The 56777-nt window shown below is 67.4% G+C and carries 53 protein-coding genes, 1 tRNA gene and 1 pseudogene (2 of these 55 cut by a window edge); 32 read left to right on the top strand and 23 right to left on the bottom strand.

Annotated features, from left to right (window positions below; all coding sequences use genetic code 11):
• From macS to CEX87_RS08500, 5 genes are all read left to right on the top strand, one after another.
• A protein-coding gene (gene macS, locus CEX87_RS08480) for a MacS family sensor histidine kinase (protein ID WP_197505905.1) crosses the window boundary here: on the top strand, positions 1 to 470 show its final stretch. The gene continues 658 nt to the left of window position 1, outside the view; 470 of the gene's 1128 nt are visible here — the last part of the coding sequence; its start codon lies off the left edge, out of view; its stop codon occupies positions 468 to 470.
• Entirely contained in the window at positions 443 to 1096 is a 654-nt protein-coding gene (locus tag CEX87_RS08485; RefSeq protein WP_068192414.1) for a response regulator, read from the top strand. Before macS ends, CEX87_RS08485 begins: the two co-directional genes overlap by 28 nt.
• 44 nt (positions 1097 to 1140) lie before the next feature.
• Positions 1141 to 2892 carry a DUF2339 domain-containing protein gene (locus CEX87_RS08490; RefSeq protein ID WP_068192412.1) on the top strand — a complete coding sequence of 584 codons (1752 nt, stop codon included), beginning with the start codon at positions 1141 to 1143 and terminating at the stop codon, positions 2890 to 2892.
• Positions 2893 to 2946: 54 nt separating this feature from the next.
• Positions 2947 to 3438: a Dps family protein gene (locus CEX87_RS08495; protein WP_064395590.1), complete on the top strand. Its 492-nt coding sequence runs from the start codon at positions 2947 to 2949 to the stop codon at positions 3436 to 3438.
• Between the two features lie 115 nt (positions 3439 to 3553).
• On the top strand, positions 3554 to 4003 hold the full coding sequence (locus CEX87_RS08500; protein WP_064395591.1) for an SRPBCC family protein: 450 nt from the start codon (positions 3554 to 3556) through the stop codon (positions 4001 to 4003).
• On the opposite strand, the gene CEX87_RS08505 is transcribed toward CEX87_RS08500, so the two are convergent.
• Together CEX87_RS08505 and CEX87_RS08510 are read right to left on the bottom strand one after the other, a co-directional pair.
• Positions 3978 to 5279, bottom strand: a complete 1302-nt coding sequence (locus CEX87_RS08505; RefSeq protein WP_094286778.1) for an adenylate/guanylate cyclase domain-containing protein — start codon at positions 5277 to 5279, stop codon at positions 3978 to 3980. The genes CEX87_RS08500 and CEX87_RS08505 overlap by 26 nt on opposite strands.
• Positions 5280 to 5329: 50 nt before the next feature.
• Positions 5330 to 5403 (bottom strand) — tRNA-Leu (locus CEX87_RS08510).
• A gap of 92 nt (positions 5404 to 5495) precedes the next feature.
• Here CEX87_RS08510 and CEX87_RS08515 point away from each other — a divergent pair.
• From CEX87_RS08515 to CEX87_RS08540, 6 genes are all read left to right on the top strand, one after another.
• Positions 5496 to 6128 (top strand): ANTAR domain-containing response regulator, encoded by a 633-nt coding sequence (locus tag CEX87_RS08515; RefSeq protein ID WP_064395713.1) that lies wholly within the window; start codon positions 5496 to 5498, stop codon positions 6126 to 6128.
• Between the two features lie 188 nt (positions 6129 to 6316).
• Entirely contained in the window at positions 6317 to 7531 is a 1215-nt protein-coding gene (locus CEX87_RS08520; RefSeq protein WP_094286693.1) for a branched-chain amino acid ABC transporter substrate-binding protein, read from the top strand.
• A gap of 82 nt (positions 7532 to 7613) precedes the next feature.
• Positions 7614 to 8660 carry a branched-chain amino acid ABC transporter permease gene (locus CEX87_RS08525; protein ID WP_068192406.1) on the top strand — a complete coding sequence of 349 codons (1047 nt, stop codon included), beginning with the start codon at positions 7614 to 7616 and terminating at the stop codon, positions 8658 to 8660.
• Complete coding sequence (locus CEX87_RS08530; protein ID WP_064395706.1) at positions 8657 to 9826, top strand: branched-chain amino acid ABC transporter permease; 1170 nt, start codon at positions 8657 to 8659, stop codon at positions 9824 to 9826. Before CEX87_RS08525 ends, CEX87_RS08530 begins: the two co-directional genes overlap by 4 nt.
• Positions 9823 to 10650 (top strand): ABC transporter ATP-binding protein, encoded by an 828-nt coding sequence (locus CEX87_RS08535; RefSeq protein WP_068192403.1) that lies wholly within the window; start codon positions 9823 to 9825, stop codon positions 10648 to 10650. Before CEX87_RS08530 ends, CEX87_RS08535 begins: the two co-directional genes overlap by 4 nt.
• Entirely contained in the window at positions 10634 to 11398 is a 765-nt protein-coding gene (locus CEX87_RS08540; RefSeq protein WP_068192402.1) for an ABC transporter ATP-binding protein, read from the top strand. Before CEX87_RS08535 ends, CEX87_RS08540 begins: the two co-directional genes overlap by 17 nt.
• Here CEX87_RS08540 and CEX87_RS08545 read toward each other — a convergent pair whose 3' ends face one another.
• From CEX87_RS08545 to CEX87_RS08560, 4 genes are read right to left on the bottom strand one after another with little or no spacing between them, the layout of a single operon-like run.
• The gene (locus CEX87_RS08545; RefSeq protein WP_068192469.1) at positions 11399 to 11620 is read right to left on the bottom strand and encodes a DUF167 domain-containing protein; all 222 of its coding nucleotides are present in this window, start codon (positions 11618 to 11620) and stop codon (positions 11399 to 11401) included.
• On the bottom strand, positions 11617 to 12294 hold the full coding sequence (locus CEX87_RS08550) for a YwaF family protein (RefSeq protein WP_416171892.1): 678 nt from the start codon (positions 12292 to 12294) through the stop codon (positions 11617 to 11619). The genes CEX87_RS08545 and CEX87_RS08550 overlap by 4 nt, the downstream gene beginning before the upstream one ends.
• Complete coding sequence (locus CEX87_RS08555) at positions 12284 to 13483, bottom strand: lipid-transfer protein (RefSeq protein WP_064395730.1); 1200 nt, start codon at positions 13481 to 13483, stop codon at positions 12284 to 12286. The genes CEX87_RS08550 and CEX87_RS08555 overlap by 11 nt, the downstream gene beginning before the upstream one ends.
• Positions 13480 to 13917 (bottom strand): Zn-ribbon domain-containing OB-fold protein, encoded by a 438-nt coding sequence (locus CEX87_RS08560; RefSeq protein ID WP_064395703.1) that lies wholly within the window; start codon positions 13915 to 13917, stop codon positions 13480 to 13482. Before CEX87_RS08560 ends, CEX87_RS08555 begins: the two co-directional genes overlap by 4 nt.
• Before the next feature lie 263 nt (positions 13918 to 14180).
• Between CEX87_RS08560 and polA the strand changes: the two genes are divergently transcribed.
• Positions 14181 to 16841, top strand: a complete 2661-nt coding sequence (gene polA / locus CEX87_RS08565) for a DNA polymerase I (RefSeq protein ID WP_197505909.1) — start codon at positions 14181 to 14183, stop codon at positions 16839 to 16841.
• A gap of 40 nt (positions 16842 to 16881) precedes the next feature.
• A complete protein-coding gene (locus CEX87_RS08570) occupies positions 16882 to 18141 on the top strand; it encodes a threonine/serine exporter family protein (protein ID WP_094286697.1) in 1260 nt (419 codons plus the stop codon).
• Here CEX87_RS08570 and CEX87_RS08575 read toward each other — a convergent pair.
• On the bottom strand, positions 18123 to 19286 hold the full coding sequence (locus tag CEX87_RS08575) for a PrsW family intramembrane metalloprotease (protein ID WP_064419757.1): 1164 nt from the start codon (positions 19284 to 19286) through the stop codon (positions 18123 to 18125). The two genes, CEX87_RS08570 and CEX87_RS08575, sit on opposite strands and share 19 nt — an antisense overlap.
• 194 nt (positions 19287 to 19480) lie before the next feature.
• Between CEX87_RS08575 and rpsA the strand changes: the two genes are divergently transcribed.
• Together rpsA and coaE are read left to right on the top strand one after the other, a co-directional pair.
• Positions 19481 to 20926 carry a 30S ribosomal protein S1 gene (gene rpsA, locus CEX87_RS08580; protein ID WP_064395699.1) on the top strand — a complete coding sequence of 482 codons (1446 nt, stop codon included), beginning with the start codon at positions 19481 to 19483 and terminating at the stop codon, positions 20924 to 20926.
• A 73-nt stretch (positions 20927 to 20999) separates the two neighbouring features.
• The gene (gene coaE, locus CEX87_RS08585; RefSeq protein WP_064419756.1) at positions 21000 to 22211 is read left to right on the top strand and encodes a dephospho-CoA kinase; all 1212 of its coding nucleotides are present in this window, start codon (positions 21000 to 21002) and stop codon (positions 22209 to 22211) included.
• Between the two features lie 16 nt (positions 22212 to 22227).
• Here coaE and CEX87_RS08590 read toward each other — a convergent pair whose 3' ends face one another.
• From CEX87_RS08590 to CEX87_RS08600, 3 genes are all read right to left on the bottom strand, one after another.
• Entirely contained in the window at positions 22228 to 22752 is a 525-nt protein-coding gene (locus CEX87_RS08590; protein WP_064419755.1) for a hypothetical protein, read from the bottom strand.
• Between the two features lie 86 nt (positions 22753 to 22838).
• A complete protein-coding gene (locus CEX87_RS08595; protein WP_094286699.1) occupies positions 22839 to 23621 on the bottom strand; it encodes an Fpg/Nei family DNA glycosylase in 783 nt (260 codons plus the stop codon).
• Positions 23622 to 23623: 2 nt separating this feature from the next.
• A complete protein-coding gene (locus tag CEX87_RS08600) occupies positions 23624 to 24130 on the bottom strand; it encodes a ribonuclease FAU-1 family protein (RefSeq protein WP_174523675.1) in 507 nt (168 codons plus the stop codon).
• A 63-nt stretch (positions 24131 to 24193) separates the two neighbouring features.
• On the opposite strand from CEX87_RS08600, the gene uvrB reads away from it, so the two are divergent.
• The 4 genes from uvrB to CEX87_RS08620 all read left to right on the top strand — a co-directional run bounded on the left by uvrB (position 24194) and on the right by CEX87_RS08620 (position 29172).
• On the top strand, positions 24194 to 26353 hold the full coding sequence (gene uvrB, locus CEX87_RS08605; RefSeq protein ID WP_064419754.1) for an excinuclease ABC subunit UvrB: 2160 nt from the start codon (positions 24194 to 24196) through the stop codon (positions 26351 to 26353).
• A gap of 63 nt (positions 26354 to 26416) precedes the next feature.
• The gene (locus CEX87_RS08610) at positions 26417 to 27211 is read left to right on the top strand and encodes a ribosome hibernation promotion factor (RefSeq protein WP_094286701.1); all 795 of its coding nucleotides are present in this window, start codon (positions 26417 to 26419) and stop codon (positions 27209 to 27211) included.
• Positions 27212 to 27258: 47 nt separating this feature from the next.
• A complete protein-coding gene (locus CEX87_RS08615) occupies positions 27259 to 28716 on the top strand; it encodes an MFS transporter (RefSeq protein ID WP_094286703.1) in 1458 nt (485 codons plus the stop codon).
• Between the two features lie 180 nt (positions 28717 to 28896).
• The gene (locus CEX87_RS08620; RefSeq protein ID WP_094286705.1) at positions 28897 to 29172 is read left to right on the top strand and encodes a hypothetical protein; all 276 of its coding nucleotides are present in this window, start codon (positions 28897 to 28899) and stop codon (positions 29170 to 29172) included.
• A gap of 33 nt (positions 29173 to 29205) precedes the next feature.
• On the opposite strand, the gene CEX87_RS08625 is transcribed toward CEX87_RS08620, so the two are convergent.
• Positions 29206 to 29865, bottom strand: coding sequence for a UdgX family uracil-DNA binding protein (locus CEX87_RS08625; RefSeq protein WP_094286707.1), 660 nt, complete (start codon positions 29863 to 29865; stop codon positions 29206 to 29208).
• 37 nt (positions 29866 to 29902) lie between these two features.
• Positions 29903 to 31444 carry a glycosyltransferase family 39 protein gene (locus CEX87_RS08630; protein ID WP_233151316.1) on the bottom strand — a complete coding sequence of 514 codons (1542 nt, stop codon included), beginning with the start codon at positions 31442 to 31444 and terminating at the stop codon, positions 29903 to 29905.
• 257 nt (positions 31445 to 31701) lie between these two features.
• Here CEX87_RS08630 and CEX87_RS27490 point away from each other — a divergent pair, with 257 nt between their 5' ends.
• The gene (locus CEX87_RS27490) at positions 31702 to 32142 is read left to right on the top strand and encodes a universal stress protein (protein WP_064395689.1); all 441 of its coding nucleotides are present in this window, start codon (positions 31702 to 31704) and stop codon (positions 32140 to 32142) included.
• On the opposite strand, the pseudogene lnt reads toward CEX87_RS27490, so the two are convergent.
• From lnt to CEX87_RS08655, 4 genes and pseudogenes are all read right to left on the bottom strand, one after another.
• Positions 32096 to 33547, bottom strand: a pseudogene (gene lnt, locus CEX87_RS08640) (apolipoprotein N-acyltransferase); the annotation flags it as partial. The gene CEX87_RS27490 and the pseudogene lnt sit on opposite strands and share 47 nt — an antisense overlap.
• Positions 33544 to 34425, bottom strand: coding sequence for a fructose bisphosphate aldolase (locus tag CEX87_RS08645; protein ID WP_064426702.1), 882 nt, complete (start codon positions 34423 to 34425; stop codon positions 33544 to 33546). The pseudogene lnt and the gene CEX87_RS08645, both read right to left, overlap by 4 nt.
• A gap of 191 nt (positions 34426 to 34616) precedes the next feature.
• A complete protein-coding gene (locus CEX87_RS08650) occupies positions 34617 to 35477 on the bottom strand; it encodes an SDR family NAD(P)-dependent oxidoreductase (protein ID WP_094286709.1) in 861 nt (286 codons plus the stop codon).
• Positions 35471 to 36142 carry an MBL fold metallo-hydrolase gene (locus CEX87_RS08655; RefSeq protein ID WP_094286784.1) on the bottom strand — a complete coding sequence of 224 codons (672 nt, stop codon included), beginning with the start codon at positions 36140 to 36142 and terminating at the stop codon, positions 35471 to 35473. The genes CEX87_RS08650 and CEX87_RS08655 overlap by 7 nt, the downstream gene beginning before the upstream one ends.
• 84 nt (positions 36143 to 36226) lie before the next feature.
• Between CEX87_RS08655 and uvrA the strand changes: the two genes are divergently transcribed.
• The gene (gene uvrA / locus CEX87_RS08660; protein WP_064395687.1) at positions 36227 to 39136 is read left to right on the top strand and encodes an excinuclease ABC subunit UvrA; all 2910 of its coding nucleotides are present in this window, start codon (positions 36227 to 36229) and stop codon (positions 39134 to 39136) included.
• Between the two features lie 69 nt (positions 39137 to 39205).
• Here the strand turns inward: uvrA and CEX87_RS08665 are convergent, their stop codons facing one another.
• Entirely contained in the window at positions 39206 to 40363 is a 1158-nt protein-coding gene (locus CEX87_RS08665; RefSeq protein WP_094286786.1) for a winged helix DNA-binding domain-containing protein, read from the bottom strand.
• 120 nt (positions 40364 to 40483) lie between these two features.
• Between CEX87_RS08665 and CEX87_RS08670 the strand changes: the two genes are divergently transcribed.
• The 3 genes from CEX87_RS08670 (at position 40484) to CEX87_RS08680 (ending at position 43829) form a co-directional block, all read left to right on the top strand.
• On the top strand, positions 40484 to 40957 hold the full coding sequence (locus CEX87_RS08670; RefSeq protein WP_094286711.1) for a lipoprotein LpqH: 474 nt from the start codon (positions 40484 to 40486) through the stop codon (positions 40955 to 40957).
• 62 nt (positions 40958 to 41019) lie between these two features.
• The gene (locus CEX87_RS08675; RefSeq protein WP_094286788.1) at positions 41020 to 42639 is read left to right on the top strand and encodes a hypothetical protein; all 1620 of its coding nucleotides are present in this window, start codon (positions 41020 to 41022) and stop codon (positions 42637 to 42639) included.
• A complete protein-coding gene (locus CEX87_RS08680) occupies positions 42621 to 43829 on the top strand; it encodes a CHAT domain-containing protein (RefSeq protein ID WP_094286713.1) in 1209 nt (402 codons plus the stop codon). The genes CEX87_RS08675 and CEX87_RS08680 overlap by 19 nt, the downstream gene beginning before the upstream one ends.
• Here the strand turns inward: CEX87_RS08680 and CEX87_RS08685 are convergent, their stop codons facing one another.
• The gene (locus CEX87_RS08685; protein WP_064426704.1) at positions 43830 to 44285 is read right to left on the bottom strand and encodes a hypothetical protein; all 456 of its coding nucleotides are present in this window, start codon (positions 44283 to 44285) and stop codon (positions 43830 to 43832) included.
• 84 nt (positions 44286 to 44369) lie between these two features.
• Here CEX87_RS08685 and CEX87_RS08690 point away from each other — a divergent pair, with 84 nt between their 5' ends.
• Together CEX87_RS08690 and CEX87_RS08695 are read left to right on the top strand one after the other, a co-directional pair.
• Positions 44370 to 45674: a hypothetical protein gene (locus CEX87_RS08690; RefSeq protein ID WP_094286716.1), complete on the top strand. Its 1305-nt coding sequence runs from the start codon at positions 44370 to 44372 to the stop codon at positions 45672 to 45674.
• Positions 45671 to 46750, top strand: a complete 1080-nt coding sequence (locus CEX87_RS08695; protein WP_094286718.1) for a hypothetical protein — start codon at positions 45671 to 45673, stop codon at positions 46748 to 46750. The genes CEX87_RS08690 and CEX87_RS08695 overlap by 4 nt, the downstream gene beginning before the upstream one ends.
• Here the strand turns inward: CEX87_RS08695 and CEX87_RS08700 are convergent.
• A complete protein-coding gene (locus CEX87_RS08700; RefSeq protein ID WP_233151317.1) occupies positions 46744 to 47061 on the bottom strand; it encodes a hypothetical protein in 318 nt (105 codons plus the stop codon). The genes CEX87_RS08695 and CEX87_RS08700 overlap by 7 nt on opposite strands.
• 116 nt (positions 47062 to 47177) lie before the next feature.
• Here CEX87_RS08700 and CEX87_RS08705 point away from each other — a divergent pair, with 116 nt between their 5' ends.
• Positions 47178 to 47474, top strand: a complete 297-nt coding sequence (locus tag CEX87_RS08705) for a DUF732 domain-containing protein (RefSeq protein ID WP_064395681.1) — start codon at positions 47178 to 47180, stop codon at positions 47472 to 47474.
• A gap of 511 nt (positions 47475 to 47985) precedes the next feature.
• Here the strand turns inward: CEX87_RS08705 and lysX are convergent.
• Together lysX and CEX87_RS08715 are read right to left on the bottom strand one after the other, a co-directional pair.
• On the bottom strand, positions 47986 to 51300 hold the full coding sequence (gene lysX / locus CEX87_RS08710; RefSeq protein ID WP_094286720.1) for a bifunctional lysylphosphatidylglycerol synthetase/lysine--tRNA ligase LysX: 3315 nt from the start codon (positions 51298 to 51300) through the stop codon (positions 47986 to 47988).
• A gap of 43 nt (positions 51301 to 51343) precedes the next feature.
• Positions 51344 to 51706 carry a DUF1844 domain-containing protein gene (locus tag CEX87_RS08715; RefSeq protein ID WP_064395679.1) on the bottom strand — a complete coding sequence of 121 codons (363 nt, stop codon included), beginning with the start codon at positions 51704 to 51706 and terminating at the stop codon, positions 51344 to 51346.
• A gap of 214 nt (positions 51707 to 51920) precedes the next feature.
• Here CEX87_RS08715 and infC point away from each other — a divergent pair, with 214 nt between their 5' ends.
• Genes infC through CEX87_RS08735 form a run of 4 tightly spaced genes read left to right on the top strand, consistent with a single transcriptional unit; the run spans position 51921 to position 53932 of the window.
• Complete coding sequence (infC, locus tag CEX87_RS08720; protein ID WP_082693995.1) at positions 51921 to 52508, top strand: translation initiation factor IF-3; 588 nt, start codon at positions 51921 to 51923, stop codon at positions 52506 to 52508.
• Between the two features lie 20 nt (positions 52509 to 52528).
• The gene (gene rpmI / locus CEX87_RS08725) at positions 52529 to 52723 is read left to right on the top strand and encodes a 50S ribosomal protein L35 (protein ID WP_064395677.1); all 195 of its coding nucleotides are present in this window, start codon (positions 52529 to 52531) and stop codon (positions 52721 to 52723) included.
• A 37-nt stretch (positions 52724 to 52760) separates the two neighbouring features.
• Complete coding sequence (gene rplT / locus CEX87_RS08730) at positions 52761 to 53150, top strand: 50S ribosomal protein L20 (protein WP_064395676.1); 390 nt, start codon at positions 52761 to 52763, stop codon at positions 53148 to 53150.
• A 23-nt stretch (positions 53151 to 53173) separates the two neighbouring features.
• Positions 53174 to 53932 (top strand): TrmH family RNA methyltransferase, encoded by a 759-nt coding sequence (locus tag CEX87_RS08735; RefSeq protein WP_094286724.1) that lies wholly within the window; start codon positions 53174 to 53176, stop codon positions 53930 to 53932.
• Here the strand turns inward: CEX87_RS08735 and CEX87_RS08740 are convergent.
• Together CEX87_RS08740 and CEX87_RS08745 are read right to left on the bottom strand one after the other, a co-directional pair.
• The gene (locus tag CEX87_RS08740) at positions 53929 to 55173 is read right to left on the bottom strand and encodes an acyl-CoA dehydrogenase family protein (protein ID WP_094286726.1); all 1245 of its coding nucleotides are present in this window, start codon (positions 55171 to 55173) and stop codon (positions 53929 to 53931) included. The two genes, CEX87_RS08735 and CEX87_RS08740, sit on opposite strands and share 4 nt — an antisense overlap.
• A 5-nt stretch (positions 55174 to 55178) precedes the next feature.
• Positions 55179 to 56192 carry an oxygenase MpaB family protein gene (locus tag CEX87_RS08745; protein WP_064419743.1) on the bottom strand — a complete coding sequence of 338 codons (1014 nt, stop codon included), beginning with the start codon at positions 56190 to 56192 and terminating at the stop codon, positions 55179 to 55181.
• Between the two features lie 219 nt (positions 56193 to 56411).
• Here CEX87_RS08745 and CEX87_RS08750 point away from each other — a divergent pair, with 219 nt between their 5' ends.
• Positions 56412 to 56777, top strand: the 5' end (the start) of a protein-coding gene (locus tag CEX87_RS08750; RefSeq protein ID WP_233151318.1) for an adenylate/guanylate cyclase domain-containing protein. It continues 489 nt past the right edge of the window; the window shows 366 of its 855 coding nt (coding positions 1-366); it begins with the start codon at positions 56412 to 56414; its stop codon lies off the right edge, out of view.

The raw sequence follows: 56777 nt of genomic DNA on the forward strand, positions 1-56777 counted from the left end.
AACTCGCTGAACTCGCGGGCGAGCAGGAGCGTGCGCTGAGGCGGTTGGTCAGCTCCGGTGACGCCGAACCTCGCGTAGGAGCGATGAGAGACGTCGGCGCATTGTTGCGGCAGCGAGCGTCCGACCGCGTATCGGTCAGCCTGCCCGCCGAACCCGTACTGCTCGACGCCGTCGTGGCCACCGAGTTGTCCGCCGCGGTCGTCAACGCGCTCGACAATGTGGTCGCGCACGCCGGGCCGGACGCCCATGCCTATGTGCTGCTCGAAGACCTCGGCGACACGATCACGGTGAGCATCCGTGACGACGGCACCGGGATTCCCGAAGGGCGGCTCGAGGAGGCGGTGCGCGAGGGCCGCATCGGTGTCTCGAAATCGATTGTCGGACGGATGGACTGGCTCGGTGGCAGCGCCAAGCTGACCACCGCGCCGGAGAGCGGGACGGAATGGGAACTGACGCTACCCCGACGGTGATGGTCGTTGACGACCATCCCATCTGGCGCGACGCGGTGGCCCGCGACCTCGAAGAGGACGGTTTCACCGTGGTCGCCACGGCCGACGGCGTCGGCGCTGCGCGCCGCCGCGCCGCGGCGGTTCAGCCCGATGTGGTGGTGATGGACATGCGGCTCGCCGACGGCGACGGCGCGCAGGCGACCGCGGAAGTGCTCGCCGTGTCGCCGTCCTCGAAAATCCTTGTGCTGTCGGCATCTGACGAACGGGAGGACGTGCTCGAGGCGGTGAAGGCCGGGGCGACCGGATACCTGGTGAAGAGCGCGTCGAAGCAGGAACTCGGCGATGCGGTGCGCGCCACCGCCGAGGGCAGGGCCGTGTTCACCCCCGGCCTGGCGGGCCTGGTGCTCGGCGAGTACCGGCGGATCGCCCAGAATCGCGGCGGGCCCGAGACGCCGAGCCTGACCGAGCGGGAAACCGAGATCCTTCGCCACGTCGCCAAAGGGCTGACCGCCAAACAGATCGCGGCGCGGTTGTCGCTGAGCCACCGCACCGTCGAGAACCACGTGCAGGCCACGTTCCGCAAGCTGCAGGTCGCTAATCGCGTCGAGCTGGCGCGATATGCGATCGAACACGGGTTGGACGAGTAGTCCTACTCATCCCGTGAGGCCCGTCGCGCTGTGACGATGGCTGCATGACCGAACCGCAGCGTGCCGTCGTCGCCCGCCTGTCCGCTGATGTCGCCGCGATCTCCGCGTACCTGGCGCGGGTGTCGTCGGACCTGACCGAACTCGACCGGCAGCTGACGTCATCACCGCAACACGAGCCGATATACCAGCCGCATGCCTACCCAGCGCCGCCGCAGCATCCGCCGCATCACGGTGCACCCGTTGCGGCTTCACCTCCACCGGCTCCGCCTCCGTCCCGGGACGAAGGCTGGATCGGCAAGCTGCTGGCGGTCGCCGGTGTCGCGGTGACGTTGATCGGGGTGGTGTTCCTCCTCGTGCTGGCCGCGCAGGCGGGCCTGTTGAGGCCCGAGATCCGCGTCGCGGCCGGGGCGGTACTGGCCGGTGGACTTGTGGGCGCAGGCTGGTGGCTGCATCGCAGGCCCGGCGGCCGCACCGGGGCCGTCGCCTTGGCGGCGACCGGAATCGCCGCGGCGTACATGGACGTCATCGCGTTGACCACGATCTACGACTGGGTGGCCGCGCCCGCCGGGCTGGTACTCGCCGCGTTGATCGGCGGTGGCGGGCTCACGCTCGCCCGGCGCTGGAACTCCGAGCAGCTGGGGCTGCTCGTCCTGGTGCCGTTGTTGGTGCTGGCGCCGATCGTGGTCGGTGGTGTGACGTTGCTGCTCGTGGCGTTCATGCTCGCGCTGTCCGCGGCCTCGCTGCCCGTGCAGATCGGCAAGGACTGGCTCTGGCTGCACGCCGCCCGCATCGCGGCCGGCACGCTGCCGCTGCTGGTGGCGCTCATCGGCGTGTATTTCGACGACGGCCGCGATCCGCGGCTGGTCGGCGCGTGCGCCATCGCGGCGCTGCTCGCGATCGCCGGCGCGCTGATCCTGCTGCCGGGGACGGCCAACAAGTCGGCGATGGCCGTGCTGACGGGGGCAGGTCTGCTGCCGGTGCTGTCGGTCGCGCTGGCCGTCGACCGCATCGTCGCGGCGCTGATGGCGGCCGCACTGGCGGCAGCACTGCTTGCCATCGTGCTCATCAGCGACCGATTGCCGGGTGTGGACGGCGCGGTGCGGCGCATCTGGACGGTGCTCTCCGCACTGTCGGCGATGATCGCGGTGGTGGTGGCGTTCGACGGCCCTATCGCGGGGCCGGTCCTGTTGGCGATGGCGCTGGTGGTCGCGACGGCAGGACGGCAGCTCGTCATGGCCAAGGCGATCTCGATCGGCTTCGCGGTCGTAGGTGCCGTCTACTACCTGAACTGGGCGCCGCCGGACACGCTGATGTGGGGGACGGCGACCAGCGGCGGGGTCGCGGCGTCGACGCTGATAGCCAGTGTCCTGCTGATCGCGTGGTCGGTGACGGTCGTGTGGGCGTTCGACCGCAGGAACTCGGCCTGGTGGGCGGTCGCGGCCGCGGTGGCCGGATACGCGGTCACCACGTTCGCCGTCACGACCGGCGTGCTGGTCGGCGGTACCGACAGCGGCTTCTACGCCGGTCACATGGCTGCGACCATCTGCTGGATCGGTCTGGCCGCGGCGTTGTTCGGCTACGCGGCGCGGTTGCCCCGAGCCGACCGCTCGGTTCCGATCGCCGGGGGCCTGGCGCTGGTGGCCGCGGCGGTGGCGAAGCTGTTCCTGTTCGACCTGGGCACGCTCGACGGCATCTTCCGGGTAGTGGTGTTTATCGTCGTCGGCCTGGTGCTGTTGGGCATGGGCGCCGGATATGCCCGCCTCCTGGACAGGCAAGACCAACAAAATGGCCTCTGACCAGGAAATGTGCTAAACTGGAATCAGTCCAGAAAAGGAGGCGTTGTAGCGATCATGACCACAACAACACGTCGTTCGGAAGCAGACATCCAGGCCTTCGAGGCCTCGCCGGAACTCAGCGACAGCCTGCAGCGGGTTCTGGTCGATCTGATCGAGCTGCAGCTTCAGGGTAAGCAGGCGCACTGGAACATCGTCGGCACCAACTTCCGCGACCTTCATCTACAACTCGACGAACTCGTCGACTTCGCCCGTGAGGGCAGCGACACCGTCGCCGAGCGGATGCGTGCGATGGAGGCCTGGCCCGATGGCCGGTCGGATACGGTCACCGCCGGCACCACACTGCCGCAGTTCCCCGCCTACGCGGTGAGCACGCAGGATGCGGTCGACCTGATCACGGGTCGGGTATACGCCGCGGTCGACACCATGCGTCAGGTTCACGACGCGGTGGACGCCGAGGACCCGACCACCGCCGACATCCTCCACCAGCTGATCGAGGGTCTCGAGAAGCTGGCCTGGCTGATCAAGTCCGAGAACCGCAAGGTCTAAGGGACTGCCGACGCCGCGACTGTGCGTTTCACGACGCCGGTCGCGGCGTTTTGCGTATGCAACGGCACAGTCGCGAAGGTGAGTCGTTTTCCGCGATCGGGGTATATCTTCCGCCGTGACTGTGACACGCGATATTCACGCTTCCCGTCAACAGGTCTGGGACGTCATGGCCGACGGGTGGACGTACTCACAATGGGTGGTCGGCAACAGCCGGATGCGTGCAGTCGACCCGAACTGGCCGGCGCCCGGGTCCGAGATCCGCCATTCGATAGGCGTCTGGCCGTTGTTGCTCAATGACGTCACCGTAGTGGAGAAGAGCGTGCCGCCCGAGGAGTTGGTCCTGCACGCCAAGGGGCGGCCTTTCGGGGGCGCGCGAATCACTCTGCGGCTGTACGACATTCCCGACGGATGCCGGGTGGAGATGACGGAAGTCCCGGTGAGCGGTCCGGCGGCGGTTATGCCCAGCAAGCTGTCCGACATCGCCGTCTACCCCCGCAACCGGGAGACCTTGTGGCGGCTGGCCTCGCTGGCCGAGCGGCTCAAACCGACTGAGGTCGACGACTGAGCGGTTCGAGTTCCACCGCGTCGCGCACGGCTGCGTCGTCGCGGCGTCCGACGAGGTACCACGTCGTCATGACGCCCTTGCCTTTGACTTCGACTTCGCCACGAGGCTCCAGCACGAAGGTGCTGCGCAGGCGTTCGTACACGTCCTGGGGCACCTGAATGCGTCCCTCGACGTCGGTGGTCTCCATTCGGGATGCCACGTTGACCGCATCGCCCCATACGTCGTAGAAGAACTTGCGGGCCCCGACGACCCCGGCTACGACCGGTCCCGTGGCCAGACCGATCCGCAACGGCACCTTGCGTCCGCGCGGGTCACGCAGGTCGGCGACGGCGTCGGCCATGTCGAGCGCCAGGCACGCCAGCGCTTCGAGGTGATCCGGCCGGGGATGCGGCACACCGCTGACGACCATGTACGAGTCGCCGCTGGTCTTGACCTTCTCCAACCCGTGACGGTCGACGAGCGCGTCCAGATCCGTGTATAGCCGGTCGAGGAAGCGCACCAGATCGCAGGGATTGGTGTCGCTGGCCCGCTCGGTGTACCCGGCGATGTCGGCGAACAGGATCGATGCGTCGTCGTACCTGTCGGCGATGACCGTGCGGGTCGGGTCCTTGAGCCGCTCGGCGATGGTCGAGGGCAGGATGTTCGCCAGCAGACGTTCGGAGCGTTCGTATTCGGCTTCCATCGCCAACCGCGCCCGGCGCAGCTCCCGGAGCGCGAACCACAGCGTGGCGACGACGAGGATCCACGCGGTGGCCACGGTGAGGATGAACGAGGTGGTGCGGGCCCAATCCGGTTGAATGCCGGTGTCTTCGGGGACGAGGTACGCCAGCGCCACCACCGTCGCCGCGCCCAACGCCGCCAGCACGCAAGCCAGCACGATGTGGTCGATGCCGAGAATGACCACCACGATCGCGGCCGCGGCGACGAAGTAGAACTGCAGCCCCGACCCGGTGCCCAACTGTATGCACTGGATCGCGATGGTCACGTACGCGACGGCGAAGAACACCAGCGGTGCGACGAGTTCGCCGAACCGGCACAGCAGTGGAATCGTGGCGAACGCCACGGCGCTGACGAGGCTGAGGACCGGGATCCACCACACCTCGACACCGACGAGCAGACCCTGAAAACCGAAGAAGGCGCTGATCGCCGCGCTGATCAGTGCGGTGACGTCGAGCACCCGGCGGCGTCGCACGGACCTTTCCGCGTGGTGCCGAACCCGGGCGGGCGTCCGGTTCTCCAGCGCCACGTCGGGCACGCAGACCGGCCGCAGCCTCATCTCCACGACTAGAGCGTAACGCCGAACGGGCTCGACCTGCTGATTCTCGGTGCCCTCGGTGAGACTCGAACTCACACTGTCACGATTTTGAGTCGTGTGCCTCTGCCAATTGGGCTACGAGGGCTCTAGTAGTCGGACGGCTCTGCTGCGCGGCTTACCACCTTAGATGATGCCCCGAACTCGCTGAACGGCACCGCTACCGCCACAATGGCTTCCATGGCAACCGCTGCTGGGGCACCACCTGAGGCCGGGAAGGCCCGCCGTGTTCTCGTCGCCGAGGACGAAGCGCTGATCCGGATGGACTTGGCCGAGATGCTCCGCGAAGAGGGCTACGAGATCGTCGGCGAGGCCGGCGACGGACAGGAGGCCGTCGATCTCGCCGAGAGCCTCAAGCCCGACCTCGTGATCATGGACGTCAAGATGCCCCGGCGCGACGGCATCGACGCCGCGGCCGAGATCGCCAGCAAGCGCATCGCGCCGATCGTCATCCTGACCGCGTTCAGCCAACGAGAACTGGTCGAACGCGCCAGGGACGCCGGCGCCATGGCCTACCTCGTCAAACCCTTCACCGTCACCGACCTCATTCCCGCCATCGAGGTCGCGGTGAGCCGCTTCGGCGAGATCGCCGCGCTGGAGCAGGAAGTGGCCACATTGGCCGACCGACTGGAGACGCGCAAGCTCGTCGAACGGGCCAAGGGTTTGCTGCAGGCCAATCAGGGGATGACCGAGCCCGAGGCGTTCAAGTGGATTCAACGCGCCGCGATGGACCGGCGCACCACTATGAAACGCGTCGCCGAAGTGGTCCTCGAAACCCTCGACACGCCGAGCGACGCGTCGGAGTCGAGCTAACCCCTGACTTCGCCACCGCGTAAAAAGTGCGTTTCCGATGGCGCGGATTGACCGCGACGGCCGCGACGCGTCGTTCAACACCGCGCACCAGCGCCGAGCGTTGGCTATGGTCTTCCCGGAACGTCGCCGCCCCCGCCCGCCGGGCCCAGGCGCCGGAGCCGACTAACACAACGACCCGGAGGTGAAGCGTGCGCGGTCGCATGGCACGGAAAGCATTTGCTATCAGCAGCGCTGGTCTGGTTGTGCTCGGCATAGCCGGCTGCCAGCAGGCCGAGCCGACCGAGGGCGGTGAGGCACAGACCGATCTGAAGATCGTCGAACAGGTGCAGATCGACGAGAACGGCGCCGAGGTCAAGGCCGACGAGGGCGCCGCGCCTGCCGACCCCGCCGGTGACGGCAACGCGCAGTGCCCGCCGGTGTCGCTGGCGATGGCCGGAGCGCTCAACGGGCCCGATGCGGCATTGGGCATCAACATCAAGAACGGCATCCAGCTGGCCGTGGACAAGCACAACGCCGCGAACCCGGGCTGCCAGGTCCAGCTGAAGACCTTCGACACGGAGGGCGATCCGCAGAAGGCCACCCAGATCGCACCGCAGATCATCAATGACGCCTCCACCATCGGCCTGATCGGTCCCGCCTTCTCCGGTGAGACCATGGCCACCGGCGACGTCTTCAACCAGGCCGGTCTCGTCGCCGCCACGGCCTCGGCCACCAACGTGACGCTGTCCGACAAGGGCTGGCGGACCTTCTTCCGCGGTCTGGGCAACGACGGCGTGCAGGGCCCCTCGGTCGCCAACTACCTGAAGAACACCCTCGGCCACCAGAAGGTCTGCGTCGTCGACGACAGCACGGACTACGGCCTGGGCCTGGCGCAGACCGTTCGTCAGACGCTCGGTCCGGTGGCCGACTCGTCCTGCAACATCTCGGTCAAGAAGGGCGACAAGGACTTCTCGGCAGCGGTGACCGAGATCAAGGGCGCCAGTCCGGACTCGGTGTTCTTCAGCGGTTACTACGCCGAGGCGGCGCCGTTCGTGCAGCAGCTGCGCGACGGCGGGTACGAGGGAACGTTCGCCAGCGCCGACGGCACCAAGGACCCCGAGTTCGTCAAGCAGGCCGGCGACGCGTCCAAGGACGCCGTGCTGTCCTGCCCGTGCGGTCCGGCCACCGGCGGTTTCGCCGACGAGTACACCAAGAAGTTCAACCAAGAACCGGGCACCTACAGCAGCGAGGGCTACGACCTGGGCACCATCCTGCTGAAGGGCATCGACTCGGGCGCCGTCACCCGGCCCGCGCTGCTCGACTTCGTCCGCAATTACGACGGTCGCGGCGTGGCTCGCCAGTACCAGTGGACCCCGAACGGCGAGCTGACCACCAGCTTGATCTGGATCTACAAAGTTCAATAGCCGCTGAGGCGAACGCGTCCGAGACCGAAAGGCTCGGACGCGTTTTCGCTAGAGGCCCGTTCCCGCGAGGAGCCGCCACCGGATGACCGGGATCCCACCCGAGTGCGTCGACCAGTACACCTGCTTGGCAGCCAACATCAGCTTCAACCTCGACGGGTTGCGAGACGGCTTCTGGCAGTTGACGATCGACGGCCTGTCGTGGGGCGCCATCTACGCGCTGGTGGCCGTCGGCTACACGTTGGTCTACGGCGTGCTGAAGCTGATCAACTTCGCGCATTCGGAAGTGTTCATGTTCGGCATGTTCGGCGCGTACTTCTGCCTCGACATGATCCTGGGTTTCACACCGAGCGGTAACACCTACAACAGGGGCATCGCCCTGACGGTGCTGTATCTCGGTATCGCCATGCTGTTCGCGATGGCGGTGTCCGGTGCCACCGCGGTCGGCCTGGAGGCGGTGGCCTACCGACCGCTGCGACGACGCAAGGCCGACCGACTGTCCTTTCTCATCACCGCGATCGGCATGTCGTTCGTGCTGCAGGAATTCGTGCACTTCATCCTGCCCGAGATCATCGACGGGTACGGCGGATCCAATGCGCAACAACCGATCCGGCTCGTCGCGCCCGAAACCCAATTCACGGTGTTCGGTTCCGCGGTCTCCAACATCACGCTGATCATCGTCGGCGCGGCGCTGGTTCTCGCCCTGATGACCGATCTGACCATCAACCGGACCAGGTTCGGGCGCGGGATCCGGGCGGTGGCCCAGGACCCGGACACCGCGACCCTGATGGGCGTCTCGCGCGAACGCATCATCATGACGACGTTTTTGATCGGCGGCCTGCTGGCCGGGGCGGCCGCGCTGCTCTACACGCTGAAGGTGCCGCAGGGCATCATCTACTCCGGTGGCTTCCTGCTCGGCATCAAAGCGTTCTCGGCCGCGGTCGTCGGCGGCATCGGCAACCTGCGCGGCGCCCTGCTGGGCGGCCTGCTGCTCGGCATCATGGAGAACTACGGGCAGGCCGTGTTCGGGACCCAGTGGCGTGACGTCGTCGCCTTCGTGCTGCTGGTTCTCGTTCTGTTCTTCAGGCCGACGGGGATACTCGGCGAAAGCCTCGGGAAGGCGCGAGCATGAGGGCCAGCGAGAAGGTCTTGGCACCCGGCGACGCACTGCGTCGTTGGTGGGACGGGCTTTCCCGCGTACAGAAGTGGGGGTTCGGGCTGATCGCCTTCGGCCTGCTCGCGCTGCTGCCGCTGTTTCCGCCGCCGTTCCTGAACACGCCGAACATCAGCTTCGGCGGCACCATGGCGCAGTTCGCGATGGTCGCGATCATCGCGATCGGCCTCAACGTCGTGGTCGGCCAGGCCGGTCTGCTCGACCTCGGCTACGTCGGGTTCTACGCCGTGGGCGCGTACACCGTTGCGCTGCTGACCAGTCCGAACAGTCCGTGGAACAAGATGGGCGCCACGGGGTGGTTCAACGAGGACTGGGCGTGGCTGGCGTGTGTGCCGCTGGCGATGGCGATCACCGCGCTGACGGGTCTGATCCTGGGGACGCCGACGCTGAGGTTGCGCGGCGACTACCTGGCGATCGTCACGCTGGGGTTCGGCGAGATCATTCGCCTGATGGCCGACAACCTCTCGGAGGTGACCAACGGGCCGCGCGGCCTCAACGAGGTCGCCTACCCGCGAGTCGGTGCGAGCGAACGCGTGCCCGACGGCGTCTTCTCGAGCGGCAACTCCGCGGGCGACGCCAACTACGGGACGTGGTGGTTCTGGTTGGGCATCGTGCTGATGATCGGGATCCTGGTACTGGTGGGCAACCTCGAACGCAGCCGCGTGGGACGCGCCTGGATCGCGGTCCGCGAGGACGAGGACGCCGCGGAAGTGATGGGCGTCAACACGTTCCGGTTCAAGCTGTGGGCCTTCGTCATCGGCGCGGCGATCGGCGGGCTGTCGGGCGCGCTGTACGCCGGTCAGGTGCAGTTCGTGGCCCCACCGACGTTCAACATCATCAACTCGATGCTGTTCCTATGCGCGGTGGTGCTCGGCGGGCAAGGCAACAAGCTCGGCGTGGTGGTCGGTGCGTTCATCATCGTTTACCTGCCGAACCGGTTGCTGGGGGTGGAGTTCCTGGGCATCAACCTCGGTGACCTGAAGTACCTGTTCTTCGGCCTGGCGCTCGTGGTGTTGATGATCTTCCGGCCGCAGGGCCTGTTCCCGGCGCGAGCGCAGTTGCTGGCCTACGGTAAGGCCGCCCGCGACCTGCTTCGCTCGCCGGAGAAGGAGTCGGCGCGATGACTATCGAAGAGCTGGCGGGTGTGCACCGCGAGATCCAGGCCGCAGAGGGGGAGATCCTGTTGCGGACAACCGATCTCACAATGAAGTTCGGCGGGCTGACGGCGCTGGACTCGGTGTCCATCGACATCCGCCGCGGTGAGATTCTCGGCATGATCGGGCCGAACGGGGCGGGCAAGACCACGTGCTTCAACGCGATCACCGGCGTGTACCGACCCACGTCGGGCACCGTCACGTTCGACGGCGCGCCGCTGGGCCGGATCAAACGCCACCAGATCACCCGCCGCGGCATCGCCCGCACCTTCCAGAACATCCGGTTGTGGGGCGAGATGACGGCTCTGGAGAACGTCATGGTCGGCACCGACGCCAGGCACTTCACCTCGGTGCCGGGCGCGCTGGTCCGCTCCCCGCGCCATCGGCGCGAGGAACAATCGGCGATCGAGAGGTCCGCGGCGCTCCTGCATTTCGTCGGGATCGCCAACCGCGGCGAGGAGAAGGCCAAGAACCTGTCGTACGGTGATCAGCGCCGGTTGGAGATCGCCCGGGCGCTGGCCACCGAACCCAAACTGCTGTGTCTGGACGAACCGGCCGCAGGGTTCAACCCGCGCGAGAAGGCCGCCTTGATCGAACTGATCCAGAAGATCCGCGACGACGGCTACACGGTGCTGCTGATCGAACACGATATGAGGCTGGTGATGGGCGTGACCGATCGCATCGTGGTGCTGGAGTTCGGGCGCAAGATCGCCGACGGCCTGCCTTCCGACATCCGCGAGGACCCGAAGGTCATCGCAGCCTATCTGGGGGTGCCCGATGACAGCCTTGAATGAAAGGCCGAGTGACCAGGCCCCCGAACGACCCGTCATCCTCGAGCTGCGTGACATCGTCGTGCAGTACGGGAGAATCCGTGCACTGCACGGTATCTCGCTGAAGGTCCACGAGGGTGAGCTCGTCACGCTGCTCGGCTCCAACGGTGCCGGTAAGACGACCACCATGCGTGCGATCTCAGGGCTGCTGCCCCTGACGTCGGGCTCGATATGGTTCGAGGGTCAGGACATCAGCAAGGTCAAGGCTCACCAACGCGTGATCCAGGGGCTGGTGCAGGCACCAGAGGGACGTGGGGTTTTCCCGGGGATGACGGTCGTGGAAAACCTTGAAATGGGTTGTTACGGCCGCAAATTCCCCTCCCGCTCCGAGCACAGGCAACGACTGGACTGGATCCTCGAGACGTTCCCTCGGTTGGCCGAACGCCGCAGCCAGGTCGGCGGCACGCTGTCGGGTGGCGAGCAGCAGATGCTCGCGATCGGCCGCGCGCTGATGGCCAGGCCGCGGGTGCTGCTGCTCGACGAGCCGTCCATGGGCCTGGCGCCGATGGTGATCTCGCAGATCTTCAGGATCATCGCGGAGATCAACGCGCAGGGCACCACGGTGCTGCTGGTGGAGCAGAACGCGCAGCAGGCGCTGAGCCGTTCGGACCGCGCCTACATCCTCGAGACCGGTGAGGTCACACGCACCGGGGATGCCCGGGAGTTGTTGAACGACGACAGTATTCGCGCCGCCTACCTCGGTGTCGCTTGATCAACTGACCTCGAAGCGCTTGATCCGCGACGCGGCGCCCGATACCAGCTTGAGCCGGCTTGGCCCTACGCCCAGGTGCGCGGCGAGCAGTTTGGTGACGGCCCTGGTGGCCTTGCCCTCGACGGCTCGCTCCCGAACGTAGACCGTCAGCTCGCCGGCGTCGTCGACCTCCACCAGCGGGCCTTTCGCGCTGCCTGGCTTGACCCGGACGACGACGATCATCGCCGGCGCACCCAGGGCCATGTCATCAACGCCCACACGGCAAAGACCAGGGCCGCAGTGCTCACGATGTAGACCGGCCACGGCCCGAGGATGTCCAACGCCGACGCGGTCTCCGGTTTGTAGTTCGTGAAGCCGTAGTTGGTGTCGGCGATCCTGTTGAACACGACGGTCACCACCGCCCACGCGCTGGTGACCGCCACCGCCAGTCGGTAGTCGCGCCAGTGGGGCCGCATGCCGCGGCCCCACGTCAGATAGATCGCCGCCCAGACCACGAGCAGGTGGATCGCATAGAACGCCAGGAAGCGGTAGTGCGGAAAGTCGGGGCCCCGCAACACCGGTGAGATCAACGCCTGCACGCTCAGCACCAGACCCCAGTAGTACGTGAGCGCATACGCCCACTGCCGCTGGGACCACAGCGCGTAGGCCGCGACGACGGTCGCCACGTCGGTGAGCTGAAGCGGCACCGAACCCGCCAGGGTCGGCGGCACCAGGTTGTAGGCCAAAATCGCGCCGTAGATCAGCGCGGTCAGCCCGCCGAGTGCGCGGCCGAGTCGCTGCGCCTGGGGGTCGGTCTGTCGGCGACCCACCCACACCAGCACTACAGTGCCGATGACGAACACGCCGATGGCGCCCCAGTAGGAGGGGCCGTACGGTTCGAACTGCCTAGCGAGCAACAATCACGGACGAGCCGTGCCCGAACAGGCCCTGGTTGGCGGTGACGCCCACGGTGGCGCCCTCGACCTGGCGGCCGGTCGCCTGTCCCTTCAGCTGCCAGGTCAGCTCGCACACCTGCGCGATGGCCTGCGCTGGAATGGCTTCGCCGAAGCAGGCCAGGCCGCCGGACGGATTGACCGGGATCTTCCCGCCGATCGCCGTCGCACCGCTGCGCAGCAGTTGCTCGGCCTCGCCCCTCGGGCACAGGCCCAGATGCTCGTACCAGTCGAGTTCGAGCGCGGTGGACAGGTCGTACACCTCGGCGAGGCTCAGGTCCTCCGGCCCGATACCGGCCTCGGTGTAGGCGGCGTCGAGAATCTGGTCCTTGAACACCCGCTCGGGTGCATCCACGACCGCCGTGGAATCCGTTGCGATGTCCGGTAATTCGGGCAGGTGCTGCGGGTACTGCGGTGTCACCGTGCTGATCGCACGCACCGACGGAATCCCGTCGACGGAGCCCAGATGCTTCTCGGCGAACGACTTGCTCGCCACCACTAACGCGGCCGCGCCATCCGACGTCGCGCAGATATCAAGCAGCCGAAGGGGATCGGAGACCACCGGGCTGGCGAGCACGTCGTCGATCGTGGCTTCCTTGCGGTAGCGCGCGTTCGGGTTGTCCAACCCGTGCTTGGCATTCTTGACCTTCACCGCGGCGAAATCCTCCAGCGTGGCCCCGTAGAGGTCCATGCGCCGGCGCGCCAGCAGTGCGAAGTAGACGGTGTTGGTGGCGCCGATCAGGTGGAAGCGTTGCCAGTCGGGGTCGTTCTTGCGCTCGCCGCCGACCGGGGCGAAGAAGCCCTTCGGGGTGGTGTCAGCGCCGATCACCAGCGCCACATCGCAGAATCCGGCGAGGATATGGGCCCGGGCGCTCTGCAGCGCCTGCGAGCCGCTGGCGCAGGCGGCGTAGCTCGACGACACGGGCACACCGTTCCAGCCCAGCTTCTGCGCGAACGTCGAGCCGGCCACGAATCCGGGGTAGCCGTTACGGATCGTGTCCGCTCCCGCGACGAGCTGAATCTGACGCCAGTCCAGACCCGCCTCGGCCAGCGCGGCCCGCGCGGCCACGACGCCGTACTCGGTGAAGTCGCGGCCCCATTTCCCCCACGGGTGCATACCGGCGCCGAGGATGTACAGCGGTTCAGGACTCATGACGCAGGCCTCCATGCGTAAACGACGCGTTCGACGCCGTCGTCGTCGACGAACAGCGGCATCGTGGTCAGTTCCATCTCCATCCCGACCTTCAGGTCGGCGGCCAGTGTTCCTTCGACGACCTTGCCGAGCACGATCAGGCCCTCGTCGGCGAGCTGCACCGCGGCAACGGCGAAGGGCTCGAAGGGATCCGGCGCCGGATACGGGGGCGGGGGAGCGTAACGGTTCTCGGTATAGCTCCACAGGGTTCCGCGCCGCGACAGCGGCACCTGCGCCAGTTCGTCACCGTCGCACGCCGGGTTGGGGCAGTTGTTGGCGCGGGGCGGGAACACATAGGTGCCGCACTGGTGGCACTTGCCCCCGATCAGGTAGGGCGCTCCGGATCCGTCGGTGGCGAACCAACCGTCGATCGCGGGCTGAGTGGAAGCTGACACCCGCTCAGAGTACCGAGTCGTCTGGCAGAACTGAAACGTGTTCCAGTTCAGTGGGACGTGGGGTCTGACCGTCGTGAGCGTGCGAATTCATCCGACCGCGCCGGCGAGTCGCGGATGAAACCGCACATTCACGGGCCACCTTGCCGGTCGCGGCGGTGGCCTTGATGTCGGCGGCGGTGCCTAGAGTTAGGTCCGTGAGCCCTGCCACCACCGCCACCGCCAAGAAGGCGGCGTCCCAGCCGACGGACCAGAAGCCGACATTGATGTTGCTCGACGGCAATTCCCTGGCATACCGGGCGTTCTACGCACTGCCCGCCGAGAACTTCAAGACCCAGGGCGGGCTCACCACCAACGCGGTGTACGGCTTCACCGCCATGCTGATCAACCTCCTGCGCGACGAGCAGCCCAGCCACATCGCCGCCGCTTTCGACGTGTCACGCCAAACGTTTCGCGTGGACAAGTACCCCGAGTACAAGGCCGGCCGCTCGTCGACGCCCGATGAGTTCCGCGGCCAGATCGACATCACCAAGGAGGTGCTCGGCGCGCTGGGCATCACCGTGCTCGCCGAACCGGGCTTCGAGGCCGACGACATCATCGCCACCCTGGCCACGCAGGCCGAGCAGGGCGGCTACCGGGTCCTGGTGGTCTCCGGCGACCGTGACTCGCTGCAGTTGGTCAGCGATGACGTCACAGTGCTGTACCCGCGCAAGGGCGTCAGCGAGCTGACGCGGTTCACCCCGGAGGCGGTACTGGAGAAGTACGGCTTGACTCCGCAGCAGTACCCGGACTTCGCGGCGCTGCGCGGCGACCCCAGCGACAACCTGCCCGGCATCCCCGGCGTCGGTGAGAAGACGGCGACCAAGTGGATCGCGGAGTTCGGCTCGCTGCAGGCGTTGGTCGACAACGTAGACACCGTCAAGGGAAAGGTCGGTGACGCGTTGCGGGCCAACCTGTCCAGCGTCGTGCTCAATCGGGAACTGACCGATCTGGTCAGGGACGTCCCGCTGCCGCAAACCCCCGACACCCTGCGCATGCAGCCGTGGGACCGCGACCAGATCCACCGGCTGTTCGACGACCTGGAGTTCCGCGTTCTGCGCGATCGGCTGTTCGACACGCTGGCCTCGGCGGATCCCGAGGTCGACCAGGGCTTCGACGTCCGCGGCGGGGCGCTGGAAGCGGGGGAGCTGGCCGCGTGGCTGGCCGAGCACAGTTCGGGCAAGCGGTTCGGGCTGGCCGTCGTCGGCACGCACCTGGCGTTCGACGCGGACGCGACGGCGCTGGGTATCGTCGCCGCCGACGGCGAAGGGCGCTACATCGACACCGCCACGTTGACCGAGGACGACGAGGCCGCCCTCGCCTCGTGGCTCGCCGACCCCGGCCCGCCCAAAGCGCTGCACGAAGCCAAGCTGGCGATGCACGACCTCGAAGGCCGCGGCTGGAAGCTCGCCGGCGTCACGTCGGACACCGCGCTGGCGGCGTACCTCGTGCGGCCAGGGCAGCGCAGTTTCGCGCTCGACGACCTCTCGCTGCGTTATCTCAAGCGTGAACTGCGCGCTGAAAACCCGGAGCAACAACAACTTTCGCTGCTCGACGACAATGACGGCGTCGACGACCAGGCCGTGCAGACCGTGATACTGCGAGCCAGCGCGGTGATGGACCTGGCCGACGCGCTCGACGAGGAACTCGCCCGCATCGACTCGCTCGCTCTGCTCAACAACATGGAGTTGCCGGTGCAGCGGGTGCTGGCCGAGATGGAGACCGCGGGCATCGCGGTGGACCTCGAGCAACTGGGGCAGCTGCAGAGCGAGTTCGCCGACCACATCCGCGACGCGGCCGAGGCGGCGTACGCGGTGATCGGTAAGCAGATCAACCTCGGCTCGCCGAAGCAGCTGCAGGTGGTGCTGTTCGACGAGCTGGAGATGCCCAAGACCAAGCGCACGAAGACCGGGTACACCACCGACGCGGACGCGCTGCAATCCCTGTTCGACAAGACCGGCCACCCGTTCCTGCAACATCTGCTGACCCACCGCGATGCGACGCGGTTGAAGGTCACCGTCGACGGGCTGCTCAATTCGGTGGCGTCCGACGGCCGCATTCACACCACCTTCAACCAGACGATCGCGGCCACCGGGCGGTTGTCGTCGACCGAGCCGAATCTGCAGAACATCCCGATCCGCACCGACGCCGGCCGCCGGATCCGCGACGCGTTCGTGGTGGGCAAGGGTTACGCGGAGTTGATGACCGCGGACTACAGCCAGATCGAGATGCGCATCATGGCGCACCTGTCCAAGGACGAGGGCCTCATCGAAGCTTTCAACACGGGCGAGGACCTCCACTCGTTCGTCGCATCGCGGGCGTTCTCGGTGCCGATCGACGAGGTCAACGCCGAACTGCGGCGCCGCGTCAAGGCGATGTCGTACGGGCTGGCCTACGGGCTGAGCGCCTACGGGCTGGCCGCTCAGCTCAAGATCTCCACCGAAGAAGCCAAGGTCCAGATGGAGCAGTACTTCGACCGCTTCGGCGGGGTGCGCGACTACCTGCGCAACGTGGTGGACCAGGCGCGCAAGGACGGCTACACATCGACGGTGTTCGGCAGGCGGCGCTATCTGCCGGAATTGGACAGCAGCAACCGCAACGTCCGCGAGGCCGCCGAGCGTGCAGCGCTCAACGCGCCGATCCAGGGCAGCGCGGCCGACATCATCAAGGTCGCGATGATCAACGTCGACACGGCGCTCAAGGAAGCGGGGCTGAAGTCGCGGATGCTGCTGCAGGTGCACGACGAGCTGCTGTTCGAGGTCGCCGACGGTGAGCGCGACGCGGTCGAGGCGCTGGTCCGCGAGCAGATGGGCAACGCTTACCCGCTTGACGTGCCGCTCGAGGTCAGCGTCGGTTACGGCCGCAGCTGGGACGCCGCAGCCCACTAGCGAGCCGGTCGTCGGGTACGGTCCGACACGGGCGCGTGTGATGGACAACAAGACCACAGACGACGAGATCCGGTTCCTGGCCCGACTGGGCGCGGCCATGGCCGCGGCGAATTACCCGGTGACCTTGATCCGGCAGATGCTGGGCCGCGCCTCCGCCGCGTACGGCGTCCCCACCGAAGTGATCGTGCTACCCAACACCGTGCAGGTCGTGGGCCCGGCGACCGGCTCGGGAACGATCGTCAAGTCGGCCCATCTGGACCGCGATGTGCGTTTCGACCAAGCTTTCCCGTTGGCGCGCTTGGTTTCCAACGCCATGCGCGGCGCGATCGATCCCGCAGAGGGAGACACCGAACTCGACCGCATCCTGGCCTCGCGGCCCCGGTTCCGGCCGTGGATGACCGTACTCGGCTACGGAGTGTGGAGCGCCGGTCTGGGGCTGGTGCTCGAGCCCACACCGCTGAACCTGCTCGGCGCCACCGTGCTCGGTGTGATGGTCGGGATTTTCGCCATGGTGGGGCAGCGCTTCGGTGTGCTCGCCCAGCTGCTGCCGGTTGTCAGCGCTTTCTCCGTGGCCGCGGTGAGTATCGCCGTCGCCGAGTACCTCGGGCTCGACCACATCGGGCTGCGCGCGCTGATCCCCCCGCTGGCGATGTTCCTGCCCGGTGCCGCGATCACTCTGGCGGTCATCGAGGTCACCGCCCGAGATGCGGTGTCGGGTTCCAGTCGGCTGGTGGCCGGGTTCGCGCAATTGGCCCAGTTGGTGTTCGGAATCCTCATCGCCGCCCAGCTGCTCGGCGAGGACGTATCGCATCTGAGCGCCGAGCCGTTGAACAAACTGGGGCCGTGGGCCCCGTGGCTGGGGGTCGCGGTCTACGCCGTCGGCGTCATGCTGTTTCTCGGGCCGCCGACGTCGTTTCTGCCGTGGCTGCTGCTGGTCGCTTACGCCGCCTTCATCGCCCAGTACCTCGGCGACTTGGTGCTGGGCAGCTACGCGAGCGGCTTCTGTGGCGGCGTGGTGCTGACCGTGGCTGCACTGCTGATGAGCCGGTACCGCAGCGCGCCGCCGGCGCTCACGATGATTCTGCCCGGCTTCTGGCTCCTGGTCCCAGGCTCGATGGGGTTGATCGGAATCGCCGAGTTGTTCGGCGCTGACGGCGACTCCGCGCTGGGGGTGACATTCATCTCGATGATCTCGGTCGCGCTCGGTCTGCAGGCCGGCCTGGTGTTGTGGCAAGCGTTCCGGCGCCCCGGGGGCTGGCGGCGGCGTAGGCGGCGACCTGGTCAGCGCCCGCCGCGATAACCGGCCATCGCCTGCAGTACCGGCGCAGCCGCGCGGGCGGCGTAGAGCGCGTGGGTCTCCTCGACCAGCATCGCCTGCACCCGCGGATCGCCGAACCCGCGGTCGATGCGGTCGCGCACAAACGCCAACTCGACGACCTGGCCGGCGAACCGTTTGACCGCGTTGCGGGCGGGGCGCCCTCCCTGGCGGGCGGCCTGGGCGAGCGCCAGCTTGCGGTGCCGCAGCGAGCCCAGCCAGGTGGCCTCGGCGGGTGTGACGAGGCCGGCCTGCACCATGCCGGGCAGCTTGCTGGCGACAATCGCCTGCTCACGACGGCGACTCTGCACGCCCAGGACGATCGCCAGCGCGAACAGCGGCATCATCCAGTACAGGTAAACCCCGAGATACCACTCGACGCCCAGCAGCGACGAACCGTTCCAGAGTGCGTGGGTGAACACCGCAGCCAGGTAGCCCAGCAGAACGGCGCCGGCCTTGGCGGATGCGTCGCGGCGGTGCAGGGCGAAGTAGACGCCGATCCCGAAGAACGTGGTGAACAGTGAATGCGCGAACGGCGCCATGACCAGTCGTAGCGCGGCTGTCAGCAGCGAGTCGCCGAGCGATTCACCGCTGGCGATGTAGAGGATGTCCTCAAGCCAGGCGAATCCCGCACCGACCAACCCCGCGTAGACCAGGCAGTCCGTCAGGGAATTCAGCTCGCGGCGGCGCCGGCCGGTCATCATGACCAACAGGAACGCGCCCTTGGCCGCTTCCTCGATGACCGGGGCGATGACCACCACCGAGACCGCGCTGACCCCCTCGGCGTCACCCCTCACAATCAACGACTCGAGGTAGAGGCCGAGGATCACCGACAGCACCACCGCGACCGAGGCGCCCCACAGGAACGCGAAGGCCAACAACCGCGGCGGTTCGGGCTCGAAGCGGTCGAGCCACACGTAGGCCAGAACCACGACCACCATGGCCAGGCTCGACAGCACCAGCCCGATCCCCGCCCCGATGGGATTGAGAGCGGTCAGCCCGATGATGATGAGCCCGACCACGGTGGCAAGCAGAATGAGCACCGCCAACGGCGCCCCGACCCTGCGGACCTTGCGTTGAAACGGCGGAGCAGGCAGCCAGGGGTGATGTGGGGCGCCGGGATGTGACACCTGAGCAGACTAGCGGCCGGTGGGGACCGAGTTTGTCCAGCATGTGCCCAGTCGAGTAGCCTCTACGGGTACCTGTCTGTGGTTTTCGTCATCTTCTGCGGCGGGTACAGAGCACGATGTCGGCGCCCGCGCCGAGCCAATAACTCGAATGTCCTAAGTCCCTACGATCAAACCTGTCCGGAGCAACCCACCACATGCCAAGTCCCTCCGTCACCTCGCCGCAAGTAGCCGTCAACGACATCGGCTCGAGCGAGGACTTTCTCGCCGCCATCGACAAGACCATCAAGTACTTCAACGATGGCGACATCGTCGAGGGAACCATCGTCAAGGTCGACCGGGACGAAGTCCTGCTCGACATCGGTTACAAGACCGAAGGCGTCATCCCGTCCCGAGAACTTTCCATCAAGCACGACGTCGACCCCAACGAGGTCGTTTCCGTGGGCGATGAGGTCGAAGCCCTGGTCCTCACCAAGGAGGACAAAGAAGGCCGTCTGATCCTGTCCAAGAAGCGCGCTCAGTACGAGCGGGCCTGGGGCACCATCGAAGAGCTCAAGGAGAAGGACGAGGCCGTCAAGGGCACCGTCATCGAGGTCGTCAAGGGCGGCCTGATCCTCGACATCGGCCTGCGCGGCTTCCTGCCCGCGTCGCTGGTCGAGATGCGTCGCGTCCGCGATCTGCAGCCGTATATCGGCAAGGAGATCGAGGCCAAGATCATCGAGCTCGACAAGAACCGCAATAACGTCGTGCTGAGCCGCCGCGCATGGCTGGAGCAGACCCAGTCCGAGGTCCGCAGCGAGTTCCTCAACCAGCTCACCAAGGGCGCCATCCGCAAGGGTGTCGTGTCTTCCATCGTCAACTTCGGCGCCTTCGTCGACCTCGGCGGCGTCGATGGCCTGGTGCACGTCTCGGAGCTGTCGTGGAAGCACATCGACCACCCGTCCGAGGTTGTCAACGTCGGCGACGAGGTCACCGTCGAGGTGCTCGACGTGGACATGGACCGCGAGCGGGTTTCGTTGTCGCTCAAGGCGACTCAGGAAGACCCGTGGCGGCACTTCGCCCGCACCCACGCGATCGGCCAGATCGTGCCGGGCAAGGTCACCAAGCTGGTCCCGTTCGGTGCGTTCGTCCGCGTCGAGGAGGGCATCGAGGGCCTGGTGCACATCTCCGAGCTGTCCGAGCGCCACGTCGAGGTCCCGGATCAGGTGGTCCAGGTCGGCGACGACGCGATGGTCAAGGTGATCGACATCGACCTGGAGCGTCGCCGTATCTCGCTGAGCCTGAAGCAGGCCAACGAGGACTACACCGAGGAGTTCGACCCCAGCAAGTACGGCATGGCCGACAGCTACGACGAGCAGGGCAACTACATCTTCCCGGAGGGCTTCGACTCCGAGACCAACGAATGGCTCGAGGGTTTCGAGAAGCAGCGTGAGGAGTGGGAGTCCCGCTACGCCGAGGCCGAGCGCCGACACAAGATGCACACCGCGCAGATGGAGAAGTTCGCCGCTGCTGAAGCAGAAGCTGTTGAGGCGTCGGGTTCCAGGTCCAACGGCGCTTCGCGCGGCGAGGAGTCCGCAGGCGGCTCGCTGGCCAGCGACGCCCAGCTCGCGGCGCTGCGTGAGAAGCTCGCAGGCAACGCCTAACTCGTAACGACCGAAGGCCCCGGCTCACCGAGCCGGGGCCTTCGCCGTCGAGCGGCCCTGACAGACTGGTGCGGTGCTGCGCATTGGGCTGTCCGGCGGTATCGGCGCCGGAAAATCGACCGTGTCTTCGACGTTCAGTGATCTGGGCGGAATCGTCGTCGACGGTGACGTGATCGCCCGCGAGGTCGTCGAACCGGGGACCGAAGGGTTGGCCAAGCTCGTCGACGCGTTCGGCAGGGAGATCCTGCACGACGACGGCGCCTTGAACCGTCCCGCGCTGGCAGCGATCGCGTTCAGCGACGAACAGAAGCGTCAAACCCTCAACGGGATCGTGCATCCGCTGGTGGCCCACCGCCGGTCCGAGCTCATCGCGGCCGCGGCCGAGGACGCCGTGATCATCGAGGACATCCCGCTACTCGTCGAATCCGGTATGGCTCCGATGTTTCCGTTGGTGGTCATCGTCCACGCCGACGAGGAGGTGCGGGTGAGACGCCTTCTCGAGCACCGCGGCTTCACCGAAGAGGACGCCCGGGCGCGGATCGCCGCGCAGGCCACCGAGGAGCAGCGTCGTGCCGTTGCCGACGTCTGGCTCGACAACTCGGGCACCGCGGGTGAACTGGTCGAGAAGGCCCGCGCGCTGTGGCACGAGCGGATCCTGCCGTTCGCGCACAACCTGCACGAAAAGCAGCAGGCACACTCCAAGCCGGTCCTGGTGCCCTTCGACCCGAATTGGCCCGAGCAGGCGCGGCGCATCGTGGCTCGGCTCAACACCGCATGCGGGCACCGCGCCGTCCGCGTCGACCACGTCGGCTCCACGGCGGTGCCGGGGATGGACGCCAAGGACGTGATCGACGTCCAGGTGACGGTCGCCTCGCTCGCGGATGCCGATGAACTGGACGACGCGCTGACCGGCGCGGGTTACGTGCGCGGGCAGGCCACTGCGGGCGTCGCCAGGCCGGATGCCCGCAGCACGGTTGCCGAGTTCGATCATTCGAACGATGATGCGTTGTGGCACAAGCGTATTTACTGCTCGGCCGATCCGGGGCGGCCGACCAACGTTCACATCAGCGTCGACGGATGGCCGGGCCAGCAGTTCGCATTGCTGTTCGTGGACTGGATGCGTGCCAATCCCGGCGTCCAGGCCGACTACCTCGCGTTGAAGCGGCGCGTCGCCGAGGAGGGGCACGTACACACGGGCGCCTATGCCGACGCGAAGGAGCCCTGGTTCCTCGACGCCTACCGGCGTGCGTGGGAGTGGGCCGATGCCACCGGGTGGCGGCCGTGAGGCGTTACGTGAGGCGTTAAGCCTCGGGAGGCAACGGTGCGCTGACGTCGGGTGTCGGTGCGGTGGGGGCCCCGTCGATCGGCAGGTTCAGCGGGGCACCGCATTGCAGCACCCCGTACATCGGGTCGTCCTTGGGCCGCAGCAGGCGCGGCGCGATGAACTGGTCGGCCTTGGCCACGATCTGGTCGTCGACGAGGATCTCGCAGTGCAGGTTGGAGCCGTAGGGCCATTCGATGGAGATCTCCATGCCGGCCAGTTGGGGGTCGGCCAGCACCGTATTCACCTCGAACGTCTGACCGGGTAGCAGCGTGGGCTGCGCGCTGTTGACGTTCTGGTCGTCCATCTTGTACGCGACGACCGCGCCGCGGGAGGTGCCGTCCGCACGCGCTCGGTAGATCACGTTGTGCAGAACTTCGGGCGTCGGCTGCGCCTCGGTCTCGGCGCTCGGTTGGGCCGCGGCGCCACCTGGGAACAGAACCGAGCCCACGACCATCGCCGCGACCGTCGCGCCAGCGGTCCGGATGCGGGTTGTGGGGGACATGCGACGAGAGGATACCGGCCGTACCTGGGCAGACAAATTCGTAGCGGTAGCCATCGAAATCAAGATCGGTAAGTGCAGGTGGTTCGTTACCCGGGGGTCGGCTGGCAACGCGGGCACCACACCGATGTCCTTCCCGCGATGCGGCCGCGCGCGAGCCGGGTGCCGCAGCGGGGGCACGTCGGGTCGGGTCCGTCCCGGTTGCCGGTCAGCCACCGCGGCAGGTCGGGCACCCGTCCGTGGCGCACCGCGGTGTCCAGTACACGTCGCATCGCCACATGGAGGCGTTTGACATCGTCGTCGGTCAGGCTCGGCACCGGCAGTGACGGCGACAGGCGTGTGCGCCAGAGAATCTCGTCGACGAGCAGGTTTCCCAGCCCCGCGATCACCGCCTGATCCATCAGCGTCGGTTTCAGCCGTCCGCGCCGACCCCGCAGGACCTCGCGAAACGAGCGCAGGTCGAGGGACAGGGCGTCGGGCCCCTGCTCGCCGGTCACCTCGTCGATCTCCTCGTCGGAGGCCAGTAGCCACAGGCCACGGAGCTTGCGCAGGTCCGCGTACCGGAACTCGCCGCGGTCGAGCTCGATGACCAGCCGGACGTGCTTGGTGTCGTCGTCGCCGGGCGTGTAGAACGGCCTGCCGGTCATACCGCTGTGCACCAGCAACGCGGGGCCGTCGGTCGGCAGGATCAGCCATTTACCGTGCCGGCGAGGCTGTTCGAAGGTGCGGCCGGCCAGATTTCGGGCCAGCGAGCGTGCGGTGGTGTTGCGCAGCACTCCCGCATCGCGCACGTCGACGCGGCGGATGCGACGCCCCGGCAGCTCACGCGCCAGCTCCCTGCGAAAGCCCTCGACGTCGGGTAGTTCGGGCATGACTACTCATCGCGCCAGGTAAGCGGCATGCCCAGACCGCCGAGCCACCGGTTGAGGTCGTAGTCGTGCCTGGCCAGCCCGTCGATCGCGGCCGCCGCGGTCTGGACCGCCTGTTCTCCGGTCTCGGGCGCCAGCAGGTTGTGCCGGACCGCAGTGAGCAGTTCGTCGACGTCGTGGAGCTCGACGCCCCGGCCGGTGCGGACCGCCAGGTCGAGGTAGTGGTCTTCGGCGTGCCAGATCTTGGGGCCCGGTGCGTAGTGGCCCACGTCCAGGTAGTAGTCCTGGTCGAGCTCGTGACCTGCGTTGAAGTGGAACACCGTCGCGCGCAGCCGCAGCGAGGGCAGCAGCCAGGACTCCAGATAGTGGAACTGCGCCCGGCCCGGGGTCGGACGGGCCATGTAGAGGCCCCAGGGCTGGACCGTGTAGACGTCGACCGCCCGCACGATGCCCTTCGGGTCGGTGTTGGTGCGGGCGACGAGGTCGAACGTCTCGTGTTTGGGAGCGTGGATGAGAACAGGATAGGGCGCAGCGGGAATGAACTTGTCGGAGTACGCGCTTACCCTGAGTAGATTATGGCTTTCGCTACTGAACACCCCGTGCTCGCGCACTCGGAGTACCGCCCGGTCGATGCGATCGTGCGCACGGGCAACCGCTTCGAGGTGGTCAGCCCCTACTCACCGGCGGGCGACCAGCCGGCCGCCATCGACGAGCTGGAGCGCCGGATCAAGGCGGGGGAGCACGATGTGGTGCTGCTGGGTGCCACCGGCACCGGTAAGTCGGCGACGACGGCGTGGCTCATCGAGCGGGTCCAACGGCCGACGCTGGTGATGGAACCGAACAAGACGCTCGCCGCGCAGATGGCGAACGAACTGCGGGAGATGTTGCCGCACAACGCCGTCGAGTACTTCGTCTCGTACTACGACTACTACCAGCCCGAGGCGTACATCGCCCAGACCGACACCTACATCGAGAAGGACAGCTCGATCAATGACGACGTCGAGCGGCTGCGCCACTCGGCGACCTCGAGCCTGCTGTCCCGCCGCGACGTGGTCGTGGTCGCCTCGGTGTCCTGCATCTATGGTCTGGGCACACCGCAGTCCTACCTGGACCGCAGCGTCGAGCTCAAGATCGGTGACGAGGTGCCGCGCGACGCGCTGCTGCGGCTGCTCGTCGACGTGCAGTACACCCGCAACGACATGGCGTTCACCCGCGGCTCGTTCCGCGTGCGCGGGGACACCGTCGAGATCATCCCGTCCTACGAGGAGTTGGCGGTCCGCATCGAGTTCTTCGGCGACGAGATCGAGGAGCTGTACTACCTGCACCCGTTGACAGGAGACGTCGTCCGCAAGGTCGACTCGCTGCGGATCTTCCCGGCCACCCACTACGTCGCAGGCCCGGAGCGCATGGCACACGCGATCTCGACCATCGAACAGGAACTCGAGGAGCGGCTGGCCGAGCTCGAGGGCCAGGGCAAGCTGCTGGAGGCGCAGCGGCTGCGGATGCGCACCAACTACGACATCGAGATGATGCGCCAGGTCGGCTTCTGCTCGGGTATCGAGAACTATTCGCGTCACATCGACGCCAGGCCCGCTGGTTCCGCGCCCGCCACGCTGCTCGACTACTTCCCCGAGGACTTCATGCTCGTCATCGACGAGTCGCACGTGACGGTGCCGCAGATCGGCGGCATGTACGAAGGCGACATGTCGCGTAAGCGCAACCTGGTCGACTTCGGCTTCCGATTGCCCTCGGCCGTCGACAACCGGCCGCTCACCTGGGAGGAGTTCGCCGACCGCATCGGGCAGACCGTGTACCTGTCGGCGACGCCGGGACCGTACGAGCTCAGCCAGTCCGGCGGTGAGTTTGTCGAACAGGTCATCCGCCCAACGGGTTTGGTGGATCCCAAGGTGGTCGTGAAGCCGACGAAGGGGCAGATCGACGACTTGATCGGGGAGATCCGCACGCGCACCGAGCGTGACGAGCGGGTGCTCGTGACCACGTTGACCAAGAAGATGGCCGAGGACCTGACCGACTACCTGCTCGAGATGGGGATCAGGGTTCGCTACCTGCACTCCGAGGTGGACACGCTGCGTCGCGTCGAATTGCTGCGTCAACTGCGCCTCGGCGACTACGACGTGCTGGTCGGCATCAACCTGCTCCGCGAGGGTCTCGACCTGCCGGAGGTGTCGCTGGTCGCGATCCTCGACGCGGACAAGGAGGGGTTCCTGCGGTCGACCCGCAGCCTGATCCAGACCATCGGCCGCGCCGCCCGCAACGTGTCGGGCGAGGTGCACATGTACGCCGACAACATCACCGAATCGATGCGGGAAGCCATCGACGAGACCGAGCGCCGGCGTGCCAAGCAGATCGCCTACAACGAGGCCCACGGCATCGATCCGAAACCGTTGCGCAAGAAGATCGCCGACATTCTCGACCAGGTATATAGGGAGGCCAGCGACGATGAAGCCGTCGAGGTCGGTGGTTCGGGACGGAACGCCTCGCGGGGGCGCCGGGCGCAGGGCGAGCCCGGGCGGGCGGTCAGCGCAGGCATCATCGAGGGCCGTGACACCTCGAATATGCCGCGAGCCGAGTTGGCCGATCTGATCAGGGACCTGACTGAACAGATGATGGCCGCAGCGCGGGATCTGCAGTTCGAGTTGGCCGCGCGCATCCGCGACGAGATCCACGATCTGAAGAAGGAACTGCGCGGCATGGATGCCGCGGGTCTGAAGTAGTACGGACACCGTCGGGACCTTCGGCCCTAGTCCCGACCGGTCGCCTCGCGTACAAACGAAAGTATGAGTGACAGAGCGGATATCGAATCGCCAGTCCACGTCGACGTGACGACGCGCGGTGATCTTCCCGGCGCGGCCGACTACGCGCGGAGCAAGATCGACGACGTCAGCCGGTTCGCGCACCGACCGTTGACACATGCTCACGTGAAGCTGACGCGCCACGGCGACCCGGAACTGGAACGTCCGGTCATCGCGCAAGCCAATCTCGACGTCGACGGCCGACTGATCCGCGCGCAGGCTTCGGGCGACACCGCGCGCGATGCGATCGACCGCCTCGGGGAGCGCCTTCGAAGCCAGCTCCGGCGGGCCGCCGAGCACTGGCAGGCGCGCCGCGACGGCCGAACGGTACGAGCTCCGCAGGACACCGACGATTCCGCGCAGCAACCCAACCGCCTTGCCCTTCCGCCCGAGGAGCGCCAGATCGTGCGGCGCAAGTCGTTCACCCTGGCGCCGTGCACGGTGGACGAGGCGGCGATGGAGATGAACCTGCTCGACTACGACTTCCACTTGTTCACCGAGGAGCGCACTCAGATGGCGAGCGTCCTCTATAAGAGCGGTCCGTCCGAATACCGGCTGGCGCAGGTGCAACCGGCTTCGGAAGACGAACTGGCACCGTTTGAACTGCCGCTGGCGATCAGCCCCCACCCGCCGCCATTTCACACCGTCGAGCAGGCCGCCGAGCGGATGGGAATGCTCGGGCTGCCGTTCATGTTCTTCATCGACGCGGCGCAAGGTCGTGCAGCCGTGCTCTACCACCGCTACGACGGCCACTACGGGCTCATCACTCCTGCCGGCTGAGGTCGCCGCTTGACCTGAACGATGGTTGAGCTCGTAGCGTGTCCGGCGTGACCGACACCGCGCCGACGACCCCTGCGGGACGCTGGCGCGACCTGTTGGGGCCGAAGTATCTCGGCGCCAGCGCCGTCCTGGCCGGCGGCGTCGCGCTGTATGCCACCAACGAGTTCCTCACCATCAGCCTGATGCCCAGCGCGGTGGCCGACATCGGCGGTTACCGGCTGTACGCATGGGTGACGACGGTGTACCTGGTCGCTTCGGTGGTCGCGGCGACCACCGTGCACTCGACGTTGATGCGTTTCGGGCCGCGGGTGTCGTATCTGGGGGCGCTCAGCGTATTCGGTGTGGGCAGCCTGGCCTGCGCCGCGGCGCCCACGATGGAAGCCCTGCTTGTGGGGCGCACCGTGCAGGGGCTGGCGGGCGGGCTGCTGGCAGGGTTGGGCTATGCGGTGATCAATACGGCGTTGCCCGAGTGGTTGTGGACCAAGGCGTCGGCGTTGGTATCGGCGATGTGGGGCGTCGGGACGTTGCTGGGTCCCGCCGCCGGGGGTCTGTTCTCCCAGTATGGTTCGTGGCGTTGGGCTTTCGGTGCGCTGGCGATTCTGACCGTGGCCATCGGTGTATTGGTCCCGCTGGCGTTGCCCAGACGCACGGGCGCCGACGTCGATGCGCCGCGGACACCGATTCCCGTGTGGTCGTTGATGTTGTTGGGTGGTGCGGCATTGGCCGTCAGCGCGGCCGGTATCCCGCGCGATGTGTGGCTCACGGTCGCGTTGCTGGGCTTGGGCGCCGTCATGGTGGCGGTGTTCTTGTTCGTCGATCGGCGCCAACCCGCAGCGGTGTTGCCGCCCAGCACTTTCGGGCGCGGACCGCTGAAGTGGATTTATCTGACCCTCGCTGTGTTGATGGCCGCAACGATGGCGGACATGTACATCCCGCTGTTCGGTCAGCGACTGGCCGATCTCACGCCGGTCGCGGCGGGTTTTCTCGGGGCGGGCCTGGCGCTCGGTTGGACGGTCGGTGAGATCGGCAGTGCTTCGATGAGCGACCCGCGCGCGATCAAGCGCACGGTCGCCATCGCGCCGGCGGTGATGGCCACCGGTCTCGCCCTCACGGCGGTGGCCATGCGCGACGACGCATCGGCCGCCGCGGTAGCGGTCTGGGCGGTCGCGCTGATCGCGGCGGGCACCGGGATCGGGATCGCCTGGCCGCATTTGTCGGCATGGGCGATGAGCCGGGTAGATGACCCGTCCGAGGGACCCACTGCGGCTGCGGCGATCAACACCGTTCAGCTGATTTCCGGCGCCTTCGGAGCGGGGCTGGCCGGAGTGCTGGTGAACATGACCGACAGCGGCGACGCCACGCCGGCGCGGTGGCTGCTGGCGGCCTTCGCCGGGCTCGCCGCGGTGGGCCTGGTCGCGTCGACACGGAGCGGCCGGCCGCGCTGTGGGACCCGCTTTAGCCGAGGACGCCAAAGCGCACCTGACGGCCTCCGGCAGGCAAATTGACGTTTCCCAACCGAACTGTGCGACAGCTTTGTTCAGCGCACTCTCCACGGCTCTGCGCCGGGTTTGCTGCTGCGAAGTGAGCCACGCCGGGCGCAGGCGGGATCGTCGACAGGATCGTCGCGCGTATAGGATCGACGCGAGTCGGAACCGATAATTCATTGCAGTAGTGAGGGATTGGTCGTGAGCGTAAAGAAGGTCGGAGTGCAAGCGGGACTGGTCGGTGCACTGGCGTTCTCTGCCTTGGGCGTCGGAGCGGGTGTCGCCAACGCCGAGGAAGCGGCGCCCAGCACACCAAGCGTGACCTGGAAGCTCGACAAGTGGGATGACTGGGACGACTGGGACAAGCGTCGTGGTCCGCGCTGGGACGGCCCGGCCTACTACGGTCCGCATTACGGTGGGCCCTGCGCATGGGTGCCTCCCGCCGTCTCGATGTGGGTGCCGCCGGCCGCCTGCTAGGGGCCCCTGGCTCCGTCGCTCCACGACAACGGTTCAGCGGCGTGCACGCAGGCCGTCGGCGAACCGCAGATCGGACACCAGCGCGTCGAAGGCTTTCTCCCGATCCTCCGGTGGCCCGCGCAGCACCGACGACGGATGCACGGTCACGGCGACGTCGGGCGCGACGTCGAGTTCCTCGATCGCCGGGAGTTCCAGCTCCTCGCCGCGGTGTGCGGTCAGCCGAAACTTGCTGCCCAGCAGCGACTGTGCGGCGGTCGCACCCATCAGCACCAGCACCTCGGGTCTGACGGCATCCAGCTCGGCCAGCAGCCACGGTCGACATGCCACGACTTCCGTGCGGCCCGGAGTCTTGTGGATCCGCCGCTTGCCGCGTTCGGGCAGGGTGAACTTGAAGTGCTTGACCGCATTGGTCACGTACACCCGTTCACGGTCGATACCGGCCTGCACCAGCGCCTTGTCCAGCAGCTTGCCCGCGGGGCCGACGAACGGCCGTCCGGCCTTGTCCTCCTGATCGCCGGGCTGCTCGCCGACCAGCATCATGTCCGCGCTGGAGGAACCGCCGCCGAACACGACCTGCGTTGCGTCGAGGTACAGATCGCATCCCTTGCAACCGTGCGCGGCGTCGGCGAGCGCATCGAGCTCGCGGGTCTCGGGTACGAACTCCGCCGCGGTGTGGGCTGGCCTTGCGGGCATGGGAAACGGTTACCCGCTTATGCAGCCGCCACTCGCGCTACCGGGTCGACTTGACCACCTGCGCGAAGCTGAACTGCCAGCGCTCGACGACCCGGAAGCCCATTGCCTGCGGCACCCGGTACGCAGGTGCTCGGCGCAGACGCGGTCCCGGGTCGAGCGCGCGCCCGCTCTCCCGATCCGGGACGGTGGCGTCGCGTTGTGAGACCGTCCACAACACGGTGCAGGGCCGAAGCCGGTCGGCCACACCCCAAATCCCAAGATGGAAGTCCCACAAGCGGTTTCGGTCCGCTGCGCGGCGACCGCGGCCGGGGTCGACCAGGGCCGCGTACGCCTCGGGGCGCGCTGCCGTCAACGGGCGAATCGGGCCGGGCGCCCAGTTGGTGGTGTTGTCGAGGACCAGGCAATCGCCGGGGGAGGCGTTCGCCGTCAGGACGTCGGCCACCTGGCTGAAGTCCATGCCCTCCTTGGCGTAAGGGCCTCGCTGTTCGAGCAGATAGTTCGGCGTCGCCGCCATCGCCAGCACCGTCAGCACCACCGCGACGGCCTCGCGCGCTCTGGCGACCGCGGTGATGCCGACCGCCAACAGCAGCGCCAGCGCCGGCGAGGTGTAGCTCAGGTAGCGCGGGTAGTACACGGGCTCCCACCACACGGAGTACAGCAACAGCACTGCCGTCGGAAGCACGATCCACGCAGCGCTGATCGCCACCAGCGACCGGACGCCGCGATCCGTCGGCCGGAACCGTCGCATCGCGAGCAGCGCCAGCACCAGCCCCGCCGTGACCGCGAACGCCACGCTGTGGTCGAAGTACTGCTCCTGCACCACTTCTGCGACCGTGTGCCAGCCCGGCGGGGAGATCCACCGCACCTGGGCGACCTGCGTCCTGCTGAACGCCAGAAACGGGACCAGGACCGCGATCGCCACCGCGGCCGTCACGATCCACCGGCGCACGACCGCTCGCGGTGCCGCCACCGTGGTCAGCGTCACGGCGTGCACGAGCACCATCAGCACGACGAAGATGTTCAGCAGCGACGACCCGACCAGCGCCAGCCCGTAGCAGACCCACAGCCATCTGGCGTTGCGGCGGACCGCGAGCAGCAACAACACCGTCAGCCAGACCGCCGCGGCCACGGTCAGCGCATAGGACCTCGCCTCGATACCCGCCCACGTGACGCGGGGCAGGATCGCCAACACGATGCCCGCACATACGGCCGTCGTCCGCGAGGCGAAGCGGCGCGCCAGGACGACGACGGCGCCGCTCGCCAGCCCGACCGCGAGGCTGCTCGACAGCCGGGAGTAGAACTCGGTGACCGGAAACACCGCGAACCACCCGTGCATCAGCAGGTAGTACAGGCCGTGCACCGCGTCGATGTTGTGCAGCAGGCCCCAGAGTTGGGGAATCGACCGCGTCGAGGCCGAGATCGTGGCCGCCTCGTCGAACCACAGCGACGGCCGAGCCGCACCCGCCGCCGACACCGCGACCGCGAACAGTGCCGTCAGCGCGGCGTCGAACCGGCCGGCGCGAAGGGATCCCGACGGGTTGAGGCGCGCGAGGCGTTGCGGTCCCAGCGACAGATCCACGCCCTGTTACCCACCCTTCCCGCGAACGGCAAAACGCTAGCGTGCACCCTCGCGCAGCGCTTGCCGAAGCGGTATGAAAGTCACGACGACCGAGGTGCCGACGCCGCTGACGATCGCTTCGCGCGGCCGGGTGTAGGCGGCGTCACCTGGGCCGGTCCAGCGTGACGTTGGGTGCGAAGTAGGACGAAATCGCAGGCAAATGCCACCTGAGCGGCTACTGTTCCGGGTGGCAACGAACTGAAACTGGGAGGATATGGATGAGCGCCTATCAGACCGTCTTGGTTGGCACGGACGGATCGGACTCGTCGTTGCGCGCGGTCGAGAAAGCGGGTCAGATCGCCGGTGACGCCAAGCTGGTCATCGCCACGGCGTACTTCCCCCAGAACGAAGATCAGCGCGCGGCCGACGTGCTCAAGGACGAGGGCTACAAGATGTCCGGCAACGCGCCGATCTACGCGATCCTGCGCGAGGCGAAGGAACGCGCCCACCAGGCGGGTGCCACGAACGTCGAGGAGAAGGCCATCGTCGGCGCCCCCGTCGACGCGCTGGTCGAACTCGCCGAGGAGGTCAAGGCGGATCTGCTGGTCGTCGGTAACGTCGGCCTCTCCACAATCGCCGGCCGGTTGCTCGGTTCCGTTCCCGCCAACGTCGCACGCCGCTCCAAGAGCGACGTATTGATTGTGCACACCACGCCGTAACCACCACCAGCGCCGCCACGATCGTCCAGCCGCCCCACCGCTGATAGAGGGTCGTCCGCGCGTCCAGCGGGACGTCAACGACAGTGACTCCCCACTCGGCGGCCGGCATCCATGCCAGCTGGCGGCCCCGGGCGTCGAACGCCGAACTGACCCCCGACAACGCGGCGTGAACCGCGGGACGGCCTGTTTCGACCGCGTGTACGGCGGGCATCGCCGCCAGCTGCGGTTGCGCCCAACTGCCTTGGTATGACGACGTCGAACTCTGGTAGACGAGCAACTCCGCTCCCCGTCGGACCGCTGCCCGCGCGAGGTCGGAGAACATCGTCTCGAAGCTGATCAGCGGTCCGATCGCGACGACGTCGGTGCGCAGGACGACGGGCCCTTGCCCGCGGCGGCGATCCTCGCCCGCGGCCTGGGTGTTGGATGTGGCCCAGCCGATCAGGGGCCGCAGCGGCACGTATTCCCCGAAGGGGACCAGGCGCGTCTTCGCGTATGAGCCCTGCACACCGTCCGGTCCGACCAGCACCGACGACTTGTAGATGCCGCCCGATGCTCCCCGGGCGTCGACATTGACCAGCAGGTCCGCGCCGACGCGCCGCGAAAGGGCGGCGAGCCGCGCGGTGACGTCCGGGCGGGCCGCCAGGTCTACGCCCACACTGCTCTCGCCCCATACGACCAGGGCGAGTGGCTGCCCGGGCAGTTCCGAGGTCAGGGCCTCGCTCGCGGCCTGTCGCGCCGTGGATTCGGCGATGTCACCCGGTTGGACGAGCGCGATGCGGACCGTCGGGCCGGACGTAGGGGTCGGCCCCCACCAAAACCAGGCCGGACCCACCGCCAGAAGAACCACCGCGAGCACCGCCGGTGCCGCCGAACGCCGCACCAGGGCCGCGACAACCGCGGTGTTGACCGCCACCAGCAGGAAGCTGACGAGCCACACGCCGCCCACCGCGGCGGGCGCCAGCGTGGCGGGTTGATTCCACTGCGATGCGCCGAGGACGGCCCACGGCCCGCCGAGCCGGTCCCACGATCGGACCGCTTCCGCGAGCACCCACAGGCTGGGCAGTACCGCAACGGCGCTGACGCCTCGTGCGGCGGTGACGTCGCCGGAGAGCAGGCGGTGCGCCGCCCACCCGAAGGGCAGCCACAGCGCGCCGAGTCCGGCGGCGAGCACGAGCAGCGGGGGACCGGTACTCGGCCACAGCCAGTATTGGGTGACGCCGACGAACGCCGCCATCGCCAACCAGGCTCGCGCGGCGGACTGTCCAGCCGTCGGCGCCGCTCGGAGCACGAGCAGCAGCGGGACCAGCCCGATCCAGGCCAGCCACCACAGGGCAGGCGCCGGGAACGCAAGCGCGGGGAACGCGCCGGCGAGGACCGCCGACGCGTAGCCCCGCAGCGAGATCAGGTGCTCGACGCTTTAGCGATGCTCGCGATCGCCTGGTCGAGCGTGGAGTTGAACTCTTCGTCGCTCTGCTGGGCGGTCAGACCCTCGGTCAACGCGCGCGAGAAGCTCGCGATGACACCGATGTTGCGCGACAGCTTCTCGTTCGCCTCGTCGCGGCTGTAGCCGCCGGACAGCGCCACGACCCGCAGCACGTTCGGATGCTCGACCAGATCCTTGTACAGGTTGTCGGTGTCGGGCAGCGTGAGCTTGAGCATGACCTTCTTGTCGCCGAGCTTGCCGACACCGTCGAGCAGCGCGGCCTTGAGCTGCTCCTCGGCCTCGGCCTTCTTCGGGCTCTTGATGTCGACCTCGGGTTCGATGATCGGCACCAGGCCCTTGGCGAGGACCTGCTCGGCGACCTCGAACTGCTGGGCGACGACCGCGTCCAGACCGGCGCCGGGCAGCTTGATGACCGAACGCTCCTTGGTGCCGAAGACCCCGTTCGCCGCGGCGCGGTCGAGCAGGTCGTCGAGGCCGGGCATCGGCTTCATCGTCTGCGCGCCGTCCTGCTCGTCGTTGAGACCCTTGTCGATCTTGAGGAACGGAACGATGTTCTTGACGTTCCACAGGTAGTCGGCGGTCGGACGGCCCTCGATCTCGCGGTCCATCGTCTGCTCGAACAGGATGGTGCCCATGATGCGGTCGCCGTCGAAGGCGGGGCTGGTGATGATCCGGGTGCGCATCTCGTGCACGAGGTCGAACATCTGGTCGTCGCCGGAGTAGGCGTCCTCGGCGATCCCGTAGAGCTTCAGCGCCTTGGGGGTGCTGCCGCCGCTCTGGTCGAGTGCCGCGATGAACCCGGCGCCGCTCTGCGCCTTCTTCAACTGATCGGTGTTCATGTCTGCCCTTTCTTCGTCACCAGGCAATCTATCGAAGTTCGCACGGCCGAGCGTCAGATGGCCGCTCAACGTCCGGTCACTATCCCAAAAAGCGTTGAGAGTCGCGAAGTTGACGGTTTTCGCCGGGATCCACGTCATCTTTCCGACGCTCGGCGCGGGTGGTGGTGCGGATGACGCTGCGGCCCTCAGTGTCACCGCAAGATGCGGTCGAATTGCCTGATCGGATGAATTCCGTGCAGGTCGCGGTACGACGGCGGCTCGCGGTCTGCTGCGTCTTTGATGCCGTACTCCGTCGCCAGCTCCGCACCGATGAAGGTCTGGCCGCTCTTGTCCATCAGGTGTGGGTCGTTGAACAGTGCCCAGATCAGGTGTCCCGTGAACTCCGGCGTCTCGGTGTTGTCGAGCAGGTGAGCGAGCTTGTCGGGCGCGTTGCCGATCAGCTTCTTGAAGCGTTCGGTCAGCAGCACGCCCATCCAGATCGACGCCGTCGCGATGCCGAAGTCCTTGAAGTCGACCGCCATGTCGGCAGCCATCTTGTCGGTGCCCGCTTTGTGAACGCCGTAGGCGGGGCCGAACACGTAGTGGGCCGCACCGGGCGCGGAGGTGAACACCACCAGCCCGCGCCGCCGCGCGAGCATCAGCGGGGCCGCGTACACGGTCGTGACGTAACTGCTGCGCAGGCCGACCTCGAGGGTGTCGATGACGTTGACGGGCTCTTCCCAGAACCGGGTTCGGCCCATCATCTCCTCGCGGATGATCACCGCGTTGTTCACCAGGATGTCCAGCCGGCCCTGTTCCCGTCTGATCCGCTCGAACAAGGCCTTCGTCTGCTCGTCGTCGGCATGGTCGACGCGGACGGCGATTCCGGTGCCGCCTGCGGCCGTGACGAGTTCGGCGGTCTCGTGGATCGTGCCGTCGAGCACGGACTGGCCTGCGCGCTCGGTGCGCCCGGTGACATACACCGTGCAGCCGTGGTTGCCCAGCGCGTGCGCGATCCCGCGTCCGGCACCGCGGCTGGCACCTGTGACGACCGCGATCGGCGCGTCTACCAACCGCGTTCTTTCCACTGGGCCAGATGCGGCCGTTCCGTGCCGAGCGTGGTGTCGTCGCCGTGGCCCGGGTAGACCACTGTCGAGTCGTCGTAGACGTCGAACACGCGGCGGGTCACATCGCCCAGCAACTGGTCGAAAGCCCCGTCCTCCCACGTCTTGCCGACACCGCCCGGGAACAGGCAGTCGCCGGTGAACAGGTGGGTGGCCTCGTCGGCGCCGTCGAGCGCGAGCGCCACCGAACCGGGGGTGTGGCCCTGCAGATGGATGACGTCGAAGGACAGCTCGCCGATGTCGACTGTGTCGCCGTGGGCGAGGATCCGATCGGGTCGGACCGGCAGCGGTTCAGCGTCGAGTTGGTGCGCGGCCGTGGTCGCCCCGGTGACCTTGGCCACTTCCTCCAGCGCCTGCCAGTGGTCGAAGTGCTGGTGGCTCGTCACGATCAGCGCCAGTCTCGGCGCGTGCTTCTCGATCAGTTCGAGCAGGATCGGCGCGTCGTTGGCGGCGTCGATCAGCAGCGTTTCGCCGGTTCGGGAACACGTGACCAGGTAGGCGTTGTTGTCCATCGGGCCGACCGAGACCTTGACGATCGAGGCGCCTGGGAGCGTGCGCCGGGCCGCGGTTCCTGGCTCGACGTGGCCGGTGTAGTTGTCGTCGACGACGGTCATGTTCTTCACCGTATCCGCCTTGTCTGGGGCTTGTCGGTGGGTCCACATAGAGTGGTTTTGAACTATGTCTTCGGGAGGAACCGGGTGGCTGACCGCCTTGTCGTCAAGGGTGCGCGCGAGCACAACCTGCGAAGTGTCGATCTTGATTTACCACGCGACGCGCTGATCGTCTTCACCGGCCTCTCGGGTTCGGGGAAGTCGTCGCTGGCCTTCGACACGATTTTCGCGGAGGGCCAGCGCCGCTACGTCGAGTCGCTGTCGGCCTATGCCCGCCAGTTCCTCGGTCAGATGGACAAACCCGACGTCGACTTCATCGAGGGGTTGTCGCCCGCGGTGTCCATCGACCAGAAGTCGACCAACCGCAACCCGCGGTCGACGGTCGGCACCATCACCGAGGTGTACGACTACCTGCGGCTGCTGTATGCGCGCGCGGGCACCCCGCACTGCCCCATCTGCGGTGAGCGCATCGCCCGGCAGACGCCCCAGCAGATCGTCGATCAGGTGCTGGCCATGGACGAGGGGCTGCGTTTCCAGGTGCTCGCACCGGTGGTGCGCACCCGCAAAGGCGAGTTCGTCGACCTGTTCGACAAGCTGAACACGCAGGGCTACAGCCGCGTGCGCGTCGACGGCGTGGTGTATCCGCTCACCGATCCGCCGAAGCTCAAGAAGCAGGAGAAACACGACATCGAGGTGGTCGTCGACCGCCTGACGGTGAAGGCCAGCGCCAAGCAGCGGCTGACGGACTCGATCGAGACGGCGCTGAATCTGGCCGACGGCATCGTCGTGCTGGAGTTCGTCGACCGCGAGGACGACCATCCGCACCGCGAACAGCGGTTCTCCGAGAAGCTGGCCTGCCCCAACGGACATCCGCTGGCCGTCGACGATCTCGAGCCGCGCTCGTTCTCGTTCAACTCGCCCTACGGCGCCTGCCCCGAATGTCTGGGCCTGGGCATCCGCAAGGAGGTCGATCCGGAACTGGTGGTGCCGGACCCGGACCTGACCCTGGCCGAGGGGGCGATCGCGCCCTGGTCGATGGGGCAGACCGCGGAGTACTTCACCCGGATGCTGGCGGGCCTCGGTGACGCGCTCGGGTTCGATGTCAACACGCCGTGGAAGAAGCTGCCCGCCAAGGCGCGCCGGGCGATCCTCGAGGGCTGCGACGAGCAGGTGCACGTGCGGTACAAGAACCGTTACGGCCGAACCCGCTCGTACTACGCAGATTTCGAGGGCGTGATGGCGTTCCTGCAGCGCAGGATGGAGCAGACTGACTCCGAGCAGATGAAGGAGCGTTACGAGGGCTTCATGCGCGATGTGCCCTGCCCGGAGTGCGAGGGCACGCGGCTCAAGCCCGAAATCCTCGCGGTGACCCTGACCGCGGGGGAGTTCGGGCCGAAGTCCATCGCCGAGGTCGCCGAGCTGTCGATCGCCGAATGCTCGGAGTTTCTCAATGCGTTGACGCTGGGCGCACGCGAGCAGGCCATCGCGGGTCAGGTGCTCAAGGAGATCCAGTCGCGACTGGGCTTCCTGCTCGACGTCGGACTGGACTACCTGTCGCTGTCGCGGGCCGCCGCCACGCTGTCCGGCGGTGAGGCGCAACGTATCCGGCTCGCCACCCAGATCGGGTCGGGCCTCGTCGGGGTGCTCTACGTGCTCGACGAACCGTCGATCGGGCTGCACCAGCGCGACAATCGCCGGCTGATCGACACGCTCGTCCGGCTGCGGGATCTGGGTAACACGCTGATCGTCGTCGAGCACGACCTCGACACCATCGCCCATGCCGACTGGGTCGTCGACATCGGCCCCGCGGCGGGCGAGCACGGCGGCCAGATCGTGCACAGCGGACCTTACGAGGAGTTGTTGAAGAACCCGGAATCGCTTACCGGAGCTTATCTTTCGGGTAAGGAAGAGATCGAGGTGCCGGCGATCCGGCGGCCGGTCGACAAGAAGCGGCTGCTGACGGTCGTCGGGGCCCGCGAGCACAACCTGCGCGAGATCGACGTGTCCTTTCCCCTCGGCGTGCTGACCGCGGTCACCGGTGTTTCGGGCTCGGGTAAGTCCACGTTGGTCAACGACATCCTGGCATCGGTGCTGGCGAACAAGCTCAACGGTGCCCGGCAGGTGCCGGGCCGCCACACCCGGGTGACGGGGCTCGACAAGCTGGACAAACTCGTCCGGGTCGACCAATCCCCGATCGGCCGCACACCGCGCTCCAACCCCGCCACCTACACCGGCGTCTTCGACAAGATCCGCACGCTGTTCGCGGCCACCACCGAGGCCAAGGTGCGCGGGTATCAACCGGGGCGTTTCTCGTTCAACGTCAAGGGCGGTCGCTGCGAGGCGTGTTCCGGCGACGGCACCATCAAGATCGAGATGAACTTCCTTCCCGACGTGTACGTGCCGTGCGAGGTGTGCCACGGCGCCCGGTACAACCGCGAGACGCTCGAGGTGCACTACAAGGGCAAGACCATCGCCGAGGTCCTCGACATGTCGATCGAGGAGGCGTCGGAGTTCTTCGCCCCGATCACCTCGATACACCGGTACCTGAAGACGCTCGTCGATGTCGGTCTGGGCTACGTGCGGCTGGGCCAGCCGGCCCCGACGCTGTCCGGTGGTGAGGCCCAGCGCGTGAAGCTGGCCTCCGAGCTGCAGAAGCGGTCGACCGGACGCACGGTGTACATCCTCGACGAGCCGACCACCGGCCTGCACTTCGAGGACATCCGCAAGTTGCTCAAGGTCATCAACGGGCTTGTCGACAAGGGCAATACGGTCATCGTCATCGAGCACAACCTCGACGTCATCAAGACATCGGACTGGATCGTCGACATGGGCCCGGAAGGCGGCGCAGGAGGCGGCACCCTGGTCGCGTCCGGAACGCCGGAGGACGTCGCCGCCAACACCGACAGCTACACGGGCCACTTCCTCGCCGAGTGTCTGGGCGTTGCACGGCCGAAACCCAAGGCGCGCAACGCCAAACGTACCAAGGTCAGCGCCTGACAGCCCGTCGAAACTGAGCTTGTGTTCGAGATTTCCGCGGCCATCTCGTGCAGATCTTCAGCTTCGGGGCTAAGCCTTCGACAGCGGCGACGGAAACCGCGGGCTGATCCGTACACCGTCGAGCCACTCGGTCAGCTGGTCGGCGCGCTCGCGCAGTCGGGTCTGTGCCGAGCGACCCACGTCCTCGAGCAGCCGCAGCTCGACCCGACCGGCATCGTCCTGACCCCAGGCCCCGACGATCCTGCCGTCGCACCATGCCGTGGGACCGCCGTTGCCGTTCCGGTCGAACACCTGCGCCCGGTGCGGTCCGAGGTACCAGTCGCGGTCGAACCAGCCCATCGTCGTGACGTCCAGTCCGGGCAGAAGTGCACACCACGGTTCGGGTTCGGGTTCGGCGTCGACATCGTCGGGTAGGACGAAGCCCGGTGTGCCGTCGAGGTCGACCTCCACGGCGCCGATGTCGCGCAACGCCTCTCGCGCCCAGGTCAACGTGTTGCCGAACCACCACTTGATGTCGGTCACGGTGGCGGGGCCGAATGCGGAAAGCCAGCGGCGCACGACCTCGGAGCGGGCCGCCTGCGGGTCGGCGACACCGGCGGTGCCGATCCACTCGGCGGTGGCGACCCAACGGGGTCGCGACGTCGTCCACTTCCCGTCGTTGGGGCCGCGCATGATGTCGCCGCGCACCGCCAGCACGGTCAGGACGCGCGGTGCCAACGGGGTCTTGCCGCCCCACCGCTTACCAGGGGCCGGATCCCACGACCCTGCCAACTCCGGCAGCGCCTCGCGCAGATCCTTCGCACTCATCGCCCCATGCTCACTCAGATGCGTGAGGACCGCCGTGCGGGCCGCGTCGAGCCACGCGTCGCCATCGGTGCAGACACCGGCCTTCTGCGCGTCGGCGATGAGCCGGCGACGCTCGGTGTCGGCGACCCGATCGCTTGCCGCGGACTGGATCAGCGGCATGTCGCCGGCGTGGACGGTCCACAGCGTCCTGCGCATCGCGAGATGTTTGACCAGCGAGCGCCGCTCGTAGAGTTCGGCGTCCAGATCGGCGACGCCGAACTCCGCCAGCCGTGCCCACAGCGACAGGTAGGGGGTCGCCGGATCGGTCGCATGCAGCCCGAGCACACCGTCGACGACGCCGCCGACGGAGTCCGCAGGCGCACAGAGGAAGTGCCGACGGGCCAGCCGCGCCCGCCGTTCGTCGGCCGTGAATCTGCGCATCGCCTGCGAACCGTACCGGTGCGCGCCGACAGAAGTTTGGGATCGGTAGCGACCGGTGCGGTTTTGACTTACCGCCATGACGGGCGCCATCGGGGCGACGTCCCAACGAAGGGTAGATCGATGAATCGCGTTGTTGTGGGTCTGATCGGACTGGTCGCCGGCGCCACAGTGCTGGTGGGCTGTTCGGACGACAAGGGAAGTGCCCCCGCGGCCAGCGCGGCGGGCGTGAGCAGCGGCGGCAGCACGGAGGTGAAGGTCGACGGCAAGGATCTCGAGGGCCTGGACCTCAACACCGTCACCTGCGTGAAGCAGGGCGGTCGGATCAACGTCGCCAGCGGCGCGATCGGCGGCCAGCAGGGCCTGGGCATCGTGATGAGCGATGAGGCGAATCCGAGGGTGGAGTCGCTGGGCATGGTGGTCGACGGAAACGCCCTCGCGGTCAGCAACACCATGGGAGCCAAGGTCGGTTCGGCCGAGGTGAAGGTCGACGGGGACACCTACACCATCACCGGCGAAGCGGCGGGAGCCGACATCTCGAACCCGATGGCAGGGTCGATCACCAAGCCGTTCACCGTCAAGGTCAACTGCAGTTGAGCGATCCACCTCCTGAAGCGGCGGGCGTGCCAGGCATGCCCGCCGCTTTCTATGATTGCGCGGTGGCGATCCCCACGGACCTCGAGCGTGCCCGTCACCTCGCGTTCGCCGCCAACGAGGAGGCGGCCAAGGATCTCCTGCTGTCTCTGGTGCCGCAGATCGAGCAGGCCGGCCGCGACGACTGGATGCTCGAGGTGTATGCGCTGCTCGGCGAGATCTATCTCGTCCGCACCGCATACAACGGCACCGAGGAATGCCTGAACCGGATGCGCGAATGCCTGGCCGTCTATTCGGCGATTCTCGCGGGTAACAAGCCCGAGGCCGCGGCACAGGTGACGATGTCGACGGCCGAGATCGAGCTGATGGTGCGCCGGTACTCGCGGCGCGCGCAGTTCCTGCAGACCGGGTTGGCCGCGGCGCACGGCGACCATGAGACCGCCGAGGCCGCATTGATCGCCCTGACCGACGACGAGCCGGTCGCCGAACTCGCCGCCGAACACCGATTTCTGGTCACCTACGCCGAGATCCTGTGTGCGGTCGCGCTGTGCGACGACGACCTGCACGTGAAGTCGATCCCGTTGTGGGAGCGCGTGATCGACGTGATCGACCGTCCGGGTGACGGTGGCGAACACCACGATCACCTCCTCGTCCTGGGAGCCACCGGCTATGGCAGGTTCTGCGTCGAGACCGGCCGGCTCGTTGCGGCCGAGCCCTGGCTGCGGCGGGCGGGGGCGCGCGCGGAGGCGCGTGGGTGGAGGCTCGCAGTGGCGCGCACCCAACTCGAACGTGCGACGGCGGCGTGGTCGGCGGGGGACCGGCCGCAGGCGCAGACATTGGTCCACGAGGCATATCCCGCTATCGCCGAACATCTTCGCGCACACGATGTCTCGCGGTGCTGGTTGTACTTCGGGCTGATCAGCATCTCCGTGAACGCGCTCGACGACGCCGACGAACGACTCGGTCATGCCGAACGGCACTGGCGTGAGATCGAGAAGCCGCTGCACATCCACCGGATCCTGTTGCAGCGCAGCTGGGTCGACATCTTCCGGAAGGACTTCGCCGCAGCACTCGAGCGCGTCGGACAGGCGCGTGAACTGCTGGACGCGTGGCCCCGCCACAGCTGGCTGCAGTACGCCCGCCTCGACGACCAGCTCGGCAACATCTGGCGGGCCGACGCACTGGCCGATCCCGTTCACGCGGCGGAGAAGCTCCAGAAGGCCGCTGAACTCAAACTCCCCGCCGCGATGGCCGTCGACTCGGTGCGGTACGCGATCCCCAATGCCGACGCCCGGATGCGTTGGGCCACCTACGTTTCCGCTCCGATCCTCGCTGGCGCATTCGCTGTCGCATGGGAGTGGGGTAACACCAAACTGCTCAGCGAGCTCATCGAATACCACAGCGCGCGCGGAACCTTCACCGCCGAACCCGCCTCCGCCGACACCATGGATTGGGCGGGCACCGCGACGGCGGCCGTACCCGTGGAGTCCGCCGACGAGTACGCGCTGGTCGCCGCCGGGCCGATGGTCACCGCGAGCGCGTCGCTGACCAGACTCGGACCGTTGCCGCCGCTGGTGATGGACCCGGCCACCGCGCCGATCATCGGTCGTTACCGCGCCCTGGCGGCCGAGCGGTACGGCCGCGACGTGACCGCGGACGAGCCCGCGTGGTGCACGTGGCCCTGAGCAAAACTCTCGTCCTGCGGTTCGCCGACGTCGGGGTGGCGACGTACGCCGGGCTGCGGGTCGTGGGAGACCCGTCGCGAACCGTCACCTGGGTGGTCGAACAGCCGGACCTCGTCGCAGCCGAACAGCGGCTCGCCGAGGCGCTGCCCGACCCCATCGGCACTGAGAACCGCCGCGACGCACTCGACCGCGCGATCGCCCGAGGCGCCTTCGCCGCGCCCACAACCGAATTCGAACTCGCCCGCGCACTGGGCACACAACTGATCGCCCCCGCCGCCTGGCAGCTGCTCGTCGAGCATGCGGCGTCACCGCGCGCGACGCTGTTCGTGTCGCCGAGCGCGCGGCTGGCCAGGATCCCCTGGGGTCTGCTGGCGGCGCCGAAGCAAGACGGCATCCGGCTGATGGAGCTGGCCGACGTCATGATGGCCGTGCCACCCAATATCGTCAATTCGCCGCGGGCGCCGACGAATTGGATCGATGGAAGCAACAACCCCGTACTGTTGGTGCTCGACCCGCGCGTGCCCGGCCAGCGCCCGGACGCGGCGTTGGGCTCCGTGCTCGGTAAACCGTCGCCCGATACCGTCCTGGCTCGTCATTTCGCCGATCTCGCCGATCGCCGCGCGGTGCTGCCGGACGTGGCGGCCGTCACCGAACTGTTCCGGCGTACCGACGCCGACCGCAGTTGGCTCGCCGGTCAACTCGCGCGCCGGCCCGGCCGCCTGGTGTACGTCGGGCATGCCACCGCCGCCGACGGCGACGCCGGCCACGCAGACCGCGCGGCGCTGCACCTCGCCGAAGAGCGGCCGCTCACCGCGGGTGAGCTCATGGCGGCGAGATTGCCCTTTCCTCCACGGGTTGCGCTGCTGGCGTGCGCATCCGGCGGGGACTATCAGTTCGACGAGGCCAGTGGGCTGGTGGCGGCGATGGTCCTGGGTGGCGCCCAGTTGGTCACTGCCACGTTGTGGTCGCTGCCGACGACGGCGGGCTACCGGCAGTTCGCCGCATGCGAGGCCGACCCGATGAGCGAGGCGATCGTCGCCGTCGACCGCGCCCATGAGGCCGACGAGGCCGGCCGGGCGGTGAACCGCTGGCAGCGGGACCGGATGCGCGACTGGCGCGGTGGCGATCTGACCGCCAGCCCGCTGTATTGGGCGGCGCTGGCCAGCTTCGCCGTTGACGGCGCGCGCTGATCAGACCGGCGCCACGCAAATCGCCACGGCGGTCTCGTCACCGGGACGGTAGTAGGTGTCGATAACGCTGCCGGGGGAGACCTTGATCAGTGCGGACGCCGGCACCAACGCGGTCTCCCGGGCGGGAAACTGCCCGCCTCCAGGCTTTCTGACCATCACATCGAGTTCGACTTCCCGGCAGTCCTCGAGCCCCTGCCCGGTGGGCCGCATTGCGGTGACGACCGCCGGTGAGCGGATACCGTTGCGGATCAACTCGAGTCGGTCGCGGGTGAGCAGGCCTTTGCGCACCATCGTCCGGTCGAACTCCGCTCGCGCGGCGAGGATGTCCTCCGCCGTGGCCAGGCGCTCGTCGGCCTCACCGCAATCCACTCGGGAGAGCCTCCAAGCGGGTCGTAACGAAGCGGCCGTCGTGCCGATGTAAACGATGCAGACGAACGCGAACAGCGCAGTGAACATGACCTCAAGGGTCGGGCGGCCGCGCCGCTACCGAACCCAACTTTCCTGCTGTCCACAACCGGAACCTACTTCTATCCTGTCCTGATGAGCACCGGGACGGCCGTCGCCGTCGCCCATCCGCGCCGGGCGGTCATCGACCGCGCCTGGCGCGCCATCGGGCCCGGTGTCGAGGTGCTCAGCAGCGAGGACGGCGGGCCGCTGCGGCGAACGGTGAAACGGATCATCGATCCGCTGGTCCTGCGGCTGCGATCGAACACCCGATTCTCGGCGCCGTTCGTGGCGCCCGATGTGGCCGACGCGATGTACGACGCGATCCTCGGGCACAGTACGCAACTGCGGGACACGGCGACCTGGTTCGACGTCCTCAAACGGGAGCGGCGTCGGTTGCGCATCACCTCGGGCAATGCCCAAGAGCTGTACTTCCCGGTGTGTTTCGAGCTGGCCGTGACGAAAGGACCGCCTGCACAACATGGTTCCGGTGCCGAGGAGGTGCTGCGCGAGATCCACGATGAACGCGACCGCACCGCGATCGAAGTACTGAACCGGTTCGTGTCCGACGAGAAGGTCATCGCAGAACTGGAGAGGCAGCTGAGCCGCAGTTGGCGAGATGTTCGCGCGGGTACCGATATCACCGGTCCGTTCATGGCCGGACTGACCACGGTGCTCGGCCCCGCCGACGGCCACTCTGCCGCCGCCGCGCGACAGCGTGTGTGGCAGGCGTTGATCGCCGACGCCGCGCCGTACAACCTCGGAGCCAAGGCACGCAGCGGACTGGCCGAGCTGCCATGGTCGATCGTCAACCTCGGCCTGAGTTCTGTTGAACCACAACAGCAGCCGAGCATCATCGGTGGGCCGGACCACGACCGGCCCCTGAACCGCAGCGTGATCGACAGGGTGCGCGCAACGCTGCGAAGGGCGATGGACCGCGACGGACTTCCCGATGTGCCGACATTGTGCGCCGAAGAGGTCGACCGGGCGTGCGCTCCCTGGGGGCTGATAGGAGAGGACAAGCAGGCCACGCTGGTCGCGGGAATCGAGGTCGCGGTGCATCTCGCCCCGGTGGCCGATGGCGGCGAGCCCCGCTACGAGTTGGCCCGCCAGATTCAGGCGCGGCTCCGCAAAGAGGCATACGTGCTGCACGCGCGCCGCTATCTGGCCGCCGACGGACCGATCCATCCGCGCCAGCAACAGGTGATCGACGAGTTGGCGATGTTCGCGCGCCCGTACCTGAGCCGGTTGTGGGCCAGGCTGCACGGCCGTGACGTGTGGCAGGAGCCGTGTGGCGACGTCGATGAGGTTCGAGCGGTGCTCGAAGGCGTGGCGAGGTCGGTCAGCCTGGACCACCGCCAGCGGATCAAGACGATGCTCGAGATGCAGGTGGCGGGATGAGGCTGATGGCCGATTCGGGCCTGTGGACGACGGGACCGCTGATGGCCCCGGCTCCGGTGATCGCCGTTCTCGAAGTCAGCGGTGCGGTGCTGTCGTGGACGGTCGACGAGCCGACGGATGCCCAGATCACGTTCACCGATCCGGCGCGGGCGGACTGGTTGTGGCGGGTGATCGGTGAGGCGGGCCACCACGCCGTGATCTCCGCGCTGGGTGACCGCGCCGCAGTCGACAGCATCGAGGTGAGCGGTGTGGCCCTGGTACCCGAAGCGGTCGAACCGCTGCGCCGCCTCGCGCTCGGCCACTGGCTGCGGCGCTGGTGGCCGGCAAGTCAGCGCGATGCGATCGCGACGCTCGACGGGGCGCTCCTGGATGCCGAAGTCGCGCTGCTGACGGCCGCGGCGCAGGACTACTTCGGCGACGACACCTTCGACTCGGAAATCGCCCATCTGCTTGCTCCGCATGCCGCGGCACTGAATACTGCTGCGCACGAAGGTGATCCACGGGTCACCGCGCTCATCGAGCTGTGTCGCGATGTGGCCGCCGATGTCGGAGTCGCACTCGATGCAGACGAGGTGAGCGGTCGGCGCGCCGACTATGCGCTTGCGGCAGGGGCGGACTCGCGAGTCCGAGGTCCCGCGGTCATCGCCGGCGGCACCGCCTCGCTCAATTGGGCGGCCCTACCACCGGGTGTCTTCGACGCCGCCGAGGACACCGTCGAATGGTCGGTGGAAGCGGTCGACGACGGTGTGGATGCGGTCGTCGGGGTGGAGTTGACGGGGCTGGGCTCACCCCACGGCATCGCGGTGCGGTTGGAGTCCGGGCCCGTCGGCGGGGCGGGCGTACTCGGCGCGGACGGGCGTGCGTCGTTTCCCGTTGCCGACACCGACGCGACACCGATCACCGAAGCGGTTGCCTGGAACCATGACTGGCGCGGCACGAGGGTGGTGGTGGGCGCCGATGTCGACGAGTCGGCGCACACCCGCGACCGGGTCCGCGCGTTCGCCCGGTCGCGGATGGATCGACCCGGCCCCGATGCGTTCCTGGCCGAGATCCTTGCCGCCGAATCGGATTACTGAGATTCGTCGGACTGTTTGCGCATCTGCTCGCGGATCTGTTCGAGACGCTCGGCCGCTGCTCGCTGGCGCTCGTCGTATTGCTCGGCGACGCTTCGACCCTCGGGGGTTTCAGCCGCGAGCTCGGAGGCCCCGATCGCCGTGCCGTAGCGCGTCTCGACCTTCTCCCGCACGGCGTCGAACGTCGGCACACCACCCGGTGTGTAGCCGCTGTCGACGGGCTCGACCGGCGTGGTGGACTCGGGTTTCGGATCCACGACCTCCGCCTCGACGGCGGGTTGCTGGTCCTGTTCCGGAGTGGCGTCGACCGACATGCCGTCCACGCTACCCGCTCACAGGTCAAGACTGTTGTGACAATTTTGACGAAAGTCCGGCGCTGCGCGAACGCTGCGCGTAGCGTCTTGCCGTTATCACTGCGAAAGGAACCACCATGCGCGGCACCATCATCTTCTCAGGGGTTGTCGGCGTCGCCATGGCGCTGGGCACGGCGGCGCCGGCCCTAGCCGACGAGACCGACGACATCTTCGTCGCGGTGCTCGAAGAAGAGGGAATCCCGTTCTCGACACCCAAGGACGCAATCACCCTCGCCCACGCGGTATGTGACTACGTGGCCGCCGGGCAGAAGCCCGAACAGGTCGCGGTCGAGATCAGCGAACCGGCCCACTGGAGCCTGGACCAGAGCGGGTTCTTCGTCGGTGCCGCCACCCAGTCGTACTGTCCGTCGTAGTCCTGCAGGTTTGCCGGGAGTCCCTGCTGCCCGCGGTCAGTTGATTCCACGCGGCCCCCACGGTCGGGACATAGCCCACCCAGAGGTTCACGGACAGTGCGACACACAGCAGGCACAGCGGCGTCGACATCAGCGAGACGCCGCGCCGCCACCACCGGACGCCACGCCAACCCGCAACCAGCACGGCGCACGCCGCACCCGTCAGTGCCACCCACACCCACAACGAGAGCGGAGCGGGGTTGGCGGCAAGCCCTTCCGATGCGATGTACGCGTACGTTGCCATTGCCAGCGCTATACCGCACAGCGCGGCCCACGGCACCCACACCAGCCGCCATCGACGTGTGCGCCATCCGACGGCGGCGAGCAGCACTATCGCCGCGGCGATCTGAACCGTGGTCGGAATCCAGCCATGCATCAACGACAGGTGCCCACGCAGCGAATGAGCCAGTGTCACCAGTGTCACGGACAACAGGATGCGGGGTGATGCTTGTGGTGCGCTGTGGAGAAGCTGTCAACGGGGCTTGGCCAACGGGAACGGCAGCGTCTCGCGGATACTGCGTCCGGTGATCAGCATGACGACGCGGTCCACACCCATCCCCAGACCGCCCGTGGGCGGCATCGCATACTCCATCGCCTGCAGGAAGTCCTCGTCGAGCTCCATCGCCTCCGGATCGCCGCCTGCGGCCAGCAGCGACTGCTCCTGTAACCGGCGTCGCTGCTCGACCGGATCGGTGAGTTCGCTGTAGGCGGTGCCGAGTTCGACTCCCCAGGCCACCAGATCCCAGCGCTCGGCGACGCCGGGAATGCTCCGGTGCGGACGGGTCAGCGGCGACACGGACGTCGGGAAGTCCTTGTAGAACGTCGGCGCTTCGGTGCGGTCCTCGACCAGCCGCTCATAGAGTTCCAGCACCACCGCGCCTGCATCCCAGTGCGTCAGGTACGGAATGGCCGCGGCGTCACACAGTTTGCGCAACCGTGGCAGTTCGGTGTCGGGGCCGATCTGTTCACCGAGGGCTTCGGACACCGCATCGTGCACGGTTTTGACCGTCCACTGACCGGAGATGTCGACGGGTTCGAGTCCACCGCCTTCCTGCGGCCGGTAGAACACCTGGGCACCGTTGGCGGCCTCGGCGGCGTTCTGGATGAGCTGCCGGCAGCCGTCGATCCAGACGTTGTAGTCGGCATGCGCCTGATACGCCTCCAGCAGAGTGAATTCGGGGTTGTGGCTGAAGTCGACGCCTTCGTTGCGGAACGCCCTGCCCAGCTCGAAAACCCGCTCGACACCGCCCACGCAGAGCCGCTTGAGGTACAGCTCGGGAGCGATCCGCAGGTAGAGGTCCAGATCGTAGGCGTTGATGTGGGTGAGGAACGGCCGGGCGTTCGCGCCGCCGTGGATCTGTTGGAGGATCGGCGTCTCGACCTCCAGGAATCCCTTGCCCACCAACGTTTCCCGAATCGCATGCAGCACGCCGCTACGCGCGCGGATGAGGTCGCGAGCCTCGGCGTTGATCGCCAGGTCGACGTAGCGGGCGCGCACACGGGCTTCCTGGTCGGTCAACCCCTTCCACTTGTCCGGCAGTGGACGCAGACATTTGCCGATCATCCGCCAGTCACGGACCAGAAGTGAGCGGGTGCCCTTCTTGCTGTAGCCCATCGTGCCCGACACCTCGATGAGGTCGCCGAGATCGATGGCGTGCGTGAAGTCAGCCGTCGTCGCCGATTCGAGCAGCGAATTATCCAGCAGCAGCTGGACTTCGCCGGACCAGTCGCGCAGCTGGGCGAACAGCACGCCGCCGTAGTCGCGGCTGCGCAGCACCCGGCCCGCCACCGTCACCGGAACGTCGTCGTCGGCCTCGATCGCCTCGGCGATGGTGTGTGACGGCGGCGTACCTACGGGATAGGCATCGACTCCGTTGTCCTGCAAAGCCTTCAGCTTGGCCATGCGCACCCGCACCTGTTCTGGCAGCCGCGTTTCTTCGGCGTCGGGCAGATCCGCAGCCAAGCCGCCGACGTCGGGGGCCGTGCCGTCGTGGTGCAGCAGTCCGGTCGCCATCAGATCCTGCGGCACCCCCGTATGGTGTCCGGTGTGCGGCTGTTCGTGACGCCGCGAAAAGGGCAGCACCAGAAACCCTTCAGCGATCACCGACGCCACCCCGACCCGGGGCACCAGCCGGGCGTCGTCGTAACAGGCGTAACGCGGCACCCATTCCGGTTGGTATTTCATGTTCGAGCGGTACAGCGTCTCGAGCTGCCACCACCGGGAGAAGAACACGAGCAGGCTGCGCCACAGCCGAGCGACCGGGCCCGCCCCTAGCTGGGCGCCCTGTTCGAACGCCGAGCGGAACATGGCGAAGTTCAACGAGATCCGTGTGATGCCGATGTCTTCGGCCTGCATGCACAGTTCGCTGACCATCAGTTCGATGGTGCCGTTGGGGGAGTGGGGTGCGCGCCGCATCAAGTCCAGCGAGACGCCGTTGGTGCCCCAGGGCACCAGTGACAGCATGGCGACGACTTCGTCTGTCCCGCCCGCGTTCTGGACCGCCTCCACAAGCAGGCAGTCGCCGTCGGCCGGGTCGCCGAGCCGGCCGAGTGCCATCGAGAAGCCGCGTTCGTCCTCGGTGTCGCGCCAGGCCTCGGCGCGGGCGATGACGTCGGCCATCTCTTCGGCGATCAGGTCGCGGTGCCTCCGAATGCGCACGCTCACGCCCGCACGCCGCGCCCGGGTCACGGCCTGCCGGACCGCGCGCATATCCGGCCCGGACAGCCGGAAACTGTCGGGATACAGAATGGCCTCGTCGCCGAGCTGCAGGGCGTTGAGCCCGGCCTCGCGGAACGCCTCGGCGCCCGCCGAACTCGCGCCCATCACCCCGGGGGCCCAGCCGTAGGTCTGACACAACGTAAGCCACGCCTCGATCGCCGCCTGCCACGCCTTGGGATCGCCGACCGGGTCCCCGCTCGCCAGGCACACGCCAACTTCCACGCGGTAGGTGATGGCGGCCCGCCCGTTGGGCGCGAACACCACCGCCTTGTCGCGGCGCGTCGCGAAGTACCCGAGCGAGTCGTTCTTGCCGAACAACTCCAGCAGCCCGCGCAGCGCGGATTCGTCCTCACCGGTCAGCGCGTTTTCGGCGCGCTGGGACTGGAACAACACGATCGCCGCGACCATCAGGGCCAGTGCGCCGAAAAGGCCGAGCACAGCGTTGATCAGGACGTGCGGATGACCGGTGAAGTTCGAGGAGTCGGCGCCCGCGAACGCGCTGACCCGGTTCAGCGCGTACCAGAACCGGTCGTCACTGGTCAGCGTGCCCGGGAACAGTTCGAGCAGGCCCCATCCGATCAGGGTGCCGATCGCCATTCCCACGACCAGCACGACCGCTGCCTTCAACAGGGCGCCGCGGCGCACCTTCGCCCAGAACTCGCCGCGAGCCAACAGCAGGAACAGGATCGCGGCAATGTGGAAGACCAGGCCGATGACTTCGCCGATCTCCTCGACCACCGACTCGTCGCCGGACACCAGGTCCGCGATGTTGAAGACGATCGCGCCCACCATGTAGGCGACGAGGATCCACCAGGCGATCCGCTTGCGCGCCGCCAGCGCGGCGGCCAGCAGCGCCAGCACGAACGCCCACGCGAAGCTGGTGTCAGGGAAGTTGAAGATGTAGTCATTGACGAACTCGCGGGGAACCCGGATGACCGACCGCACGAACGGCGAGACGCTCGCCAACAACGAGAGCGTGGCGATGATGCCGACCGTCCAGCCCGCCGCCGCGGGCACCCACCAGTACCTCAACCTGCGGCGGGTAACGGGCAGGCTAGCGACGGTCATAGGCCGCGACATTATTCGGTTGGGACCCCAAATGGGTGGCGACTCACGACCAGACGGGTCCGGTGAATTTCTCGCCGGGGCCTTGCCCTGGTTCGTCGGGTGATGCGCTGGCCTCACGGAAGGCCAGCTGCAGCGTCTTCAGGCCGTCACGCACCGGTCCGGCGTGGGGTCCGAGATACTCCGCGGACGCGGTGACCAACCCGGCCAGGGCGGTGATCAACCTGCGGGCCTCGTCGAGATCGCGGTACGGGCTCTCGTCGGGACAGTCGGACGACAGCCCGAGCTTCTCAGCGGCGGCGCTCATCAGCATCACGGCCGACCGGGTGATCACCTCGACGGCGGGGATCTCCGCGAGTTCACGAACGCCGGCGTTCTCGAGGTCAGCTGAGTTCGGGTCATCGGTCATGCCTGCTAGACTGGCATGCGCGACCGTCCCGGCAAACGCCAGGGACAGCAAGTGGAGTCCCCCTCCCACCGCTGGCCATACCGGCTCAGCGGTCCGGTCACAGGCAACAGATTGCCTGTCCTGGTCGGCTGCGGGCCCTGCTTTGAGCAGGGCTTTTCTGTTCATTGAGCAGAGCTGACGGAGTGGGCTCCTAGAGGACAACATAGGAGGCCCCATCAGCACTGAGACCCGCGTCAACGAGCGTATCCGCGTACCTGAAGTCCGCCTGATCGGACCGGGCGGTGAACAGGTAGGCATCGTGCGCATCGAAGATGCCCTCCGCGTCGCCGCGGATGCCGATCTCGATCTCGTCGAAGTAGCACCGGATGCCAAACCCCCGGTCTGCAAGATCATGGACTACGGGAAGTTCAAATACGAGACGGCTCAGAAGGCGCGCGAGTCTCGCAAGAACCAGCAGCAGACCGTCGTCAAGGAACAGAAGCTCCGTCCCAAGATCGACCCGCACGACTACGAGACCAAAAAGGGTCACGTGATCCGCTTCCTGGAGGCCGGGTCCAAGGTCAAGGTGACGATCATGTTCCGCGGCCGCGAACAGTCGCGACCCGAGTTGGGCTTCCGTCTCCTGCAGCGGCTGGGCGCCGACGTCGCCGACTACGGCTTCGTCGAGACCTCGGCCAAGCAGGACGGCCGCAACATGACGATGGTGCTGGCCCCGCACCGCGGCGCGAAGACTCGCGCCAAGGCGGCGCAACAGGCCGAAGGCTCCGCAGAGCCGGCCGCAGCACCCGACCGAAACAGTTAGAACAACAGAGCAGAGGACCTATGCCCAAGGCGAAGACCCACAGCGGCGCTTCCAAGCGGTTCCGTCGCACCGGGACCGGCAAGATCGTGCGCCAGAAGGCCAACCGCCGCCACTTGCTCGAGCACAAGCCGAGCAAGCGCACCCGGCGACTCGCCGGCCGCACCGAGGTGTCGGCCGCCGACAACGCCCGCATCAAGAAGATGCTCAACGGCTGACCGACGAACACGTACGACCTGAACGAAGGACATTCCCATGGCACGCGTCAAGCGCGCAGTCAACGCCCAGAAGAAGCGGCGGACAATCCTCAAGGCCTCCAAGGGTTACCGGGGGCAGCGGTCGCGGCTGTACCGCAAGGCCAAAGAGCAGCAGCTGCATTCGCTCAACTACGCCTATCGTGACCGGCGCGCCCGCAAGGGCGAGTTCCGCAAGCTGTGGATCTCGCGTATCAATGCCGCGGCCCGCGCCAACGACATCACCTACAACCGGCTGATCCAGGGGCTGAAGGCCGCTGGCGTCGAGGTGGACCGCAAGAACCTCGCCGAGATCGCCGTCAGCGATCCCGCGGCGTTCACCGCGCTGGTCGAGGTCGCCAAGGGCGCACTGCCCGCGGACGTGAACGCGCCGTCGGGCGAGGCTGCCTGACGCTCACCGAACGCTCCGCCCGGGTGGTCGCAGCGGTCAAGCTGCACCGCCACGTCGGGCGACGCCGCGCCGCACGCTTCCTCGCCGAGGGTCCCAACCTGGTCGAGGCGGCGTTGCGGCGCGGACTCGTATCCGAGGTGTTCGCCACCGAGGACGTCGCGCACCGGTTCGCTGCGATGCTGGCCGATGTCCCGGTGCACCTGGTGACAGAACGCGCCGCCAAAGCGTTGTCGGAGACGGTGACTCCGGTCGGCCTGGTCGCCGTGTGCGCGACACCGGAGACGTCGCTGGGCGAGGTCTTGGCCGCCTCGCCGCGGCTGGTCGCCGTCGCGGTCGAGATCTCCGAACCGGGCAACGCGGGCACGCTGATTCGGATCGCCGACGCGATGGGGGCGGACGCCGTCGTGTTCGCCGGGCACAGCGTGGACCCCTACAATGGCAAGTGTTTGCGCGCGTCCGCGGGCAGTATCTTTTCGATTCCCGTTGTCACCGAGGACGATCCCGGTTCGGCGGTGTCGGAGCTCGCGGGCACCGGCCTGCAGGTGTTGGCGACGACCATCGACGGCGAGATGTCATTGGACAGCCCCGCTCTGCAGGCCGCGCTGGCCGAACCGACGGCGTGGTTGTTCGGGCCGGAGGCCCACGGTCTGCCCGCAGAACTGACCGCGTCGGCCACGCATCGCGTTCACATCCCGATGCCGGGGGCCGCCGAGAGCCTCAATGTGGCCGCGGCCGCGGCGATCTGCCTATACCAGAGCGCACGCGCGCACCGCCGCTCCTAGCTCAACAAGCCCCGCGCCACGTGGGTGATCTGCACCTCGTTACTGCCGGCGTAGATCATCAACGACTTGGCGTCGCGCGCAAGCTGTTCGACGCGGTACTCGGTCATGTAACCGTTGCCGCCGAACAGCTGCACCGCCTCCATCGCGACGTCGGTGGCGGCCTGCGAGCAGTACCACTTGATCGCCGACGCCTCCGGCAGTGAGATCGACACACCGGCCTGCGCCGCTTCGATCACGCGAAACAGGATGTTGCGCACGTTCATCCGCGCCACTTCCATGTTCGCGAGCTTGAGTTGGATCAGCTGAAACTGGCCGATCTCCTGACCCCACAGAGTGCGACTCTTGGCGTAGTCGACGCACAACCGCAGGCATTCCTCGATCACGCCCAGCGACATCGCCGCGACGCCGATGCGTTCGGCGCTGAAGCTCGACCGCGCGCTTTCGCGGCCGTCACCCGCGGAATTGTCCTCGGTTTCGCCGAGCAACCGGTCCCGGCCCAACCGCACGTTGTTGAAGAACAGCTCGCCGGTGCGCGAGCTGTGAATACCCATCTTGCGGAACGGCTTCGACTGTACGAAACCTTCCATGCCGCGGTCGAGCACAAAGGTCAGCACCTTGCGGTCGCGCTTGTCCGAAACCGAGCCGCCCGCTTCGTCTTCATTGAGCTTCGCGTACACCACGACGACGTCGGCGTCGGGGCCGTTGGTGATGAAGGTCTTCTGGCCGTTGAGGATGTAGTCGTCGCCGTCACGTACGACGTAGGACTTCATACCGCCGAACGCATCAGAGCCCGAGTCGGGCTCGGTGATCGCCCATGCGCCGACCTTGTCGTAGGTGACCAGATCGGGTAGCCAGCGTTCCTGCTGGGCCAGCGTGCCGCGGCTCATGATCGTCGGCACCGTCAGGCCGAGGCTGACCCCCATGCCCGTGACGACGCCCATCGACACCCGGCACAGCTCGCTGACCACGACGAACCCCATACCGCCGGAACCCTCGCCGAACATGCCGCCGCCCGAGGACTTCTCCGACGAACCGCCGACTTCGCGCAGCCGGGCCAGGCGCTTGTTCAGCGACTCACGCGCCATGTCGGCGATGCCGAACGTCGCGAACAGCTTGCGGACGATGGGGTAGGGCTCCATCTCGCCGCTTTCCAGCGCATCGACGTGCGGGCGGATTTCCTTATCGACGAACTCGCGGACGGCATCGCGCACGGCGAGATCGACATCAGACCATTCGAGCATGCCCCCTAGGCTGCCTTATGGCGTCCGCGGGCCGGACGCAGCCCCGCCAAAGAGAACGTGGTGTGCACCAGCGACCCGGCTCGATCGAGCAGCGACTTGCGCGGCGGGACGTAGTGCATCGGCAACCCGCGCCGATCGCTCGGCGGTGCCATGAACGCAGGCGCCTCGACCAGTGGAGCGTCGGAGGGAAGGCGGCCCTGGGCCCGCCGGTAGGCAGTCAAAGCCCTTGGGTGCAAACGGATTTCGTCGGGCACCGCCACGAAAGCGAATTCCACCAGTTTGCCGAACAGGCGAAGAAGCACCTCATCCCCGGGCGTCCAGCGCATGTTGGCCTTCTCGCGAAGGGCGTCGTCGAACACGCCCGCCGCGATCCAGCGCTGCGCGCCGACCATCGGCTTGAAGAGCTGGTCCCACAGCCCGGTGGGCATCAACACGAACCAGGGCTTGGGAATCCGGATCGAGAAGATGTCGAGGGTGGCGCGATTGATCTCGAGCTCCTCGCGGCACTTGCGGTCCCAGTACTCGCAGAACTCCTCCCAGCTGTCCGGCACCGGCCGCATGCTCATGCCGTACATCCGGTACCACTGCACGTGCTCGTCGAACAGCTGTCGCTTCTCGGCCTCGGTCAGGCCGCCGCAGAAGTACTCGGCCGTCTTGATGATCAGCATGAAGAAGGTGGCGTGCGCCCAGTAGAAGGTCTCGGGGTTCAGCGCGTGGTAGCGGCGGCCCTCGGTGTCCACACCCTTGATCGTGGTGTGGTAGCTCTTGATCTGCTCGCCGGTCTGGGAAGCGCGTTCACCGTCGTAGACCACACCCATGATCGGATACACCGAGCGCGCGACGCGCTGTAGCGGTTCGCGCAGCAGGATCGAATGGTCCTCGACGCCTGCGCCCAGTTCCGGATACATGTTCTGGACGGCGCCGATCCACACACCCAGCAATCCCGTGCGGAGGTCGCCGAAGTACTTCCACGTCAACGAGTCGGGACCTAAGGGGTTAGCGGTGCTGCTCACGGTCATGTGATTCCTCGCTGAATCGGCGTCGAACTCCACGATAATGTTGACAACCAACGTTGTCTACGATTTGCGGGGCGCGTCGTCGGACAACGTTATTCAGCGGCTACTGGCTCGCCACAAACCCGTGACCAGCCGCTTCAGGGGCTCCGTTTTCGTCATTCGGACGACCGCTTCGCTTTAGGAGATTGCTCGGCGTCGAGCGGCCCGCTTAGGCTGGCGGGCGTGGATGTCGAGCCGTTCGGGCGGTCGACCGGGCCCCTGGGCTGGCTGAAGAACACGAATCGCAACGAGAACATCATCGCGTTCCTGCGACGTACGCGGCGCGCGCTGCCCGGTGATCCGGAGTTCGGGGATCCCCTGTCGGCAGACGGGGTGGGTGGGCCGCGCGCCGCCGCCCGCGCCGCCGATCGGCTGCTCCAGCACAACGTCGCCACCCGCGAGGTGAGCCTCGGCGCGCTGCAAGTCTGGCAGGCCCTTACTGAGCGCGTGTCCGGAAAACCGGCCAACCGCGAGGCGACACTGGTCTTCACCGATCTCGTCGGCTTCTCGACGTGGTCGCTCGATGCGGGCGACGAGGCCACACTGCGG

The organism is Mycobacterium lehmannii (assembly GCF_002245535.1).
GTDB classification, from domain to species: domain Bacteria; phylum Actinomycetota; class Actinomycetes; order Mycobacteriales; family Mycobacteriaceae; genus Mycobacterium; species Mycobacterium lehmannii.

What these genes read in the sequence shown, in the direction of transcription:
- CEX87_RS08485 (WP_068192414.1), top strand. Translation starts at nt 443, where the DNA reads ATGGGAACTGACGCTACCCCGACGGTGATGGTCGTTGACGACCATCCC.
- CEX87_RS08490 (WP_068192412.1), top strand. Translation starts at nt 1,141, where the DNA reads ATGACCGAACCGCAGCGTGCCGTCGTCGCCCGCCTGTCCGCTGATGTC.
- CEX87_RS08495 (WP_064395590.1), top strand. Translation starts at nt 2,947, where the DNA reads ATGACCACAACAACACGTCGTTCGGAAGCAGACATCCAGGCCTTCGAG.
- CEX87_RS08505 (WP_094286778.1), bottom strand. Translation starts at nt 5,279, where the DNA reads ATGAGGCTGCGGCCGGTCTGCGTGCCCGACGTGGCGCTGGAGAACCGG.
- CEX87_RS08515 (WP_064395713.1), top strand. Translation starts at nt 5,496, where the DNA reads ATGGCAACCGCTGCTGGGGCACCACCTGAGGCCGGGAAGGCCCGCCGT.
- CEX87_RS08525 (WP_068192406.1), top strand. Translation starts at nt 7,614, where the DNA reads ATGACCGGGATCCCACCCGAGTGCGTCGACCAGTACACCTGCTTGGCA.
- CEX87_RS08530 (WP_064395706.1), top strand. Translation starts at nt 8,657, where the DNA reads ATGAGGGCCAGCGAGAAGGTCTTGGCACCCGGCGACGCACTGCGTCGT.
- CEX87_RS08535 (WP_068192403.1), top strand. Translation starts at nt 9,823, where the DNA reads ATGACTATCGAAGAGCTGGCGGGTGTGCACCGCGAGATCCAGGCCGCA.
- CEX87_RS08540 (WP_068192402.1), top strand. Translation starts at nt 10,634, where the DNA reads ATGACAGCCTTGAATGAAAGGCCGAGTGACCAGGCCCCCGAACGACCC.
- CEX87_RS08545 (WP_068192469.1), bottom strand. Translation starts at nt 11,620, where the DNA reads ATGATCGTCGTCGTCCGGGTCAAGCCAGGCAGCGCGAAAGGCCCGCTG.
- CEX87_RS08555 (WP_064395730.1), bottom strand. Translation starts at nt 13,483, where the DNA reads ATGAGTCCTGAACCGCTGTACATCCTCGGCGCCGGTATGCACCCGTGG.
- polA (WP_197505909.1), top strand. Translation starts at nt 14,181, where the DNA reads ATGTTGCTCGACGGCAATTCCCTGGCATACCGGGCGTTCTACGCACTG.
- CEX87_RS08570 (WP_094286697.1), top strand. Translation starts at nt 16,882, where the DNA reads ATGGACAACAAGACCACAGACGACGAGATCCGGTTCCTGGCCCGACTG.
- rpsA (WP_064395699.1), top strand. Translation starts at nt 19,481, where the DNA reads ATGCCAAGTCCCTCCGTCACCTCGCCGCAAGTAGCCGTCAACGACATC.
- CEX87_RS08590 (WP_064419755.1), bottom strand. Translation starts at nt 22,752, where the DNA reads ATGTCCCCCACAACCCGCATCCGGACCGCTGGCGCGACGGTCGCGGCG.
- CEX87_RS08595 (WP_094286699.1), bottom strand. Translation starts at nt 23,621, where the DNA reads ATGCCCGAACTACCCGACGTCGAGGGCTTTCGCAGGGAGCTGGCGCGT.
- uvrB (WP_064419754.1), top strand. Translation starts at nt 24,194, where the DNA reads ATGGCTTTCGCTACTGAACACCCCGTGCTCGCGCACTCGGAGTACCGC.
- CEX87_RS08610 (WP_094286701.1), top strand. Translation starts at nt 26,417, where the DNA reads ATGAGTGACAGAGCGGATATCGAATCGCCAGTCCACGTCGACGTGACG.
- CEX87_RS08625 (WP_094286707.1), bottom strand. Translation starts at nt 29,865, where the DNA reads ATGCCCGCAAGGCCAGCCCACACCGCGGCGGAGTTCGTACCCGAGACC.
- CEX87_RS27490 (WP_064395689.1), top strand. Translation starts at nt 31,702, where the DNA reads ATGAGCGCCTATCAGACCGTCTTGGTTGGCACGGACGGATCGGACTCG.
- CEX87_RS08645 (WP_064426702.1), bottom strand. Translation starts at nt 34,425, where the DNA reads ATGAACACCGATCAGTTGAAGAAGGCGCAGAGCGGCGCCGGGTTCATC.
- CEX87_RS08655 (WP_094286784.1), bottom strand. Translation starts at nt 36,142, where the DNA reads ATGACCGTCGTCGACGACAACTACACCGGCCACGTCGAGCCAGGAACC.
- CEX87_RS08665 (WP_094286786.1), bottom strand. Translation starts at nt 40,363, where the DNA reads ATGCGCAGATTCACGGCCGACGAACGGCGGGCGCGGCTGGCCCGTCGG.
- CEX87_RS08670 (WP_094286711.1), top strand. Translation starts at nt 40,484, where the DNA reads ATGAATCGCGTTGTTGTGGGTCTGATCGGACTGGTCGCCGGCGCCACA.
- CEX87_RS08685 (WP_064426704.1), bottom strand. Translation starts at nt 44,285, where the DNA reads ATGTTCACTGCGCTGTTCGCGTTCGTCTGCATCGTTTACATCGGCACG.
- CEX87_RS08690 (WP_094286716.1), top strand. Translation starts at nt 44,370, where the DNA reads ATGAGCACCGGGACGGCCGTCGCCGTCGCCCATCCGCGCCGGGCGGTC.
- CEX87_RS08695 (WP_094286718.1), top strand. Translation starts at nt 45,671, where the DNA reads ATGAGGCTGATGGCCGATTCGGGCCTGTGGACGACGGGACCGCTGATG.
- CEX87_RS08700 (WP_233151317.1), bottom strand. Translation starts at nt 47,061, where the DNA reads ATGTCGGTCGACGCCACTCCGGAACAGGACCAGCAACCCGCCGTCGAG.
- CEX87_RS08705 (WP_064395681.1), top strand. Translation starts at nt 47,178, where the DNA reads ATGCGCGGCACCATCATCTTCTCAGGGGTTGTCGGCGTCGCCATGGCG.
- lysX (WP_094286720.1), bottom strand. Translation starts at nt 51,300, where the DNA reads ATGACCGTCGCTAGCCTGCCCGTTACCCGCCGCAGGTTGAGGTACTGG.
- CEX87_RS08715 (WP_064395679.1), bottom strand. Translation starts at nt 51,706, where the DNA reads ATGACCGATGACCCGAACTCAGCTGACCTCGAGAACGCCGGCGTTCGT.
- rpmI (WP_064395677.1), top strand. Translation starts at nt 52,529, where the DNA reads ATGCCCAAGGCGAAGACCCACAGCGGCGCTTCCAAGCGGTTCCGTCGC.
- rplT (WP_064395676.1), top strand. Translation starts at nt 52,761, where the DNA reads ATGGCACGCGTCAAGCGCGCAGTCAACGCCCAGAAGAAGCGGCGGACA.
- CEX87_RS08740 (WP_094286726.1), bottom strand. Translation starts at nt 55,173, where the DNA reads ATGCTCGAATGGTCTGATGTCGATCTCGCCGTGCGCGATGCCGTCCGC.
- CEX87_RS08745 (WP_064419743.1), bottom strand. Translation starts at nt 56,192, where the DNA reads ATGACCGTGAGCAGCACCGCTAACCCCTTAGGTCCCGACTCGTTGACG.